The sequence below is a fragment of the Corynebacterium sp. HMSC05D03 genome (genome assembly GCF_001807205.1).
Classification (GTDB): domain Bacteria; phylum Actinomycetota; class Actinomycetes; order Mycobacteriales; family Mycobacteriaceae; genus Corynebacterium; species Corynebacterium aurimucosum.
Genome location: NZ_KV788171.1, coordinates 1 through 57,671, shown reverse-complemented (window position 1 = coordinate 57,671; position 57,671 = coordinate 1). Strand labels below are relative to the sequence as shown.

Below are 57,671 nucleotides of genomic sequence, written 5' to 3'. Positions count from 1 at the left end.
ACAGCAACGCAGCGGTGGACGCAGAACCGCACGTGGCGGTACTAACCGCCAGACTAAAGGAAAGCGAGAGAATCGAGGCGGACAGCGCCAGCACAGCCGCCGGGACCGACAGCCAGCGTCCTTCATGTCCGCAGCGCGGCGCTGCGGAGTGGATGTCCCACGCGCGGTGGCTTTCGAGGTGTTGCAGCGTGTAGAGGCCGATGATGCTTTTGCCAACCTCACGCTGCCAAAGGTAGTAAGTGCGAACAACCTTAGCGGCCGTGATGCAGCCTTCTCGACGGAACTCACCTACGGCACGCTGCGCAGCGAAGGCGTGCTTGATGCGGTTATCGCCGAGTGCGCTTCGCGCGGCCTAGAGGCCATTGCACCTGACGTTCTCATCGCCTTGCGAATGGGCACCTACCAAGTGCTGTACACCCGCGTTGAAGCGCATGCTGCGGTCGATACCACCGTCCGCCTCGTGGAGGCAGCTGGCCACGAAAAGGCCAAGGGCTTTGCCAACGGCATTATGCGCACCATCACCCGCACACCTGCGCAAGGGTGGCTAGACAAGCTTGCTCCAAAGGAAGAGGTCGCGGCTGTGGCCTTCCGCCATGCCCACCCGGAGTGGATTGCCCGCTCTTTCGGACGCGCCTTGGGCCTGCTGGACGCCGCTGGTGAGAGCAAGCTCAACGCCGAACAGACAGCGGAGTTGGAACGCGCACTCGAAGCGGATTCTGAGCGGCCTCTGGTGCATTTGGTAGCGCGGCCCGGCGAAATCTCTGCGGAAGAGCTTGCGCTCATTACCGGTTGTGAGGAAGGGCGTTATTCGCCTTATGCGGTGTATCTTGAGCAGGGTGACCCGGGCTCGCTAGAGCCCGTCCGTCAGAAGTTGGCAGCGGTCCAGGACGAAGGATCACAGCTGATCGCACGCGCAGTGACGGAAGCTGAACTCATCGGCGACGACACCGGACGCTGGTTGGACCTGTGTGCGGGCCCCGGTGGCAAGGCTGCCTTGATGGGTGCCATCGCCCGCATTGAGGGGGCGGAAGTCGATGCCGTAGAAGTCTCTCCGCACCGCGCTACCTTGGTGGAAAAGACCGTGGGAGACCTACCTGTCCGCGTGCATCGGGCGGATGGTCGTGCGCCGGGTCTCGGTGCAGGCTTCGACCGCGTGCTTGTCGACGCCCCCTGTTCCGGCCTGGGTGCGCTCCGTCGCCGCCCAGAGGCTCGCTGGCGCAAGGCCGAGTCCGATATTGCGGAGCTCAACAAACTCCAGAGCGAGCTCCTCGAATCCGCATTAGAGCTCGTTCGTCCCGGTGGTGTTGTGGTGTACTCCACCTGCTCGCCCGATCTGCGAGAGACCCGAGGCATTGTGGATGCGGCCTTGGAGCGCCATGGAGCTGGGACAGAGGCGCGTATCGAGGAGCTGGATGCGCGGGAGGTGCTGCCGGAAATGGGAGACCTCGGCAGCGAGCTCTCCGCCCAAATGTGGCCGCACCGCCACGGAACAGATGCAATGTTTTTCGCCGTCCTCCGCCGAGTAGCGGACTAGCGCCCCGTGAGGGACTAGGCTGAGTGTCATGTCTGCACACTCGTCTGGTCCCATCATTTCCCCATCCATTCTGGCCGCTGATTTCACCCGCTTGGGTGAGGAGGTTCAGGCCGTGGCCAACGCGGATTGGATCCACGTTGACATCATGGATGGTCACTTTGTGCCCAACTTGTCCTTCGGCCCGGATATTACGGCGACGGTGGACGGGATTACCTCGCAGACCCTCGACGTTCACCTCATGATCGAGGAGCCGGAGAAGTGGGTGGAAACCTACGCCAAGGCCGGGGCTGATTGCATCATCTTCCACGTCGAGGCCGTGGCCGATAAGGAAGCGGCCATCGCCTTGGCCCGCAAGATCCGTGACCTAGGGGTGCGCGCGGGCTTCTCCATCAAGCCAGGCACCCCGATTGAGCCCTGGCTGGATGCCTTGGAGCACTTCGACGAGGTTCTCGTCATGTCTGTTGAGCCTGGCTTTGGTGGTCAGAGCTTCATGCCGGATCAGTTGGACAAGGTTCGCACCTTGCGTGCGGCCATTGACGAGCGCGGCCTCGACGTCCTCATCGAAATCGATGGCGGCATTTCTGCCGAGACGATCCGCTCCGCCGCCGAGGCGGGCTGCGATGCCTTCGTGGCGGGATCAGCCATTTACAAGCAGGCGGATAAGGCGGCGGCCATCGAGGAGCTGCGCCGATTGGCTACGCTGTGAACCCACGCCACGATTCTGCTGTCCTTGCGCAAGCGTTACGCCTAGCCATGGAGGCCGGCGAGCAGGTGCGCGGTACAACGAGCCCAAACCCACCGGTGGGAGCAGTCATCCTTGATTCCGCTGGGCAGGTGGTTGGCGTCGGCGCAACCCAGCCCCCGGGCGGACCGCATGCTGAAGTCATGGCGCTGCGCGATGCGGGGGACAAGGCACGCGGTGGAACCGCGGTGGTCACCTTGGAGCCCTGCAATCACACGGGCCGTACTGGTCCCTGCGCGCAGGCGCTTATCGATGCGTCCGTATCCGCTGTCTACTACTTCCACCCGGACCCCACCCCGCAAGCTGGGGGAGGGTCAACCACTCTGCGTCGCGCCGGCATCACCGTGGGACAGCTCTCGGAACCGGCAGAAGGAGCAGATGCGCTGGAGCCGTGGCTGTGCGCCGTTGCACTCGGTCGCCCGCACGTCACGTTGAAGTTCGCACAGAGCCTGGATGGTTTCACCGCCGCAGTGGATGGCAGCAGCCAGTGGATCACGGGGGAGCAGGCCCGCGAGCATGTGCACCGTGACCGAGCTCAGCGCGATGCCATCCTTATCGGAACTGGCACAGCCTTAGCGGATAACCCGTCTTTGACGGCGCGCTGTGCGGATGGTTCCTTGCGCCCGCAGCAACCGCGGCGTGTTGTCATCGGCTCCCGGGATGTGTCTCAAGGAGGACAAACCAACCTTGAGAGACTAGGTTTTGAGCACTATGCCTCTCCACAGGAGGCCCTAGATGAGCTATATGCCACGGGTGCCCGAGATATTCTCGTCGAAGGCGGCGCGGGGCTCGCAACAAGCTTCATGGAGCTAGGTTGTGTCGACCGGATCCAGGCTTATATAGGAAATGTCATCCTCGGTGAAGGCAGGGGTGTTCTCACCAGTGCTGTGTCGTCGAACTTGGCCCGCGCCCAAAGATGGCGGCGTTGCGCGGTTACCGAGCTCGGCGAGGACCTGCTTGTGGAATATCGCAAGGATGAAAAGCTTTGAAAGCTGGGAAACATTGAAAGCTGGCAAGCTTTCAATGGGTAGAAGATTCAAGGACTAGAAGATTTAGAGTGTTAAAAAGAAAGGGAAGTGCGGTCTATGTTTACCGGACTCGTTGAGGAGATCGGTCACGTCGATAGCGTCGAACCGCAGGGTGATGCCGTGCGGTTGGGTATTGCGGCATCTACCGTATTGAATGACGCGCAACTAGGTGATTCCATCGCGGTCAACGGCGTGTGCCTGACCGTGGCTGAGTTAGGAGAAGGGACCTTCATCGCCGATGTCATGAAGGAATCCTTAAACCGTAGCTCTCTCGGCGAGCTCGCGGAGGGCTCGCCGGTTAACCTCGAGCGTGCGGTGCTCCCGACGACGCGTTTGGGCGGCCATATTGTGCAGGGCCACGTCGATGGCACCGGGACGTTGCTGTCCCGCACGCCTTCAGAGCACTGGGAGGTATTGCGCTTTAGTCTGCCGGCTGAGCTGGCGCGCTACGTGGTGGAAAAGGGCTCCATCGCGGTGCAGGGGACCTCCCTGACGGTATCGGCTTTGTCAGTTGGACAGGAAGAGCCCGGTGCGGAAGCCTTCTTTGAAGTCTCACTCATTCCCACCACCCTGCGCGATACCGTCTTTGGTTCCATGAAGCCAGGCGCCCGAGTAAATCTCGAGGTAGACGTGGTTGCCAAGTATGTGGAGAAAATGGTTCACCCTAACGCCCACGGCGCGGGAACAGAGGGATAGAGTTAGTCCTTATGAGCGCTGCAGATTCAGCTTTTAGTTTAGATAGCGTCGACCAAGCCATCGCCGACATCGCGGCCGGCAAGGCAGTCGTCGTCATAGATAATGAGGACCGCGAGAACGAAGGCGACCTCATCTTCGCCGCTGAGCTCGCCACCCCGGAGCTTGTGGCCTTTATGGTGCGCTATAGCTCCGGCTACATTTGCGCGCCGCTGCTCCCGGAAGACTGTGAGCGGTTGAACCTACCTCCAATGCTGGCGGTTAACCAGGACGTGCGCCAGACCGCCTACACCGTGACCGTGGACTTGGCTAATGGCTCGACGGGTATCTCCGCCACCTCGCGCTGCGACACCATTCGGCGCTTGGCTGATCCTTCCTCTGAACCGTCGGAGTTCACACGCCCTGGCCACGTGGTCCCGCTCGCTGCCCGCCCGAATGGTGTGCTCGAACGCGATGGGCATACGGAAGCTGCCATCGACCTGGCCCGGCTGGCCGGTCTGCGCCCTGCCGGCGTGCTGTGTGAAATCGTCTCCGAAGAGGACCCCACGGACATGGCCCGCTCGCCGGAGCTGCGTCGCTTTGCCGACGCTCACGGGCTGACGATGATTTCCATCGAGCAGCTCATCGAGTGGCGTCGTCACAACGAACAACAGGTCCGCCGCGAGGTAGAAACCCGCCTGCCCACCGAGTACGGCGAGTTCCGCGCGGTGGGCTATTCGAGTGACGTCGATAAGCGCGAGCACATCGCCCTCTTCGTCGGTGACGTGGAGAGTTATAGCGGTGCGGAGGATGTGCCCGTTCGTGTCCACTCTGAGTGCCTTACAGGGGACGTCTTTGCCTCTCAGCGCTGTGACTGTGGGCCGCAGCTGCAGGAATCCCTTCGTGCGGTGCAAGAAGCAGGACGCGGGATCGTCATCTACCTGCGCGGACAGGAAGGCCGCGGCATCGGTTTAGTGAATAAACTCAAAGCCTATCGCCTGCAGGACAAGGGAATGGACACCGTTGATGCCAACGTGGAGCAGGGCCTGCCCGAAGATGCCCGCGAGTATTCCGTGGCCGGCCAAATCCTGCGGGATGTAGGCGTGAAGTCCGTGAACCTCTTGACCAATAACCCGCACAAGGGCGAGGGTCTACAGGGCTTTGGCATTGATGCCACCGCACGCACCGCGTTGGCTACCCCCGCGACGGCGGAGAACATCAGCTATCTGCGCACGAAGCGCGACCGGATGGGGCATGATCTGCCACAGGTCGCCGAATGGGACCAGAAGCACTCGTAAGGCATTAAGCCGGAAAATCGAGCTGAAAACTAAAACAAAGGAGCACCCAATGAGCAAGGAAGGCTTGCCAACCCCGAAGAATGTCTCGGGTGAAGGACTCCGCGTCGCGGTTGTCACCGCCACGTGGAACGCCGAGATTTGTGATCAGCTGCATCGTCGCGCACTGGAGACCGCTGAAGCAGCCGGTGCCGTTGTGACCCCGCTGCGCGTTGTGGGCGCTTTGGAGCTCCCCGTAGTGGTCCAGGCCGCGGCGCGCACGCATGACGCCGTGGTGGCACTGGGCTGTGTTGTCCGTGGCGGTACTCCGCACTTTGATTATGTGTGTGATTCCGTCACCCAGGGGCTGACCCGCATCGCGCTCGATGAATCCACTCCGGTGGCTAATGGTGTGCTCACCGTCAACGACTATGATCAAGCAGTTGATCGCGCTGGCTTTGCAGACTCCGCAGAAGATAAAGGTGCAGAGGCCATGCAGGCAGCTTTAGAAACCGTGCACACCTTGCGTACACTGGACGAGTCAAACCTAAAGTAGGCTGCCACGCGCAACCACGGCGCCCTGCATATCAGCACAGAGCCGTGGCCTGCCTCAGCGGAGTGATGAGGAGATGGAAAACTCGATGACGGACCCACAGGTGCCCTTGGGCCATGAAGAGCGGGAACAGTCAGCTCACGCCAATTCGTCCTCGCAATCCTTGCGGCCAGCCGCATCGAGCTCTGCGGGGGGCGCACCGCGCATGAGCGAGGAGCAGTTGTTGGCCTATACCAGCGCTGATCCTTTTGCCCAGACCTCATCCAAGCCTTGGGAATATGAAGCGACGTCGCCTTACCTGCGCAAGGTGGCGATCATCTGGATCATCCTCGTCATGGCAGCGCACTTATTTATGGGCTTCACTGTGGGCTTGTCTTTTACCGGCGCAACGGTGACGACTATTGATAAGTTCGCTTTCCCCGGGGTGGGCGTGGTGATTTCGATCCTGTCGTGGTTGGCATTGACTCGGCCGCGACTCCGCGCGAACTCTGATGGGGTAGAGATCCGCAACATTCTAGGAACCCGCTTCTACCCGTGGCAGGTCATCTACGGCCTATCTTTCCCTGAGGGATCACGCATGGCGCGTATTGAGCTGCCTGACTTCGAATACGTGCCGGTTTGGGCCCTGCAGTCAGGTGATAAGCAGAACGTCATCACCAAGGTCCGCTCTTTCCGTGACCTGGAAGCCCGCTACATGCCGCAGGATGACTAGTGGCTGATCCCTCTGAGTACCGCCCCGCGCCCGGAAGCATCCCCACGGATCCGGGCGTTTATAAGTTCCGCGATGAGAACCGCCGCGTCATCTATGTGGGCAAGGCGAAGAACCTGCGCGCGCGGCTATCAAACTACTTCCAGGACATCACCCAACTGCACCCGCGAACCCGCCAGATGGTTCTGACTGCGGCCTCAGTCGAATGGACTGTGGTGGCCAGCGAGGTGGAAGCACTGCAGTTGGAGTACACGTGGATCAAGCGCTTCGATCCACGTTTCAACGTCATGTACCGCGACGATAAAACCTACCCTATGCTCGCGGTATCTGTGGGGGAGACCGTCCCGCGTGCGTTCTTCTATCGCGGCCCACGCCGCAAAGGAGTGCGTTATTTCGGCCCTTATTCCCATGCCTGGGCGGTGCGCGAATCCCTCGATCTTCTGACTCGAATCTTTCCCATGCGCACGTGCGCCAAGGGTGTGTATAACCGTCACGAGCGCTTAGGACGGCCGTGTCTTTTGGGCTACATCGGCAAGTGCGATGCTCCCTGCATTGGCCGCGTCAGCCCCGAGGAACACCGCGAGACGGTCAACCAGCTCATCAGCTTCATGAATGGCAATACCGCCCCGGTGCGCAAGAGGATAACTCAGCGCATGGAGGAGGCGGCGGAGAACCTAGAGTTCGAGTTGGCAGCACGCCTGCGCGATGACCTCGGCGCGATAGACAAATTGATGGAGCAGCAAGCCGTGGTTCTGTCCGATGGGACGGATGCAGACCTCATCGCGTTTAGCTCCGATGAACTTGAAGCGGCGGTGCAGATTTTCCACGTACGTTCGGGCCGCATCCGCGGTCAGCGTGGTTGGGTGGTCGAGCGCTCTGGTGATCAGGCAACGACAGACGTGGTGGAGGAGGGCCAAGCAGATCCGGGTCTGCCGGCACTGATCCAGAACTTCCTCATCCAGTTCTATTCGGATGCCGTCGAGCGTCAGCGCCAAGAGGCTGCCGAGGACGCCAAGTTGGAACGCAGGGGAGTGGACCAAGAATCCCATGCCGACACACGGCAGGGTAACGCCATTCCTCGCGAGATTCTGGTCCAAGCCCTTCCAGATGAAGCTGACGAAGTCAAGATTGTTCTCGAGGAGTTGCGAGGCTCCCAGATTGACTTGCGCGTCCCGCAGCGCGGCGACAAGCGCGCACTGATGGAGACCGTCGAGAGGAATGCCAAGGAGCAACTGAAACAGCACAAGCTCAAGCGCGTGGGCGATCTGACTGCCCGGTCCGCAGCACTCCAGGAGCTGCAGGAGGCGCTAGGCATGGATTCCGCGCCGCTGCGCATTGAGTGTACGGATATCTCGCACATTCAAGGTACCGATGTCGTGGCTTCCTTGGTGGTCTTCGAAGATGGCCTGCCACGCAAGTCTGATTACCGCCGCTACCGCATCAAGGAGGCTGCGGGTGATGGACGCTCCAACGATGTCGGTTCCATCGCTGAGGTGACTCGCCGCCGCTTCAAGCATCACCACGATGACAAGCGAGCGGTTCCGGACGAGGAACTGGAGAACACTACCTTCGCCGAAGAGATGGTGCACGAAGAGGCGGCGAGCCAGACCAAACGTAGCTCCTACCCACCGCAGCTTTTCATTGTGGATGGAGGCGCACCGCAGGTGGCTGCGGCGCAGGCAGTTTTCGACGAACTCGGCATCGTGGACGTAACCCTCATCGGTCTGGCGAAGCGCCTAGAAGAAGTGTGGGTTCCGGGTGATGATGAACCGGTGATTTTGCCCCGCAATTCTCAGGCGCTCTTCTTGCTCCAGCACCTCCGTGATGAAGCCCACCGTGTCGCCATTTCCTATCACCGCCAGCAGCGCTCGAAGCGTATGCGCTCATCGGTTCTTGATGCCGTTCCGGGCTTGGGGCCCCAGCGTCGTACTGACCTGGTCAAGCACTTCGGCTCGGTGAAGAAGCTCAAAGAAGCCAGCGTGGAAGAGATTGCTGAGGTCAAGGGTTTCGGGCCGAAGTTAGCGCAAACAGTATTTGATCATCTTCACGCTTCCTAAGAAGGCTTGGCTGTCGAGATAATTCCCACCGAGGACTTTAAATAGGTGGTAAGAATGGAAGCCATGACGCTGTTTGATTCCCCACCCATTTTGATCACCGGCATGTCAGGCGGTGGCCTGACGTCGGCGGCTAAAGTGCTGGAGGATAAAGGCTATTACGTAGCCCACAACATTCCCCCCAAGGCAATCGTTGACCTACTCAAGTTGTGCGCGAGCCCGGAATCCCCGGTTTCTAAAATTGCCGCGGTGACCGATGTGCGCTCCCGCTTGTTCCCGGGTTCCTTGGCAGAAACTCTTGATGAACTCGAGCAGTTAGACATGAAACCGACACTGCTTTTCCTCGACGCGCGGGATGATGTGCTCATTCGCCGCTTCGATTCAGTTCGTCGTACGCACCCGCTGCAGGACGGGGAAACCCTCAAGGCGGGCATTCAGCGCGAGCGCGCAGCAGTACAGTCCATCCGTGACCGCGCGGATATCATCATTGATACGACCAATCTGTCTGTCCACGACCTGCGCCGCGCGATCGAGGCCTCTTTCGGCGAGATGGGTCATGAGCTACAGCACGTCACGTTAGAGTCCTTCGGCTTCAAGCATGGCTCCCCGCGTGACGCAGATCTTGTCGTCGATGTCCGCTTCCTTCCCAATCCTTATTGGGTGCCCGAATTGCGGGGGTACCGCGGTACTGATGAACCGGTCGCAGACTACGTCCTCTCCCAGGACGCCGCTAAACCCTTCATTGATCACTTCATCACCATGCTTGACTCGATGCTTGCCGGCTACCGGCACGAGGGCAAGAACTTCATTACCGTAGGCATCGGGTGCACCGGTGGGCATCACCGATCTGTGGCCGTTACGGAGGAGATTGCTCGCCGTCTCAGGGAGCGCGCGGATCTGGATGTGAGCACACTGCACCGTGACATCGCCCGGGATTAGGTGCGATAAGATAAAAAATCATTCCCTACCCTTGGATGACCGAAAGCTAATATTTCCGTGACGTCTCTCCCTACCCACATGGCTAGCCTGGGCGGTGGCCATGGTCTTTATCAAACCCTTTTGGCTGCGCGCCGCACCGGCGCGGAGGCGATCTCTGCCATCGTCACTGTGGCTGATGACGGCGGTTCTTCCGGACGGCTGCGCCGCGAGATGGACATTATTCCGCCGGGTGATTTGCGCATGGCGCTCGCCGCGTTGTCGAGTGACTCAGAGGAGGGCCAGATGTGGGCCTCAACGCTGCAGCACCGCTTCCAAAGCACCGGCGCCATGGCCGGCCACGCGGTGGGTAATCTCCTCATTGCCGGACTCACTGAGGTCTTGGGGGACTTCCAAGCGGCGCTTGACGCGGTGGGACGGCTAACGCAGTCTGCGGGCCGCGTGCTGCCGGCTGTGAATCTGCCGCTCGATATCGAAGCGGACGTGGCCGGGCTTGACGACGATCCCCGCATCATGCGCTCTGTCCGCGGCCAAGTCGCCGTGGCGTCCACCGTGGGGCAGGTTCGCCGCGTCCGGATCATCCCGGAGAAGCCACAGGCCAATCCGGAAACCATCGCGGCCCTGCGCGATGCGGACCTCATCACCTTGGGCCCGGGATCGTGGTTTAGCTCGGTGCTTCCACACGTCCTTGTGCCGGAGATTGTCAACGCAATTACGTCCTCGGATGCGCTTCGCGTTGTGGTACTTAACCTTTCCGCGGAACCAGGGGAGACCCAGGGCTTTTCAGCTGAGCGCCACCTGCACGTCTTAGCGCAGCATGCGCCAAACCTGCGGGTAGACAAAGTAATCGTCGATGGTTCTGGTCTTCCGAATGAGTCGGAGCGAGTTTTCGTGCAGCGTGCGGCCAGCGTGCTCGGCGCTACGGCGGTCTTCCGCGATGTGTGCCAGAGCGATGAGAATGGACATTCTCTCAACAAGCATTGCCCAAACAAGCTCGCGCAGGTACTGACTGAGCTTTATACCGACTATGCCGCTCAGCGCGATTCTTCAGCGGGTGCCCCGGGCACTCACCGCGGCTAAGTGCACGATAGACTAAGTGGCATTCATCGCTCACCGCAGCGTCGCTGCGCTTCACAGGCGCGGTGGTGCGTGCTGTGTATGCACGAGCTCAAGGCCCTTCTAGGGCCAGTTGCACCACTGCTGCTTTCTGCGGTGAGTTACATCAAGAGTTGAAAGGGGAGGCACGAGGTGTCTGCGTCATTGACCGATCAGGTCAAGGAGGAACTTACGGCGGTGTCCGTACCGCGCCAGTCCGCTCGTGCGGCGGAGGTTGCCGCGATCCTCAGGTTCGCCGGCGAGCTCCACATCACCGGAGATAGGGTGATGTACGAGGTCGAATTGGAATCGAAGAGCGTAGCCACTCGCTTGGTCACCGCACTCGACGAGTTGTATTCGATTTCTGCGAGCACCCACGTAGCCGGCCCCGCCGCATCCTCTAAAAAGAGCAGAGTACAGGTGCGAATCACTACCGGGGCCAAGGAGTTGACTAGGCGCCTGGGGTTGGTGACCCGCTCGGGTCACCCAGTCGTGGGCCTGCCACCGCAAGTAATCTCCGGCTCTGTTGCGGATAATGAAGCAGCTTGGCGCGGCGCCTTTTTGGCGCAAGGTTCGCTAACCGAGCCGGGCCGGTCTTCAGCGCTGGAGGTGACCTGTCCTTGCCAGGAGGCAGCACTCGCTCTCGTAGGCTGCGCGCGTCGTTTGGGTGTAGCGGCGAAAACTAAGGAGACCCGCGGGGCCGATCGCGTCGTGGTGCGTGATGGCGATGCCATTGGTGCGTTGCTGACCAGAATGGGGGCCCAAGAGACTCGACTGACGTGGGAGAAGAAACGTATCCAACGCGAAGCCCATGACACCTCCCGCCGCCTAGATAACTTCGATGACGCCAACTTACGCCGTTCTGCCCGTGCGGCAGTTACAGCTGCGGCTCGCGTCGAACGCGCCATGGTTATCTTGGGCGATGACGTCCCGGAACATCTCGCGGACGCCGGCCGCCTACGCGTGCAGCACCGCGAAGCTTCCTTGGAAGAGCTCGGACGCTTGGCTGATCCGCCGATGACCAAGGACGCGGTGGCTGGGCGTATTCGCCGCCTGCTTTCTATGGCAGATAAGCGCGCGAAGGAACTTGGTGTGCCGGATACGACGAAGGCAGTGACAGAGGAACTTTTTGAGGAATCCTAGTCTCTCGTCTTAGCCCCAGACGCAGTCGAATGTTGTGCCCGTTCGGGCACCATCGCGACCGTCTGGGGCAATTTTTTGACTATCGATGGTGAATTTATGACCGGCGATAACCGGTTTATTTTTGGATTCACCCGCTCTTTTTTGCTTTAGTGAGATATCCCACCTTGCCCTCTTTAGGGCCAACATAATCCCACATAAACGGGCATATCTGCAGGTGTGTGCGTTTGGGGGATTGTCTTAAGTAACTAGCGGTCTATCTAGTGTACGCCCCTTTTCCCTTTCGTGCGAGCATCTTGGTTGGGAACCTGAACGCGCACTGCAGGATGCAAAATCCGTGGGTACTATCGGCCGTGTTGGGAAAACCACCGAGCACGTCACGGAAGTGGCAGGGCAACGGTGCCGCAAGAACGGTCCACCGCACTGCCTATAAAGACAAAGTCTCGGAAGCCCCCACAATTGAACTTCACTCGATTATTTGAGGAGACATTACAGTGACCATTCGCGTAGGTATCAACGGATTTGGCCGCATCGGCCGCAACTTCTTCCGTGCAGTCGCACAGGGCAACAATGACCTCGAGGTCGTCGCAGTTAACGACCTGACGGACAACGCAACCCTGGCCAACCTGCTCAAGTACGACTCGGTTCTGGGCCGCTTCGACGGTGAGATCGAGCATGACGACGAGTCCATCACCGTCAACGGTCACAAGATTGCAGTCTCCGCAGAGCGCGATCCGAAGAACCTGAACTGGGGCGAGTACAACGTAGACATCGTCATCGAGTCCACCGGTTTCTTCACCGATGGTGAGGCTGCCAAGGCTCACATCGAGGCCGGCGCCAAGAAGGTCATCATCTCTGCACCGGGCAAGAACGTTGACGCAACCTTCGTCTACGGCGTTAACTCCGATGAGTACGACGCTGAGAAGCACAATGTCATCTCCGCCGCATCCTGCACCACCAACTGCCTGGCACCGATGGCCAAGGTCCTGCACGAGAAGTTCGGCATCGAGAAGGGCCTGATGACCACCATCCACGCCTACACCGGTGACCAGCGCATCCAGGATGCTCCGCACCGCGACCTGCGCCGCGCCCGCGCCGCAGCCGTCAACATGGTTCCGACTTCCACTGGTGCAGCAAAGGCTGTCTCCCTGGTTCTGCCGGAGCTGGAGGGCAAGCTGGACGGTTACGCAATGCGCGTTCCTACCATCACCGGTTCCGCTACCGACCTGACCTTCCAGGCATCCCGCGACGTCACCGCTGAGGAAATCAACGCTGCTATCAAGGAAGCCGCCACTGGCGAGTTCGGCGAGACCCTGGGCTACACCGAGGACCCGATCGTCTCCACCGACATCATCACCGATTCCCACGGCTGCATCTTCGATGCTGGCATGACCAAGGTTTCCAACGGAAACTTCGTCAAGGTCCTCGGCTGGTACGACAACGAGTGGGGCTACACCAGCCAGCTTGTGCGCACCACCTCCCTGGTTGCCTCTAAGCTCTAAAGCTTCGCCCTCTGAAATGAGCACAGTGAAGCAAGCTGTGATTGCCTGCGGAAGCACCGCGGGCTAGATACCGGCCCACGCGCCGCGCCTACTATCTCTGAATATGTGGCGTGCGCTGGGCCGGTAGTCGTCTTTAAGGAACGAGTACGCGCTTTCACGCACATCGCGAATCAGGTTCCGGCACACTTTCTAATTGAATAGCATTAACCTTTAGCTTGAGTACCCACCTTTAAGGAGAACACAATGGCTTTCAAGACTTTGGACGATCTGCTCGCAGAAGGCGTTTCCGGCCGCCACGTCCTTGTTCGTTCTGACTTCAATGTCCCGCTTGATGATGAAGGAAACATCACCGACTCTGGCCGCATCACCGCCTCGCTGCCGACTATCAAGGCTCTCATTGAGGGGGGAGCGAAGGTCATTCTGTCGGCACACTTGGGGCGTCCGAAGGGCGAAGTAAACCCGAAGTACTCCCTCGCGCCAGTCGCAGAGGCTCTCTCCGAGGCGCTGGATCAGTACGTTGCCCTTGCCGGCGACGTCAGCGGTGAAGACGCTCACGAGCGCGCCAACGGCCTCAACGATGGCGATGTTCTCCTCCTGGAGAATGTTCGCTTCGATCCGCGCGAGACCTCCAAGGATGACGCTGAGCGCGGCGCCTTCGCCGATGAACTCGTCGCCCTGGCTGCGGACAACGGTGCCTTCGTCTCCGATGGTTTCGGCGTTGTTCACCGCGCACAGGCCTCTGTGTACGACGTCGCCAAGCGCCTGCCAGCATACGCCGGCAAGCTGGTGCAGAAGGAAGTGGAAACCCTGGCTGCGGTAGCAGAGAAGCCAGAGCACCCGTACGTGGTCGTTCTGGGCGGCGCCAAGGTTTCCGACAAGCTCGGTGTGATCGAAGCGCTTGCCGGCAAGGCCGACAAGGTGATCATTGGCGGCGGCATGTGCTACACCCTTTTGGCTGCGCAGGGCTACAACGTCCAGAACTCTTTGCTGCAAGAAGACCAGATTGACAACTGCAAGGAGCTGCTCGAGCGCTTCGGTGAAAAGATTGTCCTGCCGGTCGACCTCGTTGCTGCAACCGAGTTCGATGCTCAGGCAGAGAACAAGGTCGTCGCCCTGGACGGTATTCCGGAGGGTTGGCAGTCTCTCGACATCGGCCCGGAGTCGGTGAAGGAGTTCGACGAGGTCATCGCTTCTTCCAAGACCGTCTTCTGGAACGGCCCAATGGGTGTCTTTGAGATGGAGGCCTTCTCCAAGGGCACCGCCGGTGTGGCACAGTCGATCATCGACGCCACCGCTAAGAACGGTTCCTTCACCGTCGTTGGCGGCGGTGACTCCGCAGCTTCCGTCCGCCTGCTCGGCCTCGATGAAGATGGCTTCTCTCACATCTCTACCGGTGGTGGCGCTTCCCTCGAGTTCCTTGAAGGCAAGGAGCTGCCGGGCGTCAAGGTCCTGGAAGCCTAAGCACTTAAACCGTCAACTCAGTCTGATTTAGAAAGGCTAATCATGGCACGTACCCCGCTTATCGCAGGTAACTGGAAGATGAACCTCGACCACAAGGAAGCTATTGGTTCCTTGCAGAAGTTCGCATTCTCTCTGCCGAAGGAATACTACGAGAAGGTTGACGTGGCTTTCATGGTCCCGTTCACCGACATCCGCACTGTGCAAACGCTGGTCGACGGCGACGACTTGCAGTTCACCTACGGCGCACAGGACATCTCCAAGCATGAGTCCGGCGCATACACCGGTGAGGTGTCCGGCAAAATGCTCTCCGCCCTGGGATGCTCCTGGGCAGTCGTTGGCCACTCCGAGCGCCGTCAGTACCACGGTGAGACCGACCAGCTGGTTGCTGAGAAGGCCGCTGCAGCTCTGACTAACGGCATCAGCCCTATTGTCTGCGTGGGCGAGCCGCTCAACGTGCGCGAGGCAGGCACTCACGTGGATTACGTGGTCACCCAAACCCGCAACTCCCTGCAAGGCCTTTCTGCCGAGGACCTCTCTAAGACCGTCATCGCGTATGAACCGGTCTGGGCAATCGGTACTGGTAAGGTTGCTTCCGCTGAGGACGCGCAGGAAGTGTGCGCAGCCATTCGCGAGCTCGTCCGTGAACTGGGCGGCGATGAGGTGGCCGAGGGGATCCGCATTCTCTACGGTGGCTCCGTCAAGGTGGATTCCATCGCGGAGATCGTAGGCAAGCCGGACGTCGACGGCGGCCTGGTTGGCGGTGCTTCTCTCAAGGGCGAGGAGTTTGCCAAGCTGGCGGCTAACGCTGCCCAGGGCGCATAGCCCTCATACCAGCTAGCATCACGCTCATGAGCCGTGGCGGGTCGGAATGGTTTCTGGCCCGCCACGTGGTGTATTATCGGGGATTATTGCGCCCGCTTTTGGCGCCCTCTTCTCCGTGGGCTGACGGCATAGGCTGTCACCACCACATAAAATGAACGAACGCGTAAAACAAGGAACTATTTCATGATCTTGGCACTGGAAATCATCCTCGTGATTGCCGCAATCCTGATGTCTGTCTTCGTGCTGCTGCACAAAGGTAAGGGCGGCGGTCTTTCCAGTCTCTTTGGCGGCGGTGTGCAGTCCAACTTGTCTGGTTCCACCGTGGTTGAAAAGAACCTCGACCGTTATACCGTGGTCATGGTGGTCATCTGGCTCGCTTGCATCGTAGCCCTGAACCTGCTGCAGGCATTTAGCGGCTAAAACCGCCAGCTGGCCTACGGCCACAACAACGCAGAACGCCGCGTGCTTCCTCTCATGGAGGAGGGAACGCGGCGTTATTTTTTCCTAGGCTTCAAGCGACCGGGGAACCGTGGCGCTAAAGCTGCTGTGCGGCGTCTTCACTGACGAAAAGTAGAGTCTCTTCGGTGCCCCGCGCACCTGCGGCAGGCCAATCCTCAGCCGCGGCCCCGGCTACGAGATGGGACGCAGCTTCGGCCTTCTCCTCACCGGAGACAAGGAACCAAATGCGTTGAGAGCGATTGATAGCGGGGTAGGTCAGCGTGACGCGCTCCGACGGGGGCTTAGGGGAATCATGGACAGCAAATGCATAGTCCGTATCCTCATAGACTGCCTCCGAGTGCGGGAAAAGAGAGTTGATGTGGCCTTCATGTCCCATGCCCAAGAGGTGAATGTCGAAGCCCTCCGGCGCAAAATCACGAATCTCGCCTTCATAGGCTTGGGCGGCGTGCTCCATGGATACCGCACCCAAGTCATAGCCATGAATGTGCGGTTCTGGAATACCGACCTTGCTGAGAAGAGCCTCGCGAGCTTGTCCCTCGTTGGAATCCGAATCGCTGACCGGAACATTGCGCTCATCCCCGAAGAAGACATGGACCCGCGTCCAGTCCACGGCCAATGCGGGATAGTCGCCGCCTTGCTGCTCGGCAGCTTCGTGGAGGCGCGCCAATTCGCGGAGGACACCGATTCCAGCACCACCACCGGTGAGGACTACGCGTGCTACTCCGTCCTTGTGCAGGCCACCGCCCGGGGCTTGAATCGCTGCAATCGTTTCAATAAAGGCGAGTGCGGCGGAGGATATGAGCTCGTCGATGTCGCTAACGCGGCGAAGCGTGACCATGGTGAAGAAAGATCCTTCTGAATGATGGGACTGGGGAAACGATGGAATAGTTACGCCTACACACTGTAGTGCACGCGCGCTAAGGCGCGGAGAGCATGGGCGTATGTCCTATCCGAATCAAGGTGGCGCAGCTCTTCCGAGAGCACCTCCGCTTCGGAACGCACAGCGAGGCTCACGAGCGATTCCGGGGAACCGGGGACGCTGACCTTAACCGTCGTGGCGTCGACGGCCGTGACAGTGATATCCGCGGTGGGGCGCCGGAAAACTAAGGAGGTAATCGGGAAGGCGCCTGCCTCGCATTCCGAGATTCTACGGGTGACGGGGACGGAAAGGGCGTCGAGCAGCCAGCCGGCCGCAAAATCGACGGCGGCATGGTGCTCGGCTCCGGAAATCTCCACCGAATTGACAGGCTCGTGTGGATGGCGGTCAAGAGCAGAGGCGATGATGCCACGCCACAGGGTAATGGCGCCCCAGGACATATCGGAATCACCCGGCTTATAGCCGGAAGACAGCACGTGAAGGTCGTATTGATCAACACCGCTGCCGAAAGCCACGTTAGTGATGCGGCGTTGGGCTAGAGCACCGATGGGTACGGCTGCGGGCGCAGGCGGGCAGGCAGTAGGCCACCAAGCAACGATCGGTGTATCCGGAAGAAGAAGGGGAGTAACCACTGCTTCTGCTTGGTCGGCGAGGGCGCCATGGAGGTGCATAACGACGATTTCCGAGGCACCAGCCTCGCCGCCGACGCGCAGCTCAGCATCGAGGCGGGTTTCCTCTTCGAGGGAGCCCGAGGCGATCACGATGACGCGGGAGGGGTGCTCGTGGGAGGCATCGCGTACTGAAGTGAGCAGGTTGTCAAGGTCATCGCCTTCTTCGGTCATAACGATGAGCGTAAGCACGCGGCCGGTCGTGAGCGTGTAATGCTCCTGCATCTCCACGAGCTTTTTAGAGATTTTGCGCGTGGTCGTATCTGGCAAGGGGATAATCATAAAGCCATTCCTCCTAGGGGCCCTACGGACGGCGCCAGGAATGACCCCGGCGGCGCAGCATTCTATCGGCAGACTCCGGCCCCCATGTGCCAGCGCGGTACTGCTCTGGCTGACCGATGTTGGACCAGTATTCAATGATGGGGTCGAGGATGGACCAGGACAGCTCCACTTCCTCGTTGGTGGGGAAGAGGGAGGACTCGTCTAAGAGGGCGTCGAGAATCAGGCGCTCGTAGGCTTCCGGTGATTCCTCGGTGAAGGCCTCGGCGTAGGCGAAGTCCATGTTGACGTCGCGCACCTCCATGGTGGAGCCGGGAACCTTGGATCCGAAGCGCATGGTGACGCCTTCATCTGGCTGGACGCGGATCACCACGGCATTCTGGCCCAGTGAATCAGCTTGACCTTGGTCAAAAGGCTGGTGTGGGGCGGTCTTAAAGACGAGTGCAATCTCCGTCACGCGGCGGCCGAGGCGCTTGCCGGTGCGCAGGTAGAAAGGAACGCCCGCCCAGCGACGGGAATTGACCTCAAGGGTGCAGGCTGCATAGGTTTCCGTCGTGGATTCGGGATCGAAGCCTTCTTCTTCCCGGAGGCCATTAACATACTCTGAGCCCTGCCAGCCAGCGGAGTACTGGCCGCGGGCTGTGGTCTTGTTAAGTGGGTGCACCGCGTTGGTGGCACGCAGCACCTTGATCTTTTCGGCTTGGAGCGCCTCCGGGGCAAAGGAGGAAGGCTCCTCCATGGCGACGAGGGCCAGCAGCTGCAGGAGATGGTTTTGGATGACATCGCGGGCAGCGCCGATGCCGTCATAGTAGCCAGCACGGCCTCCGAGCCCGATGTCTTCGGCCATGGTGATTTGCACATGGTCGATATAGTGCGCATTCCACATGGGTTCGAAGATCTGGTTGGCAAAGCGCAAAGCCATGATGTTCTGCACCGTTTCTTTACCCAGGTAGTGGTCGATGCGGAAGACCGAGGACTCTGGGAAAACGGCGTTGACAATCTCGTTGAGCTGGCGTGCGGAATTCTGATCGTGGCCGAAAGGTTTCTCAATGATGACGCGGCGCCAGGAATTATCCGTGCTATCTGCCATGCCGACGCGCTCCAACTGATGGCAAATATCGGAGAAGAACTCCGGGGGCACGGAAAGGTAGTAGGCCCAGTTACCGCCCGTGCCGCGGGAAGCGTTGAGCTCAGCGAGTCGGGCAGACAGCTTGTCAAAGCCTTCGTCATCGAAGCTGCCTTGTACAAACTCGATTCCCTTGGCGAGGTGCTCCCACACATGCTCACTGAAAGTGGTTCGTGCTCCTGCCTCGGCGGCTTCGCGTACGTAGTCGCAGAAGGCCTGTTTATCCCAGTCGCGGCGGCCGTAGCCGACCAAAGTGAAGCCTGCCGGAAGCAATCCGCGATTGGCCAGGTCATAGATTGCAGGCAGGAGCTTCTTGCGCGCCAAGTCACCCGTGACGCCAAAAATCACCATGCCAGAGGGGCCGGCGATGCGTGGCAGGCGCTTGTCCTTCGCGTTGCGCAACGGGTTGACCCACGCGCTGGTAGTGCTCACTAAGTGTCCTTTCGGTCTGTGTGAGTTAAGTCCAACTGCTCAGCATAGCGACCCGCGCCGCGTAGGCCATAGTTGCGTGGCCATAGACGGTGCGTGAGTCGCTGTTGAGCAATCACTGTTCGCCGTTGTCTAAGCGAGGCGGTCCGTCATTGAAGCAAGCAAAGTGTCCCATGCATCGACGAACTTGTCGACGCCCTCCTTCTCCAGCACTGCGAAGACATCAGCGAAGTCAATGCCAACTGCCTCCAGCTGTGACCACACCCGCTCTGCCTGCTCCGCAGAGCCACTGAGAGTATCGCCGTGCAGGTTGCCCTGCTCGAGTACGGCATCGATGGTCTTCTCCGGCATCGTGTTAACGGTATCCGGTCCAGCTAGCTCAGAAACATAGAGCGTGGCAGGGTAGTCGGGGTTCTTAACTCCCGTCGACGCCCACAAGGGGCGTTGCGGGTTAGCACCAGTTGGGAGGTCTTCGCTGCCCTCCGTGAACTCTTTGCGGAACAGGGCGTAGGCCCGCTGAGCGTTAGCCACGCCAGCTTTTCCGCGCAAGGCAAGAGCCTCGTCAGAGCCGTTCAATTCCAAGCGCTTGTCTACTTCGGTATCCAAACGGGAGACAAAGAAGGATGCTACGGAGTGAATCCTAGAAACGTCCTTGCCCGCCGCAGCCGCGCGCTTGATTCCCTCCTTATAAGCAGCAATGACCTGGGCGTAGCGTTCGACGGAGAAGATAAGGGTGACATTGACGGAGATGCCCTCGGCGAGGGCGTCGGAGATAGCAGGAAGGGAGCCATCGGTAGCTGGGATCTTGATCATGAGGTTGGGGCGCTCAACCTTCGCCCACAGCTCACGTGCCTGCTCCAGGGTTGCTTCCGCATCTGCGGAGATGCGGGGATCTACCTCGATGGAGACGCGGCCATCCCGGCCACCCGACTTCTCGTAGATCTCGGTAAAGACGTCGCACGCGTTACGGACATCGTCGATAGCCAGTGCGTACACAGCTTCGTCCGCGTTAGCGGACTTTTCCTTCAGTGCTGCGATATCGGAATCATAGGAGGTGCCGGATGACATTGCGGCAGCAAAGATCGCGGGGTTCGTGGTGACACCCACGATGGACTTAGTGTCCAAGAGCTCACGGAGGTTGCCGGAGTCTAGGCGCTCGCGGGAAAGATCATCGAGCCAGGTTGACGTCCCGAGGTGAGCCAGGTCATCAATATGCGTCATGGTGTGGTGTAGGTCCTTTCGTGAGGGGAACTCGGAACGGGAGACTAGTCTGCCTGCGCCGCGCTCAGTGCTTCGCGCGCGGCATCAGCAACGGCCTCGGCGGTGAAACCGAAGTTCTCAAAGAGCTCTGCGGCAGGTGCAGAGGCACCAAAGTGCTCCAGAGACACGGTGCGGCCGAAGGAACCGGTGTACTTGTGCCACGGCATAGAGATACCAGCTTCGACGGAGACGCGCGCGCGGACCGAGGAGGGAAGGACGGATTCGCGGTAGGAAGCATCCTGCTCATCGAACCACTCCAGGCACGGTGCGGAAACGACCCGGGTGGCAGTACCTTCAGCCTCGAGCTGCTTGGCGGCTTCCACAGCGAGCTGCACCTCGGAGCCGGTGGCAAGGAGGATGACATCTGGAGTTTCCTTCGATGCCTCAACAAGGATGTAGGCGCCGCGGCGGACGCCTTCGGCCGCCTTTTCCTTGGTGCCCTCAAGCACTGGAAGATTCTGGCGGGACAGCGCTAGGCCCTTCGGCGCGGCCTTGTACTCGAGTGCTGCCGCCCACGCCTGGGCCGTCTCGTTAGCATCGGCCGGGCGGATGACGGAAAGGTTGGGGATGGCGCGCAGGGCAGCGAGCGTTTCCACCGGCTGGTGGGTGGGGCCGTCTTCGCCCAAGCCAATGGAATCGTGAGTCCACACGTAGTAGGTATCGGTGGACATGAGCGCACCGAGGCGCACGGCGGGGTACTGGTACTCAGAGAAGATAAGGAAGGTACCGCCATAGACGCGGGTATTGCCGTGCAACGCAATGCCGTTCATGATGGCGGACATGGCGTGTTCACGAATACCGAAGTGCAGGTTGCGGCCATAAGGTGTGGCAGTCCAGGCATCCGTAGTGATGGACTCGGGGCCAAAGGACTCCGCGCCCTTGATCACCGTGTTATTGGAGCCTGCCAGGTCGGCGGAACCGCCCCACATCTCCGGCAGGGAGGCCGCAAGTGCTTGAATGGCGGCTTCAGAAGCCTTTCTGGTAGCCAGAGACTCGCCCGCTTCCCACGTGGGAAGCTCGGCGGCGAAGTCAGCAGGAAGTTCGCGTGCCTGGAGGCGGTCGAAGAGCTTCTTCTCTTCCGGGTTGGCTGCGGCCCACGCGTCGAATTTCTCCTGCCACTCAGCATGTTTCTGTGCACCGCGGGCAGCCAGCTCGCGGGTATGAGCGAGAACTTCCTCGTCGATGTGGAAGGACTGCGCAGGGTCGAAGCCGAGGACTTCCTTGGTCGCGGCCACCTCGTCTTCACCGAGGGCGGCGCCGTGGACGCCACCGGTGTTCATCTTGTTCGGTGCTGGGTAACCGATGACCGTCTTTACACGGATGAAGGAAGGGCGGGAGGTTTCGGCGCGGGCAGCAGCAGCGGCCGCTTCGATGGCTTCGACGTCCTCACCGGACTCCACGGTCTGCACGTGCCAGCCATAAGCCTCGTAGCGCTTGGCGACGTCCTCGTTGAAGGCAATGTTGGTGTCATCCTCGATGGAGATGCGGTTGTCATCCCAGAAGACGATAAGGTTGCCCAGCTTCTGAGTACCTGCCAAGGAGGAGGCCTCAGCAGTCACGCCCTCCTGTAGGTCACCGTCAGAGGCGATGACATAGACATAGTGATCGAAAGGAGATTCGCCAGCCGGGGCGGAAGCGTCGAACAATCCACGCTCCTTGCGCGCGGCCATGGCCATACCAACCGCGGAAGCCAGGCCCTGGCCCAGCGGGCCGGTGGTGATTTCTACGCCGTCGGTGTGGTGAACCTCCGGGTGGCCGGGAGTCTTAGACCCCCACGTGCGCAAAGACTTGAGATCCTCCATCTCGAGGCCGAAGCCGCCGAGGAAGAGCTGGATATACTGCGTCAGAGAAGAGTGCCCCACGGAGAGGACAAAGCGGTCGCGCCCCGCCCAGTGAACATCTGCTGGGTCATGGTTGAGCACGCGCTGGTAGAGCGTGTAGGCCAGAGGCGCCAAGGACATGGCGGTACCGGGGTGGCCGGAGCCGCAGTTCTGAACGGCATCGGCAGCGAGCACGCGGACGGTATCCACGGCGCGAGTGTCGAGGTCACTCCAGTCCGAAGGATAACGGCGCTGAACCATAGCCTGCAGTTCCGGGGACAACTTTTCGTGCGACACGGCGAAAACCTCACTTCGCTTCTGGAAACAGATATACCGTTAATCAGTGTAAAGGTTTTTCGATCTTCGGCGGGGGATTATATAAACCAGGTTTCGGGCGGTAGTCTGGCATGGTTGACGCCGTTGCTCCTCGCTTTCGGATCTGGCTGGCGAGTGCTTCGAAGACGAAACCTCGACCGTGCCACACAGCTCTCGGGATATCTCGGGAACTCTTTAGCGCGAGCAGACGACCACTACTTCAGACCTATAAGCCATACACCCACGTGCCGGATATACGGAGGACTATTCCTTGGAGACCATCAAGGCCTATTTTGCGCTAACGAAACCGAGGATCATTGAACTCCTCCTCGTGGCAGCAATCCCGGCTATGCTCCAGGCCCAGCGTGGATTCGAGGCGGTGTCCTCAAACTTCTGGCTCATCGTATCCACCATCTTTGGCGGATGGATGGGTGCCGCTGCGGCCCACACGTTCAACAACGTCGTGGACTATGAGATTGACCAGAAGATGCAGCGCACTCGTGCTCGGCCGCTGGTGCGCAAGACTATTTCGCGTCGCAATGCCGCCATTTTTGCTTGGGTCATGCTCGCACTATCCGTCTTCTGGCTGGGCGTGCTGGCGCATTCCTGGCTGGCGGCGTTCTTCGTGCTGCTGACTAACTTCTTCTATGTCATCGTCTACACGAAGTTCCTTAAGATGCGAAACTCCCAGAACATTGTCTGGGGTGGTCTAGCAGGCTGTATGCCCGCCATGGTGGGCTGGGCAGTGATCCGGGATAACGCACCGGCGGGGGAGCCTGACCGTTGGTGGCAAGCCGTAGTGTTGTTCCTCATCATCTTCTTCTGGACCCCGCCTCATACGTGGGCGCTGGCGATGAAATACAAGGAGGATTACCGCAAGGCCGGGGTGCCGATGCTGCCCGTCGTTGCCGGGGAGGTGGAAGTTACCCGCCAGATTGTGTGGTACACCATCGGCACGGTTATCGTGACCTTCCTTATTATCCCGGCAGCCTCTTGGATCTACTTGGTGGCCGCGGTGGCCTCCGGTGCGGTCTTCTTATGGATGGCAATCCGCCTCCACCAAGGGGTGAAGAAGGGCGCAAAGGTCAAGCCCATGCGCCTATTCATCTACTCCAATAACTATCTCTCAGTCCTCTTCATTGGGCTGTCTATCGACGCCGTCGTGGGCTGGGAACCCATCGGTCGCATGCTGGGCTGGTCGGCCGCCCTCTTCTAACGAGGCGGCCTGCCAACCAGATCAGCGAACCTCCAATTATCTCGACCTAGTCCAAGGAGCTACTCCCTGGACTAGTCTTCTCTTACGCGCAGAACGATGGAGCCGGTGGTTTTGCGCTCTTGGAGGTCGCGGTGGGCCTGAGCGGCTTCGGCGAGCGGATATTCCGCCGAGATGCGGAAGTCGAGGTCGCCATCGATGACCGCCTGCACCACTGCCTGGGCGCGCATCTGGAACTCGCCTTCCTGGGAGGTCCAAGCGCCGAGCGAGGGGCGGGTGAGGAAGATGGAGCCGTGCTTGTTCAGCAGCTGCGGGTCCATCGGCGGGACGGGGCCCGACGCAGCACCGAAGAGCGCGACCGTGCCGCGCGGCCGCACAACCTCAAGGGATTCACCGAAGGTGGCTTTCCCGACGCCATCGTAGACCACGTCGACGCCGCGCCCGCCATTGTGACGACGTACCTGCTCGGCCAAGCCACTGCTGTAGCGGAACACGTGGTCTGCACCCGCGCCGTAGGCCAGCTCTTCCTTCTCATCGGTGGAAACCACGGAATAGACGGTGGCGCCCAGGGCCTTGGCCATCTGGGTGAGGATTAAGCCCACGCCGCCCGCACCGGCGGTAATGAGGCAGGACGCACCTTCCCCCAGCTGATAGACACCGTGGGTGAGGTAGTGCGCCGTCATGCCCTGGAGGAGCATGGAACCTGCGACGGCGGAAGGAATCTCGTCGGGGACGGCCACCACGCGGTCGCGCGGCACGCAGACTTGCTCCGCATAGGAGCCGAAAGCGTGATCCCAGGCCACCATCGTGCCCGGGGCGATTTCCCCCTGGGGGTCGTGCACAACGCGTCCGGTTCCCTCGAGTCCGATGATGAACGGCACGGAGGCGTTGTAGATGCCTTCGCGGTAGTAGGTGTCGATGTAGTTGACACCGGCCACGGAGACGTCGACAAGCAGCTGCTCCTTCGTCGGCGTGGGGGATTCTACCTCGGCGTAGGTGAGGACCTCGGGCCCTCCGGTCGTGGTCACCTGAATAGCATGCATGGTGTCTAGGCTAAACGAAGCCGAGGGCTCCGCGCAGCAAAAAGCGCCGCCATCCTCACTTCCTGGTGAGAACGGCGGCGCTGGGAGTACCTGTCTTAATGGCTTTACTGGCTCTTTTGGCTCTGCCTAGCTGTGAGCTGCGGGGACGTTCTCGTCACCGCGCTGGGCTGTGCCGGTGCTGGCGCCATCCCCGGCGCCGATGCGGCGCAAGCCATGCGCCCATAGCAAGGCGGTGAAGGCCGTGACCACTGAGGACATGCCCACGTGGAAGGGGACGGTCCAGCGGGGGATGTGGAGGTAGAACTGGGTGACACCGATAGCCCATTGGATGACGATGCAGGCAATGAGCACCCAGCCGGCCTTCTTCGCCACCTTGGGAGCGCCGGTGCGGTGCAAGAGGAAGACCACGATGAGCGTCAGCGCTAAGTAGACGTACATGCAGACCGCGTGAATGATGGCCATGCCATAGGTGTCCACACCGAGGCGGCCCTCCATGCCCACGCCGGCATCACCGGAGTGGGTACCCGAGCCAGTGACAAAGGTGCCCGTCAGCAGAACGATGGACAGGGCCACAGTGGCCACCACCGCGAGGGTGCGCACCGCGGCGGGGAAGAGGCGAGTGGGAGTGCCGTCATCGGGTTCATTAATGCGGGAGAACAGCATGGCCGCGATCCACACCAAGACCATCGACGGGAGGAAATGCACAGCCACACTCCACCAAGAAAGCTTCAGCACGACTGACAGAGCGCCAATGAGTGCCTGCACCACGATGCCGGCGAGCCCCGCCCAGGCATAGACCTTGAGCTCCTTGCGGCGCTGCGCCTTGTGAACGACCACAATGCTGGCGATGGCAGCCGCCGCGACAACGAAGGTCAGCAGGCGGTTTCCAAACTCAATGGCTTGGTGGAGCATGGGGGCCGCACCCTCAATGGGCACCAAGGAACCGGGGTGGCAGTTGGGCCAGGTAACGCAACCAAGGCCGGAGCCGGTGACGCGCACAATGGAGCCCGATACCGTAATGCCGCCCTGACAGAACAGAAGGATGAGGGCGATAGTGCGCTGCATCTTCAGCGACGGGCCAGAGGCCACGCCGGCAGGCGCGAGGGGACGTTGAGAAGAAACATTTGCGGTACTCACGGCTATTCAGCCTACCGCTCGGCCCTGCCCCGGAACCAATATCGACGGGTGGGTCACACCACGCAAGGGAGAAGAATCACTTTTAGCCCTCGAACCGGAACCAACGCACCGCGGCAAACGACGCCACTGCTGCCCACACCACGAGGACCACGAGCTCAATGCCCGGGAAAGAACCGTTGAGGGCGGTATCCATACCAGCAGCCATGGCCACCGTGGGCACCAGCGTGAGCACCCCGTTGTCGCCGAGACCCTGGGAAAACATCGCCCACCCGACGGCCCCGAGAAGGAGAAACCAAATCAGGTTGGCCACTGCCAGGACTACCTCAGAGCTAAAGGTTCCGCCCAGCAGCAGTCCCAAGGCTGTAAACGTGGCCACTCCTAACGCCAAGGTCAGCACGCCGATGGCAGCGCCCCCAGCAGAAACTCGCAAGCCGAGGATAGCTGCGACAGTGCCGAGCACAAGGACCTGGAGCACCACCATGGAGAGCACGCCGAGAATCTTTCCCACCACGATGGCCCAGGCAGGAACGCCCGATGCGCCGGTGCGCTTCAGTGCACCATAGCGACGGTCGAAGGCCAAGGAGATGGCCTGACCTGTGAAACCGGAGGAGGTCGCTGCAACGGCCAGCACCATGGGGAAAACCTCATCCACACCATGCCCGGTAGTGTCCTTCAGCTTCGCGGCGCCGATCAGGATAGCGAGCGGGATAATGATGCTCAGCAACTGTTGCTCGCCGTGCCGCAGCATCAGTTTGGATTCGATAGCCCCTTGGGCACGCGCCATGGCCGCTACGCCGACGCGCTGCGGGTGCGGGCTAAAAGTGCCGGGTGCGAAGGTGCTCATGGAGCGTCTCCTTGATCAAAGAAAGTGGTGAAAAACAGTAGAGGAAATCAGCAGCGGTTCTAGCTGCGCATCTCGCGACCGGTGAGGTCCAAGAAGACCTCTTCGAGGTTGCGGTGCGAGGTATGCAGGTTGCGGAGGACAACGTTTTGCGCGGCCAAACCCGTGGCGAGATCCGCGATAACGGCTGGGCTGACCGTAGAGGTGAGTCGGTAGTGCAAGGGGCGAAGGGCCTCGGCGGAGATCCCGACCTCACGCAAGGCCTCCAGATCCACCGGGGTTGCGGTATCAAAGTTCAGCTGCGGGATGTCGGTTGTCTCCGTGAGGGAAGCTGCGGTGCCGCTGGCGACGAGCCGGCCGTGGTCGATGATGACGACATGGTCGCTGAGCGCTTCCGCCTCGTCCATGAGATGAGTAGTCAAGATGACGGTGACGCCGTCGGCCCGCAAAGAGCGGATAAGGTCCCAGACGGCAAGACGCGATTGGGCATCCATGCCTGCGGTGGGCTCATCGAGGAAGACTAATTCGGGGCGACCAATGATGGCCAGAGCGAGAGAGAGACGTTGTTGTTGCCCACCGGACAAACGGCGGTAGCTATTCTTTGCCACCCCGCGCAGCCCGAGGGTATCCAGAAGCCACTCCGGGTCCAAAGGATTTTCGTTATAGGAGGCGCTGAGTTTCAGCATCTCCTTGACCTTGATGCCGGAGTAGGAGCCCCCGCCTTGGAGCATGATGCCGATGCGGGAGCGCACTGCATCGGGGTTGCGAGCGGGGTCAAGGCCTAGGACTTCAATGTGGCCAGAAGTGGGCTTTTTGAAGCCTTCACACATCTCGATGGTGGTTGTCTTTCCGGCACCGTTAGGGCCCAGCAAACACAGGATCTCGCCATGTTTGGCGCGGAAACTCAGCCCGTTAACTGCGTTGACGTCGCCATAGGTCTTAATGACGTTATCCAATACAAGAGCTGATGTAGTCACGGAGCCTTAGTCTAGGACACGGACGCCTGAGCGTCGCAATACAACCCACCCCGCAGCGGCGAGCGCGAGGAAGGTCACCAGGGCGGCGAGGTAGATGATGAATACCGTCCCGGGAGGAAGCCCGAGTCCGCGGGGCAGGACGATGAAGCTCATCAATCCGGAATAGATCATGACGGCCATGCGGAAAAAGCGGCGGTTAGCCCACGCGGCGAGCGGCAACACGGCCCACAGGATGTACCAGGGTTGGACAACGGGGAAAAACACCACGAGCACAAAGGTGGACACTCCCAGACCACCCACTGGGTGGATTGCGCCGCGGTAGGTGGCAAACAGCATGCGGATCATGAAACCGGCGGCGATAATGACGCCCACGGTACGGGTGACGCTGAGGATGGCTTCGGTGTGATCGCCTAAACCTAGCAGCATCCCCAGGGAGCCGGCGCCGACACCCACGGAGGTTGTCGCAGACAGCCAGGAACGGATAGTTGCTGCGCCGCCCTGACCGAAAATCCAACCTATGTCGATCCCCGTAATGACAGTGACAGCGGCGATGGACGCTGCGAGCACCAGCAATTGGGTCACGCCAGCGCCAAGCACCGCCCGTACTGGTGGGATGCCGAGCTTGTCGACGAGCCCGCGAGCCGCCGCCATGCCAACAAAGCCTAGGCCAATGAAGCCGGTGACCTTGACCATGCCCGCGCAAGAAATAAGGACACCCGAGGCTAGAAACAACCCCCACACTCGCCATCGGGCGTTGTGCTCGTCATTGACCGCCCGCAGGCCCAGCTCTACACCGACGAGAGCCAACCCCAACATGAAGGATTCATTGTGGATTCCGCCGACGAGGTGAAGGATGGTCAAGGGGTTAAGGATGCCCAGCCACAGCGCCGCCTCGGGGGATACACGGCATCGGGTAGCAAGCCGTGCACTGGCCCAGCCGGCAGCGATGATGCCGAAAAGAGAAAACACGCGGTGCAGCACCACACCCCAAATGATGGAATCGTTGGTCAGCCAGCTCACGACAGCTGCCAAGCCCAAGGCTACGGGGCCATAGGGGGAAGGGGAGTTTGCCCAAATGAAGGGGACGGACCGGGCAAGATCATTATCTGCGCCCAAAAGTTCCACGGGGCCCGCGGAATAGGGATCGAGCCCTTGAAGCACGATGGAGCCGTTGGCGAGATAAGAGTAGATGTCTTGGGTAAACAGCGGCGCGGTGACGAGCAAGGGGAGAACCCATCCCAACCATGTTCGCCACATCTGACTTTGCGTGACTACTCGCGGGGAGTGGCTAAACCGCGGATCTGCGCTAGGTGTTGAGCCTGTACTTGCGCTCGCCGAGTTCTTGCCCAAGCGCAGCGGTGCACCCACCAACGGGGCCATGCATACCCAGGCCGTCACCATGAATCCGACACCAATGAAGACAAGGGCGGATGCTGATTGCAGCATTCGCGTCATGAGCGAGCCAAAAGGCAATGACTCATAAGGGTTACCCACGACGGGCAGGGCACCGGCACCTAGGCCGCCAAGCGCAATGAGTAAGGCTCCAATGGTTCCGAGCCATCTCAGGCTAAAAAGTGTGCGCAGCTGGGCTATGGTGCGGCGGTGAACGTCGCCAAGCGCGGCGTGATCTGCATCTTCGGGGGAGTCGGGAAAATCCTGGTGAAGGAGCGCAGAGCGGGATCCCGGGACTCCCATGCGGGGGAGTTCATCGCGCACACCCCAGATGACTCGGTGCAATCGCCCCGATTGGGTGTAGCCGCGCTCCATATTCATGCCTGTTTACCTTAGTCGCTCGGTGGGGAGAAGCGACTAGGTGCCCGCGACACGAATGAAAGAGTGGAAATCGGGAATGAATTAAGGAACACTAGTGTTGTCTAAAGGGAGAGTGTTTCATTCAAGGAGGTGTACACCGTGACGAAGGAGTTGCCAAGGGAAACTCGCTCTACAGAGGGCGATACCCGCCGACACGTCATGCTGTTGCTTCTCAAGGACGGTCCGGTAACGGCGTCGTATTTGGGTGAACGTCTCGGTCTCTCTGCGGCCGGCATCCGTCGGCACTTAGACATTCTGGTGGAGGAAGGACTCACCGAGGTGGTGCACCGCCGCCCGCCAGCCCGTCCCGGGCAAACAGTAGGCCGCGGTCGCCCCGCCAAGCATTTCCGCCTTACGGATCAAGGGCGCGCCCAATTTGGTCACGCCTATGACCAGTTGGCGGCGGAAGCACTCACAGCGCTGCGAGAAGCGGGCGGTCCGGAAGCAGTCCGCCGCTTTGCCAAGGCGCGATTCGAACGCCTCGTAGAGGACGTGACACCTTTGGTACAGGATGAGGAATCTGTTCCGGAGGTGGCTCGTCAGCTAGCTGAGGTGCTCGATGCGCATGGCTACGCGGCCACGGTGACGTCGGTGGGCAACGGAGTACAGATTTGCCAGCACCACTGCCCGGTTGCCCACGTGGCCACCGAGCACCCGGAGTTGTGTGAAGCTGAACAGGAAGTCTTCTCCGCGCTATTAGGCAAACATGTGCAGCCCTTAGCCTCCATCGCGGATGGCCATGGAATCTGCACCACGAATATCCCCTTAACTCCCGTTCCACCAGCTTCGGCGGAGCGGGAAGAAAACTAATCGAACTAGAAAGGAGCGGGCTTTGACACAGGCACAACCAGCACCAGGGCTTGAGACCAAGATGAGCGATGACGAGATCATCTCTTCCATCGGTGGCTATGAGTACGGCTGGCGTGATTCCGACGAAGCCGGCCAGGCTGCACACCGCGGTTTGAGCGAGGATGTCGTCCGCGATATCTCGAAGAAGAAGAACGAGCCGGAATGGATGCTCGAGTCCCGCCTTAAGGCGCTGCGTGTATTCAACAAGAAGCCGGTTCCGACGTGGGGCCCGGATCTTTCCGGAATCGACTTCGACAACATTAAGTACTTTGTCCGCTCCACCGAGAAGCAGGCCCAGACCTGGGATGACCTGCCGGATGACATTAAGGAAACCTACGACAAGCTAGGTATTCCGGACGCCGAAAAGAAGCGACTTGTCTCTGGTGTTGCCGCGCAATATGAGTCCGAGGTGGTTTACCACAAGATCCGTGAGGACCTTGAGGCCCAAGGCGTTATCTTCGTTGATACCGACACCGCAGTGCGCGAATACCCGGAGATCCTCCAGGAATACTTCGGCACTGTTATTCCGGCCGGCGACAACAAGTTCTCCGCGCTGAATAACGCGTGCTGGTCCGGTGGTTCCTTCGTGTACGTCCCGAAGGGCGTCCACGTGGATATCCCGCTGCAGGCCTACTTCCGCATTAACACCGAGAACATGGGCCAGTTCGAGCGCACCCTCATCATCGTGGAAGAGGGCGCCTACGTTCACTACATCGAGGGCTGTACCGCGCCGATCTACAACTCGGATTCGCTGCACACCGGTGTTATCGAGATCGTCGTGAAGAAGGGCGGCCGCTGCCGCTACACCACCATTCAGAACTGGTCCACCAACGTCTACAACCTGGTGACTCAGCGCGCCAAGGTCGAGGAGGGCGGCACCATGGAATGGGTCGATGGCAACATCGGCTCCAAGGTGACCATGAAGTACCCGTCCTGCTGGCTGACCGGCGAGCACGCCAAGGGTGAGGTCCTCTCCCTGGCCTTTGCTGGCGATAACCAGGTCCAGGACACCGGCTCCAAGATGATCCACATGGCGCCGAACACGTCCTCCAACATCGTCTCGAAGTCCGTGGCCCGCAACGGCGGCCGCGCGGCCTACCGCGGCTTGGTGCAGGTCAACGCTAACGCTACGAACTCCGCTGCCAACGTTGAGTGTGATGCCTTGCTTGTGGACAATGACTCGAGGTCGGATACGTATCCGTACAATGACATCCGTAATGATCACGTCACCCTTGGCCACGAGGCAACGGTCTCCCGGGTTTCTGAGGAGCAGCTGTTCTACCTCATGTCCCGCGGTATCGCTGAGGAAGAGGCCATGGCGATGATTGTGCGCGGCTTCGTCGAGCCGATTGCTAAGGAGCTCCCGATGGAATACGCGCTGGAGCTCAACCGTCTTATCGAGCTGCAGATGGAAGGATCGGTGGGCTAAGTGGTAGCTTCCAATGAATTTAATCCTGCTGACGTCACTAAGGGAGACCAATTCACGTCCTTCAACGTAGAGGACTTCCCAGTGCCGCACGGCCGCGATGAGGTCTGGCGTTTCATTTCCTTGCGTAACCTGCGTGGGCTACATAATGGTGAGTTCGCACCGGCTACGGCGCAGCAGATCGACGTGGTGGCTCCGGAAGGCGTGACCTCTGAGACGGTTGCGCCTGACGACGACCGCCTGGGAACCGCTGGCGCACCTGCTGACCGCGTTGCAGCTCAGGCGTGGTGCTCCATGCCGGAGGCCCAGATTGTCAGTGTTGCCGCTGATGCACGTCCCGACAAGCCGGTGGAGATCACCATCACCGGCGCAGGTGAGGGCGTGACGTCCTTTGGCGCGACCTCCATTCACGTGGGCAATCACGCGGAGGTCACCATCGTTCTTAAGTACGTCGGTTCCGGCACTCACGCAGACAACGTGGAGTTCGTGCTGGGCGACGGCTCCCAGGTCACCGTCGTCGTCGACGCTGACTGGGAGGACGACGCAGTGCACCTGTCCCACCAGATTGCGAAGGTGGGCCGCGACGCCGTACTGCGCCACAACACCGCTATCTTTGGCGGCGAGATCGTGCGCCTCGTTCCACGCGTAATTTTCGATGGCCCCGGTGGCGATGCCGAGCTGCTCGGTGTCTACTTTGCTGATGCCGGCCAGTACTTTGAGAACCGCCTGCTGGTGGACCACGACGTGCCAAACTGCCGCTCCCGCGTCTTCTACAAGGGCGCTCTACAGGGAGCTACGGCTGCGCAGAAGGCCGAAGCCGGCTCTGCTTCCCGTACCCCGGAGGCCCGCACCTGCTGGGTCGGTGACGTGCTCATCCGCAAGAATGCGAACAACACGGACACCTATGAGACGAACAACAACCTGATCCTCACCGAGGGTGCGCGCGCTGATGCCATCCCGAACCTGGAGATCCAGACCGGTGAGATCGTCGGTGCTGGCCACGCCGCAACGGTGGGCCGCTTCGACGACCTCGAGCTGTTCTACCTCATGTCCCGCGGTATCCCTGCCGCCGAGGCACGTCGCCTCATCATCCGCGGCTTCTTCTCTGAAGTCATTTCCCGCATCCCGGTCGAGTCCCTGCGCGAGGATCTGGAATCCCGCGTCGTCGACGAGCTCGCCAAGATCAACGCTTAAATCTTTCCGAAAGCAGGTACCAACTCAATGTCTACCCTGGAAATCAAGAATCTCCACGCGCAGGTGCTCCCACATGAGGAGGACGGTGAGCCCACGCCGATCCTCAAGGGCGTAAACCTCACCATCAATTCCGGTGAGACCCACGCTGTCATGGGTCCGAACGGCTCCGGCAAGTCCACTCTGTCCTACGTTATCGCTGGTCACCCCAAGTACGAGGTGACCGAGGGTGAGGTGCTCCTCGACGGCGAGAATATCCTCGAGATGGAAGTCGATGAGCGCGCCCGCGCTGGTCTCTTCCTGGCTATGCAGTACCCGACAGAGGTACCGGGCGTGAAGATGTCGCAGTTCATGCGTTCCGCCGTGACCGCTATCCGCGGTGAGGCTCCGAAGCTGCGTGAGTGGAACAAGGAGCTCACTGAGGCTCGTGAGAAGCTGGCCATCGATAAGTCCTTTGCACACCGCTCCGTCAACGAGGGCTTCTCCGGTGGTGAGAAGAAGCGCCACGAGGTTATGCAGCTGGATATCCTCAAGCCGAAGTTCGCCGTCATGGATGAGACCGACTCCGGCCTGGACGTCGACGCCCTGCGCGTCGTTTCCGATGGCATCAACAGCTACCAGGAGGAGACCAAGGGTGGCATCCTCCTCATCACGCACTACAAGCGCATCCTCAACTACGTTGTCCCGGACTTTGTCCACGTCTTCGCCGACGGACAGATCATCAAGACCGGCGGCGCTGAACTGGCTGACCAGCTTGAGGCAGACGGCTACGAGCAGTTCCTCAAGTAGGCAGTAGCGCCGATCACGACCACACCACGACACGCTAGAGAAGAAGAACCGAGCACAAGGACCTATGCCTGAACTAGACGTTACTGCGATTCGGGAACAATTCCCTATCCTCTCGCGCACCGTGCGCGACGGTAAACCACTGGTGTACCTGGATTCGGGAGCGACCTCGCAACGTCCCCTGCCGGTATGGAAGGCCGAGGAGGAGTTCGTGCTCGGCACCAACGCGCCGGTACACCGTGGCTCTTACCAGCTGGCGGAGGAGGCTGATGACGCCTATGAGTCCGCTCGCCAGGCCATTGCCGCCTTCGTTGGAGCTGATCGCGATGAGATTTCCTTCACCAAGAACGCCACGGAGGCGTTGAATGAAGTTGCCTATGTGCTCAGTGACGAGCGCGCGGGCGAGCTTTATGTTGGTGAGGGCGATACCGTCGTGGTCACCGAACTGGAGCACCACGCGAACTTGGTGCCGTGGCAAGAGCTGTGCCAGCGCACCGGCGCGACGCTGAAGTGGTACTCCATGACTGAGGACGGCCGCATTGATCTCGATTCGCTCGAGCTCGATGACTCTGTCAAGGTCGTGGCTTTTACCCACCAATCCAACGTGACCGGGGCCGTGGCGCCCGTCGCAGAGTTGGTGCGTCGTGCTCGTGCCGTGGGCGCCATGGTCGTCCTCGACGCCTGCCAGTCGGTGCCGCACATGCCCGTGGATTTCCACGAACTCGACGTCGACTTCGCCGCGTTCTCTGGGCACAAGATGTGCGGGCCGACCGGCGTGGGCGTTCTCTACGGCAAACAGGAGCTGCTGGCGCAGCTGCCGCCTTTCCTCACTGGCGGTTCCATGATCGAAGTTGTCAAGATGGAGGGCTCGACGTTTGCCGAGCCACCCACCCGCTTCGAGGCCGGAACCCAGATGACCAGCCAGGTTGTGGGCCTTGGTGCAGCAGTGAAGTTCTTGAGCGAGGTGGGCATGGACGCCATCCACGCTCATGAGCAAAAACTCACTGCATTGGCCTTGGAGAAGCTTGCTGAGATCCCCGGCGTGCGCATCATCGGGCCTGAGAACACCGAGGATCGTGGGGGAGCGGTCTCCTTCATTGTCGATGGGATCCACCCACATGATTTGGGCCAGGTTCTTGATTCCCATGGTGTGTCCATCCGCACCGGCCACCATTGTGCGTGGCCGCTGCACCGCGCGTGCCAGGCTAATTCGACCGCACGCGCTAGCTTTTACCTGTACAACACTGAGGACGAGGTCGACGCCCTCATAGAGGCAGTGCGGGCTGCCCGCACCTTCTTTGGAGTGAGCGCATGAACCTAGATTCCATGTACCAGGACGTCATCCTCGACCACTACAAGAACCCGAAATTCTCTGGCCTGCGCGAAGGCCAAGCAGAGGTTCACCACGTCAACCCTTCCTGTGGCGATGAGCTCACCCTGCGCGTGAAGCTGTCTCCTGATGGTTCCACCGTCGAGGACGTGTCCTACGACGCCGAGGGATGCTCCATCTCGCAGGCCTCGACCTCTGTCATGGCGGAGGAAATCGTCGGCATTCCCCTCGAGGAGGCGAACGCCAAGCTAGCCGAGTTCGAGAGGATGGTGACCTCCCGCGGGGAGGTTGAGGGTGATGACGAGATTATTGGGGATGGCATCGCCTTCGCCGGCGTGGCTAAGTTCCCAGCCCGTGTAAAGTGCGCTCTCCTCGGTTGGAAAGCTTTCCAAGCCGCCACCGTCGAAGCGCTGAATGAATTGGAGAAGTAGATGGCTGATAACACTGAAACCACCGGTGGCAGCACTGATCCTTACCAGGATCAGAATGCTTCCTTTGATGGCGCTGCTGTCAAGCCTGAACAAACCGAAGAGCAGATTTCCAAGGTCTTCGATATCACCGAGTATCTTCGCGATGTCATCGACCCGGAGCTTGGCATCAACATCGTTGATCTGGGCTTGGTTTATGACGTCTGGCTCGACGAGATCGACGGCAAGAACACCTGCGTCATTAACATGACTCTGACCTCCCCGGCTTGTCCGCTCACTGATGTCATCGGCGAGCAGATCGAGGATGTCATCGTGGGCAACAAGCTCGCCGAGGCAGTCCAGCTCAACTGGGTCTGGATGCCACCGTGGGGCCCGAACATGATTACTGAGGAGGGCCGCGAGATGCTCCAGGCCCTCGGCTTCGCGGTCTAGGTTCCGCGAATCGCCTTAGTTAATATCACCGCCGGTTCGAGAGGACGCATTGTTCTTGTGTCCACACGAACCGGCGGTGTTCTGCGTATATGTGAGCATCCCTCGCCACTGTCAACGCGGTCTCCTCAACCAAAAGCAAAGCCCCAGACCTCGATCCCGAAAGACGCAGGTGGGCGTCGCCAAGCACTGGCTCACTCAGTAGAGGCGAACAGGAGGTTGCGGGATCGAGGTCTGGGGATCTATTCGTCAGTGGTGGTTCGCAAGCGATGCTGTGCCTGGGCGCCGTGCAGTTCGGGTTTAACTGCCCTGGTTGCTAGACTGTTTCGACGTGATTGTGACCAATGATTTCGAGGTGCGCGTGGGCGCACGCACGCTTCTCGACGCCCCCGGCCAGCACCTTCGAGTGCAACCGGGGGATCGTATCGGCTTGGTCGGCCGCAATGGTGCGGGCAAGACGACGACGATGCGCATCCTGGCGGGGGAGACCGAGCCCTATGGCGGCTCGGTGACGCGCTCAGGTCCTATTGGTTACCTGCCGCAGGATTCCCGTGAGGGCAATATCGAGCAGACCGCTCGTGAGCGCGTGCTCTCTGCTCGCGGCTTAGATGAGATCAAGCGCCGCATGGCCAAGCAGCAAGAGCTGATGGAAACCGCCACGGACGATAGGTTCCGCGACAAGGCCATTCGTAAGTTCTCCCGCCTCGAGGAGGAGTACCACACCTTAGGTGGCTACGAGGCAGACTCCGAGTGCGCCCAGATCTGCGACAACTTGGGCCTGCCGCAGCGTGTGCTCGACCAGCAACTCAAGACCCTGTCCGGCGGTCAACGCCGCCGCGTGGAGCTGGCGCAGATTCTCTTCGCAGCTTCGGCTGGGTCAGGCAAGTCCCAGACCACGCTGCTTCTCGACGAGCCCACGAACCACCTCGACGCGGATTCGATTACCTGGTTGCGCGGCTTCCTGTCCAAGCACGAAGGTGGCCTCGTGATGATTTCCCACGACGTAGACCTGCTGGAAGCCGTCTGCAACAAGGTCTGGTTCCTTGATGCCGTGCGCGCCGAAGCAGACGTCTACAACATGGGCTTTAAGAAGTACCTTGATGCCCGCGCCACCGATGAGGCACGCCGTCGCCGCGAGCGCGCCAACGCGGAGAAGAAGGCCGCAGCACTACACAAGCAAGCCGCCAAGTTAGGCGCTAAAGCCACGAAGGCCGCCGCCGCCAAGCAGATGCTGCACCGTGCTGAGCGCATGATGAACGAGCTGGATGACGTTCGCGTGGCCGATAAGGTAGCCCACATTAAGTTCCCGGAACCAGCTCCCTGCGGCAAGACTCCGATGAACGCCAAGGGCCTGACCAAGATGTACGGTTCGCTGGAGGTCTTCGCTGGCGTCGATTTGGCCATCGACAAGGGCTCCCGCGTGGTTGTGCTGGGCTATAACGGTGCGGGCAAGACGACTCTGCTCAAGCTTCTGGCGGGTGTGGAGCGCACCGATGGCGAGGGCGGCATCGTCTCCGGCCACGGCCTGCGCATCGGCTACTTTGCGCAGGAGCATGACAACATCGACCCAGACAAGACCGTGTGGGAAAATACCATCGAGGCCTGTCCTGATGCTGGCCAGCAGGATTTGCGTGGACTGCTGGGTGCCTTCATGTTCTCCGGTGACAAGTTGGAGCAACCCGCCGGAACGCTCTCCGGTGGTGAGAAAACCCGACTGTCGCTGGCAACGCTGGTGTCCTCGCGTGCCAACGTGCTGCTTCTCGACGAGCCTACAAACAACCTCGACCCACAGTCCCGCGAGCAGGTGCTCGATGCCCTAGGCACCTACACCGGCGCCGTGGTCTTGGTTACCCACGACCCGGGTGCGGTCAAGGCGCTCAACCCGGAACGCGTCATCATCATGCCGGACGGCGATGAGGATTTGTGGAACGACGAGTACATGGAAATCGTGGAGCTAGCCTAAAGACTATTTCCCAAATATAGCTCTGTCCTGATTCTGCTTCCTGCGCTAGACTCGGGCTCACAACCACACCGCTCAAGACTCTTCTCTTGGGTCCTTCCGCTTCCCACGCACAGGGTCTAGAAGTGGTAAGACCCTTTCGCGCCGCCGCTGGAGAGGAAGAGACCATGAGCACCGCCGCGACCCTAGATTCCGTCATCGAACCTTTGCTCACCGGATTGGTGAGCAAGCGCCCTGAAGTACGAGTGGACTGGGCCTATACCGAATTGAAAGAAGGCATTGAGTCAGGCCAGTGGGACAGCCATCTCGGCCAGATTCGGGAGCGCCTCACCGGTTACTTGCGTACAGGCAAGGTGTGGACCAAGGCTTTGTCCGCTCAGTTGCTGAATGTGCTCGCGGAAGCAGGCCACTTCCACTACGAGGACTACCTCACCTTCCGCGCGTGGTATGTCACAGAGGAGGACACACGCGGCATCGTCAAAGACATTGGTCCTATCATGGCCGTCGGCTACGGCGCTGACTACGTAGAAACCTGTGTTCGCATAGGAATGATCCCGGCTGTCGAAGGTGCGGCGATCATCTCGTGCCGCCTTCGCGCGCCCGGAGGAGTGTGGCATGACGATGAGAGCATCCGCTTAGCGCGTGCGGCCTGCACCACGATTGCCAAGAGTACCTCGCCGCATATCCTCGAAATTTGGACCGAACGGCTGAGCACTACCGTGCTCACCGAAGGCATACGCAACAATAGCCGTGCCGTAGTCGAAAATTTCGCCCACTTTCTTACGGCCACAGCTGACATGGTCCGCAGTGAACCGGAGAAGTGGGGAATTGACGCTGAACGTGCGGATCTCGTGTTGCCGATGATTGCGGAGATTGAAGAAGAACTTCGCAACGCCAGTAATTAGCAAGAAATAGCACCATAAAAGCGCACCTTCGTTACCTCCTTTGGGTGAGCGCGCTGCCATGGGTAGCGGTCCGGTGATGCCTGGACGGGTTCACTGAGGTCAAGGATGGTATCGGTTCCAGCTGGGCCACCTACAGTTAGTTCACCTTTGTTTATAACAACCGCTGATTCGAATGTTCGGTCTGCCCGCCTGCTACGGACAAGAACCATCGGTACCTTAACGAAGACAGTTTTTCCGCGCCGCAAAACTGTGAGTTCGTTGGTGACATAGCTAGGTCGAATACGTTCAGCAGCGATCAAGCCCCACACAAAGATGATGGCCCACAGCGACAGCAGCAACGCCAGAATTCGTAGAACGCCCACAGGGAGTAGAAAGTGAACGGCCACCATTTCAACCACCAGCACCGCAGTGACGAAGCCGAGCATCTGTAGCCTGCCCGGAGGGTGGGGAAGTGCCACCGCTCCGGCGGGGACCAACGTCTGGCCCCGCATCCAGCGCCACAGATCGTGGTAGAGGCCCAATTCATATTTGGCTAGGCGAAATCCAGGATGTTTCTCCACAAATCGCCAGATACTAGCCACCTGAGCCACCTACCAAAGCTTTGAGCGCTACACCTTGCGCACCAGTAGTCGGAGCATCAGCCACGGTCAGCGGAGCGTTACCAGGTCGCAAGGTGGGATAGATTCCTCGCATCAACCCGTGTTCCCCCAGGTAGCGCATCTTCTCGATGATACGCGCGACCTCACAATCATGCGGAGACAGCGAGCCAAGCTCTCGCCACAACATTTCAGCCTCGCGGAGAGCTGCAAGGCAATGGTCGTCGGCGAGGTTCTGTCGTAGCTGTTTCCAGGTGGCTGATGTAGCGACTCCGGTAAGTGCAATGAGATCCCAGGAATCCAGTTCGAGTTGAAGCATTGCCGGATCCTCGATGACCTGGCTGAGGGAGTCACGGATATCCTCTGGTGTCCCTTTGGGGGCTTGAGAAAGGGCACGCAAACGTTCTCGCTGCTGTTGCAGCCGAGCAATGCGCTCATCCAGCATGTTAAACGAGCGCTCGACCGCATCAGGAGATGAGACATCAGCGACGGGAACGCCGGCGTCGATAAGTGCACGCGCTCGCAGCACCGAAGCCAGGTCAGAGACAGAATAGTCGCGATAGTTTCCGCTGGTGCGTGCGGGTTCAGGAACCGCGCCCGTTTCGTGCAAATGGCGCACGGAGCGCACTGAGCAACCAGCGACCGCGGCGACGTCCGATATCTTCATAGGATAAAGCTAAACCCTCACATTGTGTGAGGGTCAAGTGCTCGGTGCGCATTGCTCCGTGTGGTGTTCTCCTTAGTTGCGGAAACCGTGCACCGGCGCCGGGATGAAGCCACCGCGTTTGATGAAGGTGGAGTTGCCCACTTCATTAACCGGGATGACCGGGGCGTAGCCCAGAAGGCCGCCGAAGTTGACCTCGTCGCCAGCCTTGGTACCTGGAGCAGGGATGACGCGCACGGCGGTTGTCTTATGGTTCATCACGCCAATGGCGGCTTCGTCCGCGATCATACCGGCGATGGTCTCCGCAGAGGTATCGCCCGGAATGGCGATCATGTCCAAGCCCACAGAGCAGATCGAGGTCATGGCCTCCAGCTTGTCGATGGAGATAGCGCCAGAGCGCACCGCATCGATCATCCCCTTGTCCTCAGAAACCGGGATGAAGGAACCGGACAGACCACCCACGCGGGAGCAGGCCATCATGCCGCCCTTCTTGACGGCGTCGTTAAGCAACGCGAGCGCTGCCGTGGTGCCGTGCGTGCCCACCTGATCCAGCCCCATATGCTCCAGGATGTGTGCGACGGAGTCACCCAGTTCCGCGGTGGGAGCAAGCGAGAGGTCAATGATGCCAAAGGGGACACCGAGGCGCTGAGAAGCCATGGAACCCACGAGCTGGCCGGCGCGAGTTACCTTGAAGGCTGCCTTCTTGACTTCCTCGGCGACCTCATTGAGGGTGGCTCCCTCAAGGGAGCCGAGCGCGCGATCGACGACACCGGGTCCGGATACGCCAACAGAAACCACGCAGTCCGGCTCCTCAATACCGTGGAAAGCGCCGGCCATGAAGGGGTTATCGCCCACGGAGTTGGAGAAGATCACGAGCTTGGCGCAACCGATAGCGCTGCGGTCCTTGGTCAGCTCGGCTGCTTCCTTGATGATGCGTCCCATCTGGGCCGCGGCATTCATGTTGATGCCGGCGCGGGAGGAAGCGATGTTCACCGAGGAGCAGACGAGGTTCGTCTCTGCGAGGGCTTCCGGGATGGATCGGATCAGGGCCTTTTCAGCAGTGGTAGCGCCCTTTTCAACGAGCGCGGAGTAGCCGCCAACGAAGTCGACGCCGGTCGCGGCTGCCGCACGGTCGAGCGCGCGGGCGACGTCTACGGGGTTTCCTTCGACGCCGGCCACGATGAGCGCGATTGGGGTGACGGAGATGCGCTTGTTGACGATCGGGATGCCGAGCTCGGCCTCGATTCCCTCGCACACCTCAACCAGCTGTGCGGCGCGGGTGGTCACGAGGTCGTAGACAGCCTCAGCGGTGGCTTCCATGGTGGAGCGCGTGCAGCCGAGCAGCGAAATGCCCATGGTGACGGTGCGGATATCGAGACGGTATTTCTCGATCATCTCGATGGTGTCGAGAATGCTGGCGGTATTGAAGCGGTTAAGCATGACTGGTTATCGCCCCTAAATTTCGTTCATTGCGGTGAACAGCGCTTCCGACTGCACGCGGATGGATTGTTTGATGGACTCACCGACGGTGTTCATCCGTTCCTGGAGCTGCTGGATGCTGACTTCGTTCTCATCGAATTCGACGCGCAAGATCATGGTGAAGTACTCAGACATGAGGGTCTGGGAGACATCAACGATATTGACGTTAAGCTCTGCGAGGGCGGTGGACACGGCGGAGATAATGCCGGTGTTATCGACACCGGTAACAGTCATGATGGCGATCATGACTAGATTGTAGCCTGTAGGTTTTTCCAGCTGTCCTGGGGTCCTGCAGAGATATCAGACAGCGCGTACGGTGGCGCTCATGACTGATACGACAACAACTGCACGCAAGAAGGTTCTGTACATCGGCGGCCATGGCAAGGTTGGGCTTTTAGCGGCGCCCAAGCTTGTCGACGCCAATCTTACCGTCCATTCCCTTATCCGTAACCCCGACCAGGTCGCTGATGTTGAAGCCCTCGGCGCCACTGCAGTGGTGCGCGATCTCACCGAGCTTTCTGTTGAAGACTGGGTAGAGCTTTTGGCTGACTATGACGTCGTCGTGTGGGGTGCCGGAAACGGTGGCCGCGCTGGCGCGGAAGTTACGTGGGCAGTGGACCGCGATGCTGCACTTGCCTCCATCGCTGGTTTGGAGAAGCTAGCGGAGGAGGGAAAGCGCACCCCGGCCTACGTGATGATTTCCTACATGGGTGCCACGACCAATACCACCGATCCCGCGGACGAGAAGTGGTATGCCTACGTAGAGTCCAAGAAGGCCGTAGACAATAAGCTCAATTCGACCGATCTCAATTACCTCATTCTGGGTCCTGCGGCGCTCACGGAAGAGCCTTCTCAGGGCATCACTGTGCTCGATAGCGATGCTGAGCGCACGAGCGATATGACGACTTCCCGGGAGCTTGTGGCCGAGGTTGTCGCTGAGGTGGCTCGCCGCGAGACCTTCCCAGCCTCGCCATTAGAGTTCATCGATGGTGACGGCGACGTTAAGGACATCTAGGAAGCAGAGGATGCGGCGGCGTTAAGCCCGGCTATTACTTGCTCGCGGCTGAGTCCATGACGCAGGCTTGCAAAGCGTAGTGGCTTTGTGGATAAGTGAGCGGCAATGTACCACCCCGTGGTGCGCTCAAAGATGGCCTTGCTTTGAAAACGCACCACGCCGATGCCCTGTTCGCGGAAGGCCCGTGGAGAAGTGAGAGACGCAAACTCATCGCTGATGATGTCGTGAATAGTGCCATCGGGAAGGAAAAGGCGCACTTTCGCTTTGTAATAGTACTGGGTGGGTTCATATTCTGGGACGTATTGGCCGGTCTGCCAGATCTCGCTGAGCAATGCGGGATAATACTCTATCCATCCATTTTCTGCGGCGGTACGTATCCGGCGCGCACCCCATGTCGAGCTGCGTATTGACCACAGATTTCTAGCTGCTGTAACCACGAACAAGACAGCGAAGAATGCCGCGGCCAATCCCTGCCATCCGGAGCTGAAGGACAGATCTTCAAAAATAAGGATTGGAACCGCCATGGCGCAGAGTATTACTGCCACCACAATGCGCGTGCGAAGTTCTTTATTTTCAAGCGTTTTCCCGCCAGGAAGTGGACCTGCTGTTGCGATTGCACGCGTGATGGCGCTAGTTGCTGGCGAGGGGTTGGGAGAAGAAACTGACCGATGACTTCGAGGAATCAGCCTTTCATTGTATTCATGGTCGGGAAAGTCGAAAGGGGCTATGTAGTGTTGAGGCATTCTTATCGGCTCCTAGAAGGCGGCCAGTCTAGACTGTAAATCGTTGAGCATTAACCTTTTACCCAGTTTTGCTCGGCAAAAGACAGCGCCGCCTCGATGTTCTTCTTGCGCAGACCATGCTGGAGTTCTAGTTGCGGATTATCCGAGTCGGCGCGGTATCCCACCACACTCCAGCCGTTATTGTGGTTGAAGTCGACGGTGGCGACGAGGGGACCGTCGGTGAGCAACCGGCCACGCAGCTTCAGCCAGTTCGGATTCGGAGCAATGAACTCCGCTGTCCTGCTCTTTGTCAATGAGCCGTCCGGCTGCAAAATCAATATCGGGGCGGTGTAGTAGTAATCGGTGGTGTCGTTGTAATCGACGCGACGCTTATAAACCAGCTCACCGATCAATGCGGGGCGGTACTCAATCCATCCATTCGCCCACGCAGTGCGCAGCCGCGTCGTGGATCCCCAGCGCCCTCGCATGACCATAACTCCGATAAGGATGAATACCAGTGCGGTGAGCGCGATGATAATGCTGGCTATCGGTATCCCGCCGATGGTTCCATCTGCGCCTGGAAAAAGGACAAAGAGGAAAAGCGCATGCGTCACTGAGAAGAACAGGGACGTGGCTCCCATGGAGATGACAATGAATCCAGCGATGGTCATGCCGAGATTCGTTTGGCCGATCGGTCGCCCGACGCTATCGATAGCTTCGCGTATGCCGCTGCGATCTACGTTGGGGTTGGGCTGCTGATCGTGCTCCTTTAGCTCCTTAGGCGCGAGGGAGTCGGCGCTGGATGCATCAAATTTCAGCGGTGACCGAGGCAATTGAATAGAAGATTGCGTCATGGATCACAGTGTAAAGGGCTTGGAGCTGCCTTGATCGTCGGTTCAACATCCAATGGGGAGCAGGACCCGTGTGGGGCGGCGGGCTGACCCCAATGAAAGAGCGGCCTTAGCGCACCCAGCGCTGTTCGGCGAAGGAGAGAACGGCTTCTACCTGGCGCCCGGTGAGGCCACACGAAAGTTCTGCTTCTGAACTCGTCCCGTCGGTGCGGTAAGCAGCGACGGTCCATCCATTGCTATTCGTGGAGTCCACGGTTGCTAAGCGGGATCCTTCGGCAATAGCAGTGCCCCGCGATCTCAGCCAGTTCGGATTTGCAGCGCGGAACTCACCGGACATGGCTCTAGCTAGTGTGCCGTCTGGCTGGAGGAGCAGAAGGGGCGCCGAGTAATAAAAATAGGTTCGTTCACGGTCGTCGGGGCCTACGGTTTTGCTGCGTAGGTACACCAACTCACCGATGAGAGCAGGACGGTATTCTACCCAGCCGTTGCGCCATGCAGTGCGCAGACGCCGAGAACGGCTGACTTTCATGACCACGCGTCTCAAGCCAATCCCCACGATGATCAGGATGATCAGTAAAGGGAAGACGGGAATGAAAGAGATGAGCCGAAACTGTGAAATGACATGTCGCGCTGGGCCGAGGAAATCGTAAATAAAAGTGAACGCCATGCCGCATACGAAGAGCACCACGATAGTTATAAAAATCCAGGAAGCCACGTCACTGGGTCTCAGACGCCCTGGCAGCGGTCCAGCATCCTCGATGACCTCGCGGAGCCCTGAATTATCTATTCGCGCGCTCGGCTGAGCATCGTGGGCGCGCTGTTCTTTCGGAGCAAGCCGGGGTGTGGCGTTTAGACTAATTCCACACTGCGTCCGCGGAAGCTGTAGGGGAGTATGGTGCATACGCCATAGTGTAGCGTCAATCACACTCCGCCACTGAGCGTTAATCGCTTAGTGCTCGGCGCGGGAGCCGCGAATCGATTGTTCTACCAAACTCAACACCTGGTCTAGGTTCTTGGTGTCTCCCAGCGCGAGGCGGTTGATGAAGCCGTCCATGAAAGTCTCTAGGTACGTCACGAGGGTATCGATGGAGACGTCATCGCGCAGGCGACCTTTTTCGGCGTTGGATTCCAAGCGAGCGCGTACCGCCTTATCCAGAACTTCTTGCTCTTCGTGCCACCGAGCGGCGAAAGACGGATCGGTGCGCAGCATCGAGGTAACGGCCAGGCGAGTGGCCAACCAGTCGTGGCGCTCAGGGTGGCGCAGCATCTCGCTCATAACCTCAACCAGACCGTTATTTGCCACAACCTCGGCCTCGCGGGCCGCGTCTTCCCGGGCCAGGGCCAAAAAGAGAGACTCTTTATCGCCGAAGTGGTGAAAGATAGCCCCACGCGATTTGCCCGTGGCTTCTTCAAGGCGGCGGACTGTAGCACCGTCATAGCCGTGCTCCGCAAAGCATTTTCGTGCCCCAACCAGGATGTCGTTGCGGCGGCGATGAAGTTCGGAGTCGCTCATAATCGGCATGGCTGGAATCTCGCTCCTTATAGCACGGCGGGGGATAATCAGGTGATGAAAATACGTAAAGGTTAGGAAATAGAAAAGGCCAGCCAGCACTCGTTGTTGCTAGCTGGCCTTTTGCCTAGTTATGCGGGGCTATCCGTAGTCGGCGTCCCCGCATGCGGGACAAGGCTGGTTTAGGCCTTGACCATCTGGCGCAGAACGAACTGCAGGATGCCGCCGTGGCGGTAGTAGTCGGCCTCACCAGGCGTGTCGATGCGAACCTTGGCATCGAACTCAACGGTCTCGCCGGATTCCTTGGTAGCGGTCACGTGGACCGTCTTCGGAATGCCGCCCTCGTTAAGAGCCTCAATGCCCTCGATATCGAAGGTCTCGGTGCCGTCCAGGCCCAGAGACTCGTGGGACTTGCCCTCCGGGAACTGCAGCGGGATGACGCCCATACCGATGAGGTTCGAGCGGTGGATGCGCTCGAAGGACTCGGTGATGACGGCCTTCACACCAAGCAGGTTGGTGCCCTTAGCAGCCCAGTCACGGGAGGAACCGGTGCCGTACTCCTTGCCGGCAAGGACAACCAGCGGGATGTTGGCTGCCTTGTAGTTCTCGCAAGCATCGAAGATGAAGGCCTGCGGTGCGCCCTCCTGGGTGAAGTCGCGGGTGTAGCCACCGGCGACGTCGACCAGCTGGTTCTGGAGGCGGATGTTGGCGAAGGTACCGCGCATCATGACCTCGTGGTTACCACGACGGGAACCCAGGGAGTTGTAGTCCTGGCGCTCCACACCGTTGGCATCCAGGTACTGAGCGGCCGGGGTGCCCGGCTTAATGGAGGAAGCAGGGGAGATGTGGTCGGTGGTTACGGAGTCACCGAGCTTAGCCAGAACACGAGCGCCCTTGATGTCCTGAACCGGTTCCGGCTCAGTTGGCATGCCGTCGAAGTACGGTGCCTTGCGGATGTAGGTGGAGTCCTCGTTCCACTTGAAGGTCTCACCCTCCGGAACGTCCAGGCTGCGCCATGCGTCATCGCCCTTGAACACGTCGGCGTAGTCCGCCTCGTAGAGCTCGCGGGAGATGGCCTGCTGGATGGTGTCCTCAATCTCCTGCGGGGAAGGCCAGATGTCCTTGAGGAAGATATCGTTGCCATCCTGATCCTGGCCCAGCGGCTGGGTCTCGAAATCGAAGTCCATGGTGCCGGCAATAGCGTAGGCGATGACCATGATGGGGGAAGCCAAGTAGTTCATCTTGACGTCCGGGGAGATGCGGCCCTCGAAGTTACGGTTACCGGACAGCACCGCGGTAGCAGCCAGGTCATGCTCGTTGATGGCGTTGGAAATTTCCTCCGGCAGCGGGCCGGAGTTACCGATACAGGTGGTGCAGCCGAAACCGGAGAGGTAGAAGCCCAAGGCCTCCAGATCCTTCCAGAGGTCTGCGCGCTGGAAGTAGCCATCCACAACCTGGGAACCCGGAGCACAAATGGTCTTAACCCACGGCTTGGACTTCAGGCCCTTCTCGGCCGCCTTGCGGGCGATGAGGCCTGCGCCGACCATGACGGACGGGTTGGAGGTGTTGGTGCAGGAGGTGATGGAAGCGATGGCTACCATGCCGTGGTCCAAGGTGTACTCGCCGCCGTTCGGGGAGGTGACAGTCACCGGGTTGGACTGGCGGCCGGAGCCACCCTTGGCTGCGGATTCGCCCTCACCAGCGCGAGACTTGTTCAGGCCACCGGTCACGTCGACGAGGGAGTTCTCGTCGGCGCCCTCAGCGGTCATGCGCTTCGCCTCGATGGTGGACTCGTCTGCAACAACCTCGCCGGAAGCGTAGGTCGGCAGATCCTTACGGAACTGTTCCTTGGCCTCGGAGAGGAGGATGCGGTCCTGCGGGCGCTTCGGGCCGGCGATAGAGGGCTTAACGGTGGACAGGTCCAGCTCGAGGTACTCGGAGTACTCTGCCTCCGGAGCGTCCTGCTCCAGCCACATACCCTGCGCCTTGGCGTATGCCTCGACGCGGTCGATCTGCTCCTGCGGGCGGCCGGTGAGTTCGAGGTACTTGATGGTCTCCTCGTCGATCGGGAAGATCGCGGCGGTAGAACCGAACTCGGGGGACATGTTGCCGATGGTGGCGCGGTTGGCCAGCGGCACCGACTTCACGCCATTGCCGTAGAACTCAACAAACTTCTGAACGACGCCGTGCTGACGCAGCATCTCGGTGATGGTCAGAACCACATCGGTTGCGGTCACACCGGTCGGAATCTCGCCGGTGAGCTTGAAACCCACGACGCGGGGGATCAGCATGGACACCGGCTGGCCCAGCATTGCAGCCTCGGCCTCGATGCCGCCGACGCCCCAGCCCAGAATGCCCAGGCCGTTCTCCATGGTGGTGTGGGAGTCAGTGCCGATACAGGTATCCGGGTAAGCAACACCGTCGTTGTCGAAGACAACGCGGGAGAGGTACTCAATGTTGACCTGGTGGACGATACCGGTTCCCGGAGGAACAACGCGGAAGTTGGAGAAGTTCTCAGCACCCCAGCGCAGGAACTGGTAACGCTCCTGGTTGCGCTCGTACTCGATCTCAACGTTCTTCTCTAGAGCTTCGGTGGAGCCGAAGGCCTCGACGATGACGGAGTGGTCAATAACCATCTCAGCCGGGTTGAGCGGGTTCACCTGGTCCGGCTTGCCGCCGAGGGCGGTGATAGCTTCACGCATGGTTGCCAGGTCCACCACACAGGGGACACCGGTGAAGTCCTGCATAAGAACACGGGCCGGGGTGAACTGGATCTCGGTATCCGGCTCAGCGGAGGGATCCCAGTTCGCCAAAGCGTTAATGTGATCCTTGGTTACGTTCTTCCCGTCCTCGTAGCGCAGCTGGTTCTCAGCCAGCACCTTGAGGGAGTAAGGAAGCTTCTCCAGGCCCTCGACTGCGTTGATGTCGAAGTAGTCATAAGACTTACCGTTGACCTCAAGAGTCTTCTTGGCGCCGAAGGAGTTCAGGCTTTCAGTCATAAGGAGCTCCATTCCTTGCTTTTGCTTGTGGGTTATCGAACACTGGTCGAAGGTTCATCGAATTTGCCGTCATGCCCTAGCAGCCAACTGGAGCCAGGAATTTCGACAGTCTCAGAACGCTAATGTTCCGTATCTATTGTAGATGTAAGAACCCTCGGTTGACACCAGCATAACAGTACGAGCGTTCTGTTTCCTACATTTCGGGGGTAGCGGCGAGTCGCCCACGTCAACCGCACTGCACGGTTTAGGCTCAGTCGGGAGCAGCAGGGGGGAAACGCCCCCGCCAAAGAAATGAGCGTGACGAGCCGTGACGCCAAGCACAGCGATCAAGGTCCCAATGTTCATTGAGGCTAGAGATTAAGGAGAGGCGAATGATTCCTGCGGGAGTAGACGTAGATGACATCGCCGATCAGCTCTCGGCCGATGGCGTGGCATTCTCCAATCCAGAACTAGCGCTTGACGACGACCTCCAGACCCACATCGCAGAATCCCTCCAACCCAACCACGGCATTGCTGTCGTTGATGTTTTTCCGGAGAAAATTCCAGATCTCCGCGATCTGGCCACAACCCTTCAAGAGCAAACGGGACTTGACACAGTAATTCTCCAGGCACCCATGCGGGTGTCCGCGGTCAGTAATTCTTATGACCGGGCAGCCCTAGAGGCGGCCGAAGATTCGCTTCCCACCGGACTCGATCAGGTAACCCTGCTTAATGATTTTTATGCCGTTGCAGATCAGTTCTCCGTGCCGTGGTTGTTGATTTTTGCGGTCGCGTTCACCGTTGCGGCGGTCGCTGGATGGGCGAGTTTCCGGGCAGCCGCCACGGAGGTTGAACCAGCCGATCACTAGGCGAGAAGACGCCGACCAACACGCGCCGGCCTTCAGTGCGGGGGAGTAGGGAAGTGGCGAAAATCAACCACTAAGACTTGATTTTTCGCCGGGGGAGTGGTTGCCGCTAGGCTTTCGAGCCTTCCAAAGCTAGGTGTGCCACGAGACTTGAGACAGGCGCAGGGCGGGCAATTTCTCGTCCCGCTGGAGGGTGAAATCTCCGGCCGGCGGGCGGGCGATCCCGAGGTCGAAGCTGACGCCGCGAGGCAGAGCTCGAAGGGCGAAAGGCTAATGGGGTCTCGCACGCAAGTGCCGCCTCCTCAAGCACCCTCCGAATGGTGTGCCGCTAGGAACTCGCCCCCGAAGAGAGAAAGGCGCAAGGCAAGGCTTGGGACGCGACAAAGGGGCGGTGCCCGATGGGCAGGACAGGTGAGGGCCGAGGGTAGAGTGAGCAACATCACAGTCACACCTTCGTAACAATGTCATTGCAGGTTAGGTGCGCCTGTAACGCCGTGTGGTCATGCGTGGCTTATGTGAAAGATGGGGAAAGTGTGCGAGAAGGCGTGTCGGTGACGTATGGTTCACGTATCGACTCACGGGTTGACTATTGCTCCATACGTTCATGGACCAAGCCTTGACTCTCAACTGATTTGTCGCACGGGTATGTGGGGAAGCACGCCACGAGCGAAGGGAACTGTTGAGGTTCACCGCCTGGTGGATGACCGTCGCACCACTATGTTGATGCGCATAGCAGTACAGTTTGCTCGGCGCAGTCGGTACCAGTGTTCAAATTTTTTTAGATATCGAAACACCTACCTCCCGAGTGGAAGAGGCTTCATACACTTCATACGCATGCCTTTTTGAGGGCTGCGTCGGCCTGGGTTCCATCGGTTTCCGGTTGGGTGCCAGCCACGAGGGCTTGCGCGTGCGCCACTATTGGTGCGAGACGCGACCCTTCCATGAGCGCGGCGCCGAGCGAGGAGGAACCGACATAGGTCTTATCGCCAGATTAGGGTGTGTGCCCCCTCATCGCCGGATCGCGCAGTCATATTTAAGCGCGCTCTATGCGGAGCAAACGAGCCCGCGAGTGCGCAGTCTGATTTGCTTTTATAAAGCGGTCCGGCTTGATGTTGGTGCACACACGAGACGCCGCGCAGTATCGTGTTGCCCCGTGTCAGTGATGGTGCAGCCCAACTTATTCGACCTATATTGTCGTGAAGTTGCTCGTAATCATCTAGGGCAACCCGCGTGGGCATACCCCGGCCAGCACCGGGTGCCAGCCTTTTCGGTTCCACTTATTCCTTTGGACGTAGCCGTCGTCGTAACATCCTGCGGGAAGACCGAGCTAGCTATGCGCACTTTGCGTGCCTTAACTACCGTTTGCCTGGCTGACTCGTTGCCTGTACCGCTCGATGTCCGGCACGCATGTCTGCACGACACGCATGACAGTTCCAATGAGGTAGGTGCCTAGGAGATAACTCTCGTGGCCACCACATCGTCATTTGGCTTCCGGCGTTTCAAGGCAGCTTTCGCTGCCATTGCGACCACCGCAGCCTTGTCTACCGCTTCTTCGCTCGCTCCTGCAGTGGCGGAGGAGCCTGAGCGGCTCAATATTGAGTCACTGCTGTCCTCTGATAGTCCTTCCATCGCTGACCTCGCCGGCGCCATCGCTCAGATTGAGGAACGCATCGCGCAAGCGGAGGCCGAAATCGGCATCCAACGTGAAACCGTCAACCGGGCGCTCGTTGATCTCAATGACGCTCGCACTAAGGCAGCCCAGGCTCGCCAGGGAACCGCGACGGCTCGCCAGGAGCTTGATGATGCCCAGGCAGACGTCGCCGATGCTCAAGCCAAGCTGGACGAGGTCTCACGCTCTGCCTACCGCCGAGCAAATACCTCTGACGCCGTTTCCCACGCGGCCGGCAAGGATGCCCGATCGGATATGTTGGAGCGCCAGTCCTACCTCCGCTCGCAATCAGAAAAGCAACAGGCCATTGTGAGCGATCTGGAAAAGGAGCGCACGGAGAAGGCCAACAAGGAGTCGCAGCTACGCAAGACCCAGCAGTTGGCTGAGGAGCGCGCAGAGAAGGCGGCCGATGCTGAGTCCGCTGCACGCGAACAGCTCTCCGCTTCCGAAGCTTCAATTGAAGAATCTGCGGCCGAGCGCGAGGACCTTCTCTCTCAACTCTCATCTCTCCACAAGGCCCTTAATCAAGCTAAGGGTGTTGACGTGGTCGATTCGTCAAGTCCAGAGACCGGAAAGAACGTCAACGATGAGGCCTTGTCGCCAGCGGGGGAGGCCGGTACTCAGGACACAACTACGGCCCCAGCCGATGACTCCACAGAGTCGACCCCAGAGACCGATTCCGTCGCGGCCGCCGGCCCTTCAGCCTCCGAGGCGAAGGACCCTACTTTGCAATCACAACGCTCTGCGCCCTCCGTTTCTGCTGAAGACATGGATGCGCTCTCGAGTGCCGCAAGCACTGTGGCCAACGATCCGAACGTGCAGGAATTGTCGTCGACAAGCACTGCAAGCTCCGCTGAAGAGGAGGCGACTTCAGGCGGCAGCGGCAGCTCCTTCGACCCGAGCGGGATCGATGCTGAGACGGTTGCATTGGGCATTGGCGCGGTAGGAACCGTAGCTTCCTTGGTCGCCGCTTCTCAGCCAGGCCACAGCAACAGCTTGAGCCAGGACGAGATCGACGCTTTGGTTGAAGGCTCCTCAAAGCTTTTCGCCCTGCAGGGCGAAGGCGCGAGCATCGCGGAGGCTAGCGATTCTGCTTCCGCGACTTCGGATGAAGACACTGTGGAGTCCGAGGTTTCCGGTGTGCTGGATCCACTTGACACGACCGATAGCGTCACGGATAAGGCTTCCGAATCTCTGGGTGATGCCTCCCGTGAGGCAAAGATCGAGACTGTCATTTCGCGCGCGACGTCCCAGGTAGGTGTTCCGTATGCGTGGGGCGGTGGCGATGCAAACGGTCCCACCCAGGGCATTCGTGACGGCGGCGTGGCGGATTCCCACGGTGACTACAACAAGGTCGGCTTCGACTGCTCGGGCCTTGTTCTCTATGCCTTTGCAGGAGTAGGCATTTCCCTGCCGCACTACACCGGCTACCAGTACCAGAAGGGGACCAAGATCGCACCGAGTGAGATGGAGCGTGGTGACCTAATCTTCTACGGCCCAAGCGGCAACCAACACGTGGCGATCTACCTCGGCGATGGCACGATGGTTGAAGCCCCGCAGTCTGGTCAAAACGTCAGCATTACCCCTGTGCGTCAAGGCGGCATGGCACCCTATGCCGTGCGCCTGATCTAGAACAGCCCGTTGCTAGACTGGGCTGCATGACTGACACACTGCGTACTGCCCAGGGCAACGCCCACAGCACCGATTCGGTGCCCTCTTCATTCGACGCCCTCCTCGTTCTTTCTTTCGGTGGCCCGGAAGCAAACGAGGAGGTCGTCCCGTTTTTGGAGAACGTTACCCGTGGCCGCGGCATTCCGCGCGAGCGCCTTATCGAAGTTGGGGAGCACTACTTTCACTTCGGTGGTAAAAGCCCCTTGAACGAATTGAACCGAGAGATTATTGACAACGTGGCCGTGGAGCTCAAGGCTCGCGGACATAATCTACCGGTTTACTTTGGTAACCGTAACTGGCATCCCTTCGGAACAGAAGCTGTCGAGAAAATGGCTGCCGACGGAGTGCGCAACGTGGCTGTCTTTGCTACCTCGGCGTGGGGTGGCTACAGTGCTTGCCGACAATACAACGAAGACATCGTCGCTTTGCGCAAGTACGTCGAAGACAAGAACTTGCCCGCCATGACCTTCACCAAGCTTCGTCAGTTCTTCGATCACCCGAAGTTCATCGAAGAGATGGCTGCCGCGGTCCGAGATGCCTACGCACAGGTCCCGGAAGACAAGCTGGCTAGCACCCGCATGCTGTTTACTGCCCACTCAGTTCCAACGGCGCACGATGCAGTGGGGGGTGCTGAAGGAGATAAGCACATTTACTCCCGCCAGGTGGCGGAAGCTTCCCGTCTCGTCGCCGAGGCAGCAGGGGTGGAGGACTATGACCTTGTATGGCAGTCGCGGTCAGGCAACCCGGCTACTCCATGGCTAGAGCCGGACATCGTCGATCACACGACGCTCATCCACCAGGAGGACGGTGTCGATGGCGTCGTCGTGTGTCCCATCGGATTCATCTCCGATCATATGGAGGTCATCTGGGACCTCGATTCAGAACTAAAGCAAGCCGCCGAGGAGATGGGGGTTAGCGTCTATCGCACCCACACCGCTGGTCCAACCACTCGTTTCGCCTCGCTCATCGTGGACCTCATCGATGAGCTGGAGCAGGGAACCGAGCCCGTTTCTCTCGGAGACGTCACTGTCCAAGGTTGCACCGTCGATGGTGCCCCCTGCGCTGAAGGGTGCTGCGATATCTGGTCGCTGCACAAGCCGCATTAACGCGCGAAATCCGTGAGCGCGTAGGCCACGCCAGCCATTCGTGCTTGACGGATGTGGCGCCATAGGCGCAGCAGCTGTGGATCGAGGCTGTGGTCCTGGATGCGGTCGGTCACTGTCTCGATGATGGCCGCGACGCGATCAGCGCGCGCAAAAAGTTTTGCTGCGCGCCCCGGTACCGCAGCGGGTAAACCCGGAGTGTCATAGAAGTCACTAAGAGTTCCCACCGTCAGCCGCGGATTGGGGAGAGCATCGCTGCGGTAGCCCAGAGCTTCGATGAGTGCTGCGGATTCATTCGTTGCGGCGCTCAATAGCGCATCAGCCTCGCCCGGGCTTAGCCACGCAGGCGAGGGGAGCGCAGCAGTTTCCTCAATTACCATCCACTGGGTGGCGCCGTCGGCATAAGAGGGCACCAATACTAAATGACGGTCTCTATCGTTGGTCCGCACCACGATAGCGCCGGCCGGATTATTAGCCGCTGCACGCGCCGAATCCGAACCCGCCGGTAGTGCTGGCGCCTCACCCGGGCCAGAAAGGATGAGTCGCAGGAGGGGCTCGCGTTCACCGCGCTCGATAATGGAGATGGTTTCGCGTCGGAGACGTGACATAACATCAAGGAAGGGTTCTCCGTTCGCTCCCTGCTGTTCCCCGCCTAGCTCGCGGAGGGCATCAAGGAAATCATCGGCGGATTCGTGTCCCCACAGCCACGCGCCAAGCCAGACGGCGACGTTTTGTACGGGGGACCAGACTTCGGCGCGCATATCCATGGCTGGACAGTGTAGACGATAGGGTAGACCGCTATGAGCTTGAATTCCCGGGATCCTTACGGCGGCGACATTTTCGCCGGACATGCACGCAACAAGAAAACCGAATACCCCGAGGTGCCCGCAGAACCGGGGCTGGTCGTCGAGGTTCGCGGAGACGATTTCGTGGGGGCGGTGATGGGCGTGGACAAGACCGCGTGGGGGCCAGTCGTGCGCCTCGAAGATCGTCACGGTACCGAGCGAGTATTCAAACTTGTCAAGGGCGGCTTCCTTGTAGAGGGGCAGCCGGTGACGCTGACGAGATACGTCGAGAAGCAAGCGCCCAGAAAGTCGAACTCTGGATCGCGCCGCGTTGAGAACGTTGAGGCGAAAGTAGCCGCGCCATCGCGCATTTGGGTCGAAGGCATCCATGATGCGGCGATCGTGGAGAAGGTCTGGGGGCACGACCTGCGAGTAGAGGGCGTGGTAGTCGAATACCTCGAGGGTCTAGACAACCTCGAGGAACGCCTCGCTGAATTCCAGCCAGGACCTGGGCGCCGCGTGGGAGTTCTCGCGGATCACCTCGTAGAAGGCTCAAAGGAAACGCGGTTGACGCAAACAGTGGGCGAGCATGTGCTCGTGACCGGACATCCCTTCATTGATATCTGGGCAGCCGTTAAACCCGAGCGCCTAGGGCTGCGCGCCTGGCCCGAAGTTCCCTATGGGGAGGACTGGAAGACTGGTATCTGCCGGCGAACGGGCTGGTCCGATCCCAAGGAAGGCTGGAGCCGTGTTTATAATGCCGTCAATTCCTTCCGGGATCTCGATTCCACGCTCATCGGCGCTGTAGAACGTCTCGTAGACTTCGTCACGACGCCCGAGCTGCGCAAAGAAGATCTTCTTTAGTTCGAGTTCGCTCGGTCGATGAGATTCACCGCGAGCTGACATCCGGCGGTTTCCGCTGCCCAGCCTGCCGCCTGGAGGCGCTGGGACATAGCCTGTTTGGAGATACCCAATTCCTCGGCGGCCTCATTCTGGTTTAGTCCTCCGCGCACCAAGGATGTAGCCTCGCGGCCCTCCATCGTGCGCTTAGTGAGTACGAAGCCGAGGAGAGCGAAGGCCGCTGCAATATCCTGCGCTTCCTGCGCCCGCCCGCGCCGATCAACCTTGGCGTAGACATGCCCCGCGCGTGCTGATCCCTTCACAGCAGCGGTAGCGACGGCGCGCGTCTCGGCATCTCCCGCGCCCTCGCCCGGGACAACACCGATACCGATGGCCCAGTCACCGTCCGCAAGAAGTGCCATGACGACATCGCACACCGCGGAAGAGGAGTAGGCAACGGCGCAAATATCCTCGACGCCAAGGACCTCGAATTCACCGACGCCCTCCAGCGTGGAAAGCGCAGCTGCGGAGCGTTGGACCAAATCGGCGCGGCGCACCGAGCGACCGCGGTAGCGGGCATGGACTGCTAGCACGTTGAGAGACTCCTTCCAGTGAGAAACAACGTTTAGTCTACCCCTTGCGCTTGACCGGTCGTTGCATACCGGGCTCGAGCGGCAAGCGCGTGTCTAAAATGAGTCCGGCGATACCGAGTGCAGCGGCGAGGACAAAGCCAACGATGGTGTAGGGGCTTGTCTTACCGGTAAGCGCGTCCCCGAAAAAGACACCGATAGCGGTCGTGGGAATCGAACCGATGAGAGTGGCGATGGAAAACTGCAGGACCGAAATTGGGGTGAGGGCCGCGACATAGTTTAATAAGGAAAACGGAACTCCCGCGACCATCCGCAATGAGGCCACGGCGAGCCAACCGCGGCGGTCCAGGCGCGCATTGATTGCATAGACCGCCGGGTGCGTGAGGTGCGGGCGAATCCATTCACCAAGCAAGCTGCGGATTATCAGCAGGGAAACAGTGGCGGAGATGGTCAGTGCGACGAGGGAGATGACCAGCCCGAGCCACGGGCCGAAGAGGAGCCCCGCGGCTAAAGTCCATACTGTTCGGGGGATGGGGAACTGCGTGAAGAAGATATAGGCGCCGGCAAAGGCGACGAGAAACCACGGCCCGAGGTGCTGCGACCAAGAACGGAGCGCGGCGAGAGAGGGGACGTCGACAAGCACGGCAAGAATCACCAGCGCCATGCCGGTGAGGATTACCGCCGCCCAACGCTTCCACGTCCAGCGGCTGCAGGTCTGCCACGCCGAGCGCGCCAAAGACGTACAAAAGTCACCGACGCTGTGCACCCAACCAGTTTTCATAGGGCTACAAGCTTAATCCGAGTGAGGCCGAAATCCTCATTGAACACCAACGTACCCGCGAGTCGCGGTGTCTGCGGGCCCATAGAGGCTGTTTACAGTTATGGCACGTCGAAGAAGAAGGCGACCGTAGCGGAAGAATCGGAACCTTCTAGCAGCCCGGCAGCTTAGCAGTCTGCGTAACGAGCGTACTCACCCCGCAAGCGAGCATGGGTGACATAAACGGGTTCGTTGTCCGCAGCGTGCCGCAATTCCTCTGTGAGGCCGCTCATGACCGCATCGCGGGCTTGCGCATGGGTGGCGTGGAAGCTCATCACTGTGCCATTAACGACGGCGTCACCGCGCCGTTTAACCACAACATACTGAGAGCCCTCGGGGGCTTCGACTACATGGCGCTGGGCGGTGAAAGGATCGAGATAGGTAAAAGTAGCGTTCATAGGCTTAAGGGACATTTCGTGTGGATAAACCGATA

Annotated in this window: 53 protein-coding genes (1 of these 53 running past the window's edge); 30 read left to right on the top strand and 23 right to left on the bottom strand. The window is 59.9% G+C overall.

Going from position 1 to position 57,671, the window contains the following annotated elements:
* The 15 genes from HMPREF3147_RS04335 to secG form a co-directional block, all read left to right on the top strand.
* Positions 1 to 1,534, top strand: partial view of an RsmB/NOP family class I SAM-dependent RNA methyltransferase gene (locus tag HMPREF3147_RS04335; protein WP_070444916.1) — the 3' portion only. It extends 65 nt beyond the left edge of the window; 1,534 of the gene's 1,599 nt are visible here — the last part of the coding sequence; the start codon falls outside the window, past its left edge; the stop codon is at positions 1,532 to 1,534.
* A gap of 28 nt (positions 1,535 to 1,562) precedes the next feature.
* On the top strand, positions 1,563 to 2,240 hold the full coding sequence (gene rpe / locus HMPREF3147_RS04330) for a ribulose-phosphate 3-epimerase (RefSeq protein WP_070444913.1): 678 nt from the start codon (positions 1,563 to 1,565) through the stop codon (positions 2,238 to 2,240).
* Entirely contained in the window at positions 2,237 to 3,265 is a 1,029-nt protein-coding gene (ribD, locus tag HMPREF3147_RS04325) for a bifunctional diaminohydroxyphosphoribosylaminopyrimidine deaminase/5-amino-6-(5-phosphoribosylamino)uracil reductase RibD (RefSeq protein WP_083276435.1), read from the top strand. Before rpe ends, ribD begins: the two co-directional genes overlap by 4 nt.
* A gap of 96 nt (positions 3,266 to 3,361) precedes the next feature.
* Positions 3,362 to 4,000, top strand: a complete 639-nt coding sequence (locus HMPREF3147_RS04320) for a riboflavin synthase (protein WP_070444910.1) — start codon at positions 3,362 to 3,364, stop codon at positions 3,998 to 4,000.
* Positions 4,001 to 4,011: 11 nt separating this feature from the next.
* On the top strand, positions 4,012 to 5,274 hold the full coding sequence (locus HMPREF3147_RS04315; RefSeq protein ID WP_070444907.1) for a bifunctional 3,4-dihydroxy-2-butanone-4-phosphate synthase/GTP cyclohydrolase II: 1,263 nt from the start codon (positions 4,012 to 4,014) through the stop codon (positions 5,272 to 5,274).
* Between the two features lie 49 nt (positions 5,275 to 5,323).
* On the top strand, positions 5,324 to 5,806 hold the full coding sequence (gene ribH / locus HMPREF3147_RS04310; RefSeq protein WP_070444904.1) for a 6,7-dimethyl-8-ribityllumazine synthase: 483 nt from the start codon (positions 5,324 to 5,326) through the stop codon (positions 5,804 to 5,806).
* A 202-nt stretch (positions 5,807 to 6,008) separates the two neighbouring features.
* A complete protein-coding gene (locus HMPREF3147_RS04305) occupies positions 6,009 to 6,515 on the top strand; it encodes a PH domain-containing protein (protein ID WP_236659274.1) in 507 nt (168 codons plus the stop codon).
* Positions 6,515 to 8,569, top strand: coding sequence for an excinuclease ABC subunit UvrC (gene uvrC, locus HMPREF3147_RS04300; RefSeq protein WP_070444898.1), 2,055 nt, complete (start codon positions 6,515 to 6,517; stop codon positions 8,567 to 8,569). Before HMPREF3147_RS04305 ends, uvrC begins: the two co-directional genes overlap by 1 nt.
* A gap of 54 nt (positions 8,570 to 8,623) precedes the next feature.
* Complete coding sequence (rapZ, locus tag HMPREF3147_RS04295) at positions 8,624 to 9,505, top strand: RNase adapter RapZ (protein WP_070444895.1); 882 nt, start codon at positions 8,624 to 8,626, stop codon at positions 9,503 to 9,505.
* Between the two features lie 78 nt (positions 9,506 to 9,583).
* Positions 9,584 to 10,582: a gluconeogenesis factor YvcK family protein gene (gene yvcK / locus HMPREF3147_RS04290; protein WP_070444892.1), complete on the top strand. Its 999-nt coding sequence runs from the start codon at positions 9,584 to 9,586 to the stop codon at positions 10,580 to 10,582.
* A 168-nt stretch (positions 10,583 to 10,750) separates the two neighbouring features.
* Positions 10,751 to 11,740: a DNA-binding protein WhiA gene (gene whiA, locus HMPREF3147_RS04285; protein ID WP_070444889.1), complete on the top strand. Its 990-nt coding sequence runs from the start codon at positions 10,751 to 10,753 to the stop codon at positions 11,738 to 11,740.
* Positions 11,741 to 12,231: 491 nt separating this feature from the next.
* On the top strand, positions 12,232 to 13,239 hold the full coding sequence (gap, locus tag HMPREF3147_RS04280) for a type I glyceraldehyde-3-phosphate dehydrogenase (protein WP_070444886.1): 1,008 nt from the start codon (positions 12,232 to 12,234) through the stop codon (positions 13,237 to 13,239).
* A 243-nt stretch (positions 13,240 to 13,482) separates the two neighbouring features.
* On the top strand, positions 13,483 to 14,700 hold the full coding sequence (gene pgk, locus HMPREF3147_RS12985) for a phosphoglycerate kinase (RefSeq protein ID WP_070444883.1): 1,218 nt from the start codon (positions 13,483 to 13,485) through the stop codon (positions 14,698 to 14,700).
* Between the two features lie 42 nt (positions 14,701 to 14,742).
* Positions 14,743 to 15,522, top strand: coding sequence for a triose-phosphate isomerase (tpiA, locus tag HMPREF3147_RS12980; protein ID WP_070444881.1), 780 nt, complete (start codon positions 14,743 to 14,745; stop codon positions 15,520 to 15,522).
* Between the two features lie 183 nt (positions 15,523 to 15,705).
* Positions 15,706 to 15,942 (top strand): preprotein translocase subunit SecG, encoded by a 237-nt coding sequence (gene secG, locus HMPREF3147_RS04265; RefSeq protein ID WP_010186761.1) that lies wholly within the window; start codon positions 15,706 to 15,708, stop codon positions 15,940 to 15,942.
* 115 nt (positions 15,943 to 16,057) lie between these two features.
* On the opposite strand, the gene pgl is transcribed toward secG, so the two are convergent.
* From pgl to tkt, 5 genes are all read right to left on the bottom strand, one after another.
* The gene (pgl, locus tag HMPREF3147_RS04260) at positions 16,058 to 16,819 is read right to left on the bottom strand and encodes a 6-phosphogluconolactonase (protein WP_070444878.1); all 762 of its coding nucleotides are present in this window, start codon (positions 16,817 to 16,819) and stop codon (positions 16,058 to 16,060) included.
* Between the two features lie 56 nt (positions 16,820 to 16,875).
* Positions 16,876 to 17,808 carry a glucose-6-phosphate dehydrogenase assembly protein OpcA gene (locus tag HMPREF3147_RS04255; protein ID WP_070444875.1) on the bottom strand — a complete coding sequence of 311 codons (933 nt, stop codon included), beginning with the start codon at positions 17,806 to 17,808 and terminating at the stop codon, positions 16,876 to 16,878.
* Positions 17,809 to 17,830: 22 nt separating this feature from the next.
* Positions 17,831 to 19,363: a glucose-6-phosphate dehydrogenase gene (zwf, locus tag HMPREF3147_RS04250; protein ID WP_083276434.1), complete on the bottom strand. Its 1,533-nt coding sequence runs from the start codon at positions 19,361 to 19,363 to the stop codon at positions 17,831 to 17,833.
* A gap of 129 nt (positions 19,364 to 19,492) precedes the next feature.
* Positions 19,493 to 20,581, bottom strand: coding sequence for a transaldolase (tal, locus tag HMPREF3147_RS04245; protein ID WP_070444873.1), 1,089 nt, complete (start codon positions 20,579 to 20,581; stop codon positions 19,493 to 19,495).
* A gap of 44 nt (positions 20,582 to 20,625) precedes the next feature.
* Complete coding sequence (gene tkt, locus HMPREF3147_RS04240) at positions 20,626 to 22,701, bottom strand: transketolase (RefSeq protein WP_210384567.1); 2,076 nt, start codon at positions 22,699 to 22,701, stop codon at positions 20,626 to 20,628.
* Positions 22,702 to 23,026: 325 nt separating this feature from the next.
* Here tkt and HMPREF3147_RS04235 point away from each other — a divergent pair, with 325 nt between their 5' ends.
* Positions 23,027 to 23,971 (top strand): heme o synthase, encoded by a 945-nt coding sequence (locus HMPREF3147_RS04235; RefSeq protein WP_010186753.1) that lies wholly within the window; start codon positions 23,027 to 23,029, stop codon positions 23,969 to 23,971.
* 71 nt (positions 23,972 to 24,042) lie between these two features.
* Here the strand turns inward: HMPREF3147_RS04235 and HMPREF3147_RS04230 are convergent, their stop codons facing one another.
* The 5 genes from HMPREF3147_RS04230 to mptB all read right to left on the bottom strand — a co-directional run bounded on the left by HMPREF3147_RS04230 (position 24,043) and on the right by mptB (position 29,739).
* Positions 24,043 to 25,011 carry a quinone oxidoreductase family protein gene (locus HMPREF3147_RS04230; RefSeq protein WP_070444867.1) on the bottom strand — a complete coding sequence of 323 codons (969 nt, stop codon included), beginning with the start codon at positions 25,009 to 25,011 and terminating at the stop codon, positions 24,043 to 24,045.
* A 126-nt stretch (positions 25,012 to 25,137) separates the two neighbouring features.
* Positions 25,138 to 26,148 (bottom strand): COX15/CtaA family protein, encoded by a 1,011-nt coding sequence (locus HMPREF3147_RS04225; protein ID WP_070444863.1) that lies wholly within the window; start codon positions 26,146 to 26,148, stop codon positions 25,138 to 25,140.
* An 82-nt stretch (positions 26,149 to 26,230) separates the two neighbouring features.
* Positions 26,231 to 26,992, bottom strand: a complete 762-nt coding sequence (locus HMPREF3147_RS04220) for an ABC transporter permease (protein ID WP_070444860.1) — start codon at positions 26,990 to 26,992, stop codon at positions 26,231 to 26,233.
* A 59-nt stretch (positions 26,993 to 27,051) separates the two neighbouring features.
* Positions 27,052 to 27,966 (bottom strand): ABC transporter ATP-binding protein, encoded by a 915-nt coding sequence (locus HMPREF3147_RS04215; protein ID WP_070444857.1) that lies wholly within the window; start codon positions 27,964 to 27,966, stop codon positions 27,052 to 27,054.
* 6 nt (positions 27,967 to 27,972) lie between these two features.
* Positions 27,973 to 29,739, bottom strand: coding sequence for a polyprenol phosphomannose-dependent alpha 1,6 mannosyltransferase MptB (gene mptB / locus HMPREF3147_RS04210; protein ID WP_070444854.1), 1,767 nt, complete (start codon positions 29,737 to 29,739; stop codon positions 27,973 to 27,975).
* A gap of 138 nt (positions 29,740 to 29,877) precedes the next feature.
* On the opposite strand from mptB, the gene HMPREF3147_RS04205 reads away from it, so the two are divergent.
* The 9 genes from HMPREF3147_RS04205 to HMPREF3147_RS04165 all read left to right on the top strand — a co-directional run bounded on the left by HMPREF3147_RS04205 (position 29,878) and on the right by HMPREF3147_RS04165 (position 39,082).
* The gene (locus tag HMPREF3147_RS04205) at positions 29,878 to 30,588 is read left to right on the top strand and encodes a helix-turn-helix transcriptional regulator (protein WP_070444851.1); all 711 of its coding nucleotides are present in this window, start codon (positions 29,878 to 29,880) and stop codon (positions 30,586 to 30,588) included.
* Positions 30,589 to 30,649: 61 nt separating this feature from the next.
* Positions 30,650 to 32,056, top strand: coding sequence for a Fe-S cluster assembly protein SufB (gene sufB / locus HMPREF3147_RS04200; protein ID WP_141740716.1), 1,407 nt, complete (start codon positions 30,650 to 30,652; stop codon positions 32,054 to 32,056).
* A complete protein-coding gene (sufD, locus tag HMPREF3147_RS04195; RefSeq protein WP_070444846.1) occupies positions 32,057 to 33,247 on the top strand; it encodes a Fe-S cluster assembly protein SufD in 1,191 nt (396 codons plus the stop codon).
* A gap of 27 nt (positions 33,248 to 33,274) precedes the next feature.
* The gene (gene sufC, locus HMPREF3147_RS04190) at positions 33,275 to 34,033 is read left to right on the top strand and encodes a Fe-S cluster assembly ATPase SufC (RefSeq protein ID WP_070444843.1); all 759 of its coding nucleotides are present in this window, start codon (positions 33,275 to 33,277) and stop codon (positions 34,031 to 34,033) included.
* 64 nt (positions 34,034 to 34,097) lie between these two features.
* Positions 34,098 to 35,345, top strand: coding sequence for a cysteine desulfurase (locus HMPREF3147_RS04185; RefSeq protein WP_070444841.1), 1,248 nt, complete (start codon positions 34,098 to 34,100; stop codon positions 35,343 to 35,345).
* Positions 35,342 to 35,791, top strand: coding sequence for a Fe-S cluster assembly sulfur transfer protein SufU (gene sufU, locus HMPREF3147_RS04180; RefSeq protein ID WP_070444838.1), 450 nt, complete (start codon positions 35,342 to 35,344; stop codon positions 35,789 to 35,791). Before HMPREF3147_RS04185 ends, sufU begins: the two co-directional genes overlap by 4 nt.
* The gene (locus tag HMPREF3147_RS04175; protein WP_070444828.1) at positions 35,792 to 36,220 is read left to right on the top strand and encodes a metal-sulfur cluster assembly factor; all 429 of its coding nucleotides are present in this window, start codon (positions 35,792 to 35,794) and stop codon (positions 36,218 to 36,220) included. It begins immediately after the preceding gene.
* A gap of 328 nt (positions 36,221 to 36,548) precedes the next feature.
* Positions 36,549 to 38,180, top strand: a complete 1,632-nt coding sequence (locus HMPREF3147_RS04170) for an ABC-F family ATP-binding cassette domain-containing protein (protein WP_070444825.1) — start codon at positions 36,549 to 36,551, stop codon at positions 38,178 to 38,180.
* 164 nt (positions 38,181 to 38,344) lie between these two features.
* Complete coding sequence (locus HMPREF3147_RS04165; RefSeq protein WP_070444822.1) at positions 38,345 to 39,082, top strand: hypothetical protein; 738 nt, start codon at positions 38,345 to 38,347, stop codon at positions 39,080 to 39,082.
* Here HMPREF3147_RS04165 and HMPREF3147_RS04160 read toward each other — a convergent pair.
* The 4 genes from HMPREF3147_RS04160 to HMPREF3147_RS04145 form a co-directional block, all read right to left on the bottom strand.
* The gene (locus HMPREF3147_RS04160; protein ID WP_070445034.1) at positions 39,079 to 39,663 is read right to left on the bottom strand and encodes a hypothetical protein; all 585 of its coding nucleotides are present in this window, start codon (positions 39,661 to 39,663) and stop codon (positions 39,079 to 39,081) included. The two genes, HMPREF3147_RS04165 and HMPREF3147_RS04160, sit on opposite strands and share 4 nt — an antisense overlap.
* Complete coding sequence (locus tag HMPREF3147_RS04155) at positions 39,656 to 40,345, bottom strand: MerR family transcriptional regulator (protein ID WP_070444819.1); 690 nt, start codon at positions 40,343 to 40,345, stop codon at positions 39,656 to 39,658. The genes HMPREF3147_RS04160 and HMPREF3147_RS04155 overlap by 8 nt, the downstream gene beginning before the upstream one ends.
* A gap of 72 nt (positions 40,346 to 40,417) precedes the next feature.
* Positions 40,418 to 41,782, bottom strand: coding sequence for a PFL family protein (locus HMPREF3147_RS04150; protein WP_070444816.1), 1,365 nt, complete (start codon positions 41,780 to 41,782; stop codon positions 40,418 to 40,420).
* A 15-nt stretch (positions 41,783 to 41,797) separates the two neighbouring features.
* Positions 41,798 to 42,067, bottom strand: a complete 270-nt coding sequence (locus HMPREF3147_RS04145; RefSeq protein ID WP_010186707.1) for an ACT domain-containing protein — start codon at positions 42,065 to 42,067, stop codon at positions 41,798 to 41,800.
* A gap of 79 nt (positions 42,068 to 42,146) precedes the next feature.
* On the opposite strand from HMPREF3147_RS04145, the gene HMPREF3147_RS04140 reads away from it, so the two are divergent.
* Complete coding sequence (locus HMPREF3147_RS04140) at positions 42,147 to 42,836, top strand: SDR family oxidoreductase (protein ID WP_070444811.1); 690 nt, start codon at positions 42,147 to 42,149, stop codon at positions 42,834 to 42,836.
* On the opposite strand, the gene HMPREF3147_RS04135 is transcribed toward HMPREF3147_RS04140, so the two are convergent.
* From HMPREF3147_RS04135 to can, 5 genes are all read right to left on the bottom strand, one after another.
* Positions 42,833 to 43,579: a hypothetical protein gene (locus HMPREF3147_RS04135; RefSeq protein ID WP_070444809.1), complete on the bottom strand. Its 747-nt coding sequence runs from the start codon at positions 43,577 to 43,579 to the stop codon at positions 42,833 to 42,835. The two genes, HMPREF3147_RS04140 and HMPREF3147_RS04135, sit on opposite strands and share 4 nt — an antisense overlap.
* 50 nt (positions 43,580 to 43,629) lie before the next feature.
* A complete protein-coding gene (locus HMPREF3147_RS04130; protein ID WP_070444805.1) occupies positions 43,630 to 44,412 on the bottom strand; it encodes a hypothetical protein in 783 nt (260 codons plus the stop codon).
* 106 nt (positions 44,413 to 44,518) lie between these two features.
* Complete coding sequence (locus HMPREF3147_RS04125) at positions 44,519 to 45,124, bottom strand: hypothetical protein (RefSeq protein ID WP_246815724.1); 606 nt, start codon at positions 45,122 to 45,124, stop codon at positions 44,519 to 44,521.
* A 234-nt stretch (positions 45,125 to 45,358) separates the two neighbouring features.
* Entirely contained in the window at positions 45,359 to 45,931 is a 573-nt protein-coding gene (locus tag HMPREF3147_RS04120; RefSeq protein WP_070444799.1) for a TetR/AcrR family transcriptional regulator, read from the bottom strand.
* Positions 45,932 to 46,101: 170 nt separating this feature from the next.
* Positions 46,102 to 48,918 carry an aconitate hydratase gene (gene can, locus HMPREF3147_RS04115; protein ID WP_210384566.1) on the bottom strand — a complete coding sequence of 939 codons (2,817 nt, stop codon included), beginning with the start codon at positions 48,916 to 48,918 and terminating at the stop codon, positions 46,102 to 46,104.
* Positions 48,919 to 49,289: 371 nt separating this feature from the next.
* Here can and HMPREF3147_RS04110 point away from each other — a divergent pair, with 371 nt between their 5' ends.
* The 3 genes from HMPREF3147_RS04110 (at position 49,290) to HMPREF3147_RS04100 (ending at position 54,209) form a co-directional block, all read left to right on the top strand.
* A complete protein-coding gene (locus HMPREF3147_RS04110) occupies positions 49,290 to 49,766 on the top strand; it encodes an Rv1476 family membrane protein (protein ID WP_070444793.1) in 477 nt (158 codons plus the stop codon).
* Between the two features lie 1,462 nt (positions 49,767 to 51,228).
* Positions 51,229 to 53,064: a DIP1281 family NlpC/P60 protein gene (locus tag HMPREF3147_RS04105; protein WP_070444791.1), complete on the top strand. Its 1,836-nt coding sequence runs from the start codon at positions 51,229 to 51,231 to the stop codon at positions 53,062 to 53,064.
* A 26-nt stretch (positions 53,065 to 53,090) separates the two neighbouring features.
* A complete protein-coding gene (locus tag HMPREF3147_RS04100; protein WP_070444789.1) occupies positions 53,091 to 54,209 on the top strand; it encodes a ferrochelatase in 1,119 nt (372 codons plus the stop codon).
* Here HMPREF3147_RS04100 and HMPREF3147_RS04095 read toward each other — a convergent pair.
* Complete coding sequence (locus tag HMPREF3147_RS04095) at positions 54,206 to 54,973, bottom strand: hypothetical protein (protein ID WP_070444787.1); 768 nt, start codon at positions 54,971 to 54,973, stop codon at positions 54,206 to 54,208. The two genes, HMPREF3147_RS04100 and HMPREF3147_RS04095, sit on opposite strands and share 4 nt — an antisense overlap.
* A 33-nt stretch (positions 54,974 to 55,006) precedes the next feature.
* Here HMPREF3147_RS04095 and HMPREF3147_RS04090 point away from each other — a divergent pair, with 33 nt between their 5' ends.
* Positions 55,007 to 55,855 (top strand): DUF3097 domain-containing protein, encoded by an 849-nt coding sequence (locus HMPREF3147_RS04090; protein WP_070444785.1) that lies wholly within the window; start codon positions 55,007 to 55,009, stop codon positions 55,853 to 55,855.
* Here HMPREF3147_RS04090 and HMPREF3147_RS04085 read toward each other — a convergent pair.
* From HMPREF3147_RS04085 to HMPREF3147_RS04075, 3 genes are all read right to left on the bottom strand, one after another.
* On the bottom strand, positions 55,852 to 56,424 hold the full coding sequence (locus tag HMPREF3147_RS04085) for a MarR family transcriptional regulator (protein WP_070444784.1): 573 nt from the start codon (positions 56,422 to 56,424) through the stop codon (positions 55,852 to 55,854). The two genes, HMPREF3147_RS04090 and HMPREF3147_RS04085, sit on opposite strands and share 4 nt — an antisense overlap.
* A gap of 37 nt (positions 56,425 to 56,461) precedes the next feature.
* Positions 56,462 to 57,202: a TVP38/TMEM64 family protein gene (locus HMPREF3147_RS04080; protein ID WP_070444782.1), complete on the bottom strand. Its 741-nt coding sequence runs from the start codon at positions 57,200 to 57,202 to the stop codon at positions 56,462 to 56,464.
* Positions 57,203 to 57,366: 164 nt separating this feature from the next.
* On the bottom strand, positions 57,367 to 57,671 hold a 305-nt coding region (locus HMPREF3147_RS04075), incomplete at its 5' end, for a hypothetical protein (protein WP_246815723.1).

Excerpts from the sequence above, each read along its gene's own strand:
- rpe (WP_070444913.1), top strand. The coding sequence starts at position 1,563 with ATGTCTGCACACTCGTCTGGTCCCATCATTTCCCCATCCATTCTGGCC.
- HMPREF3147_RS04320 (WP_070444910.1), top strand. The coding sequence starts at position 3,362 with ATGTTTACCGGACTCGTTGAGGAGATCGGTCACGTCGATAGCGTCGAA.
- HMPREF3147_RS04315 (WP_070444907.1), top strand. The coding sequence starts at position 4,012 with ATGAGCGCTGCAGATTCAGCTTTTAGTTTAGATAGCGTCGACCAAGCC.
- ribH (WP_070444904.1), top strand. The coding sequence starts at position 5,324 with ATGAGCAAGGAAGGCTTGCCAACCCCGAAGAATGTCTCGGGTGAAGGA.
- HMPREF3147_RS04305 (WP_236659274.1), top strand. The coding sequence starts at position 6,009 with ATGAGCGAGGAGCAGTTGTTGGCCTATACCAGCGCTGATCCTTTTGCC.
- rapZ (WP_070444895.1), top strand. The coding sequence starts at position 8,624 with ATGGAAGCCATGACGCTGTTTGATTCCCCACCCATTTTGATCACCGGC.
- yvcK (WP_070444892.1), top strand. The coding sequence starts at position 9,584 with ATGGCTAGCCTGGGCGGTGGCCATGGTCTTTATCAAACCCTTTTGGCT.
- pgk (WP_070444883.1), top strand. The coding sequence starts at position 13,483 with ATGGCTTTCAAGACTTTGGACGATCTGCTCGCAGAAGGCGTTTCCGGC.
- tpiA (WP_070444881.1), top strand. The coding sequence starts at position 14,743 with ATGGCACGTACCCCGCTTATCGCAGGTAACTGGAAGATGAACCTCGAC.
- secG (WP_010186761.1), top strand. The coding sequence starts at position 15,706 with ATGATCTTGGCACTGGAAATCATCCTCGTGATTGCCGCAATCCTGATG.
- pgl (WP_070444878.1), bottom strand. The coding sequence starts at position 16,819 with ATGGTCACGCTTCGCCGCGTTAGCGACATCGACGAGCTCATATCCTCC.
- HMPREF3147_RS04255 (WP_070444875.1), bottom strand. The coding sequence starts at position 17,808 with ATGATTATCCCCTTGCCAGATACGACCACGCGCAAAATCTCTAAAAAG.
- tal (WP_070444873.1), bottom strand. The coding sequence starts at position 20,581 with ATGACGCATATTGATGACCTGGCTCACCTCGGGACGTCAACCTGGCTC.
- tkt (WP_210384567.1), bottom strand. The coding sequence starts at position 22,701 with ATGGTTCAGCGCCGTTATCCTTCGGACTGGAGTGACCTCGACACTCGC.
- HMPREF3147_RS04230 (WP_070444867.1), bottom strand. The coding sequence starts at position 25,011 with ATGCATGCTATTCAGGTGACCACGACCGGAGGGCCCGAGGTCCTCACC.
- HMPREF3147_RS04220 (WP_070444860.1), bottom strand. The coding sequence starts at position 26,992 with ATGAGCACCTTCGCACCCGGCACTTTTAGCCCGCACCCGCAGCGCGTC.
- mptB (WP_070444854.1), bottom strand. The coding sequence starts at position 29,739 with ATGAATATGGAGCGCGGCTACACCCAATCGGGGCGATTGCACCGAGTC.
- sufB (WP_141740716.1), top strand. The coding sequence starts at position 30,650 with ATGAGCGATGACGAGATCATCTCTTCCATCGGTGGCTATGAGTACGGC.
- sufC (WP_070444843.1), top strand. The coding sequence starts at position 33,275 with ATGTCTACCCTGGAAATCAAGAATCTCCACGCGCAGGTGCTCCCACAT.
- HMPREF3147_RS04185 (WP_070444841.1), top strand. The coding sequence starts at position 34,098 with ATGCCTGAACTAGACGTTACTGCGATTCGGGAACAATTCCCTATCCTC.
- sufU (WP_070444838.1), top strand. The coding sequence starts at position 35,342 with ATGAACCTAGATTCCATGTACCAGGACGTCATCCTCGACCACTACAAG.
- HMPREF3147_RS04175 (WP_070444828.1), top strand. The coding sequence starts at position 35,792 with ATGGCTGATAACACTGAAACCACCGGTGGCAGCACTGATCCTTACCAG.
- HMPREF3147_RS04165 (WP_070444822.1), top strand. The coding sequence starts at position 38,345 with ATGAGCACCGCCGCGACCCTAGATTCCGTCATCGAACCTTTGCTCACC.
- HMPREF3147_RS04155 (WP_070444819.1), bottom strand. The coding sequence starts at position 40,345 with ATGAAGATATCGGACGTCGCCGCGGTCGCTGGTTGCTCAGTGCGCTCC.
- HMPREF3147_RS04150 (WP_070444816.1), bottom strand. The coding sequence starts at position 41,782 with ATGCTTAACCGCTTCAATACCGCCAGCATTCTCGACACCATCGAGATG.
- HMPREF3147_RS04145 (WP_010186707.1), bottom strand. The coding sequence starts at position 42,067 with ATGATCGCCATCATGACTGTTACCGGTGTCGATAACACCGGCATTATC.
- HMPREF3147_RS04140 (WP_070444811.1), top strand. The coding sequence starts at position 42,147 with ATGACTGATACGACAACAACTGCACGCAAGAAGGTTCTGTACATCGGC.
- HMPREF3147_RS04135 (WP_070444809.1), bottom strand. The coding sequence starts at position 43,579 with ATGCCTCAACACTACATAGCCCCTTTCGACTTTCCCGACCATGAATAC.
- HMPREF3147_RS04130 (WP_070444805.1), bottom strand. The coding sequence starts at position 44,412 with ATGACGCAATCTTCTATTCAATTGCCTCGGTCACCGCTGAAATTTGAT.
- HMPREF3147_RS04120 (WP_070444799.1), bottom strand. The coding sequence starts at position 45,931 with ATGCCGATTATGAGCGACTCCGAACTTCATCGCCGCCGCAACGACATC.
- can (WP_210384566.1), bottom strand. The coding sequence starts at position 48,918 with ATGACTGAAAGCCTGAACTCCTTCGGCGCCAAGAAGACTCTTGAGGTC.
- HMPREF3147_RS04110 (WP_070444793.1), top strand. The coding sequence starts at position 49,290 with ATGATTCCTGCGGGAGTAGACGTAGATGACATCGCCGATCAGCTCTCG.
- HMPREF3147_RS04100 (WP_070444789.1), top strand. The coding sequence starts at position 53,091 with ATGACTGACACACTGCGTACTGCCCAGGGCAACGCCCACAGCACCGAT.
- HMPREF3147_RS04095 (WP_070444787.1), bottom strand. The coding sequence starts at position 54,973 with ATGGATATGCGCGCCGAAGTCTGGTCCCCCGTACAAAACGTCGCCGTC.
- HMPREF3147_RS04090 (WP_070444785.1), top strand. The coding sequence starts at position 55,007 with ATGAGCTTGAATTCCCGGGATCCTTACGGCGGCGACATTTTCGCCGGA.
- HMPREF3147_RS04080 (WP_070444782.1), bottom strand. The coding sequence starts at position 57,202 with ATGAAAACTGGTTGGGTGCACAGCGTCGGTGACTTTTGTACGTCTTTG.